This is a genomic window from Pseudomonas sp. FG98 (assembly GCF_057808595.1).
In genome coordinates this window covers 1-56,641 of record NZ_JBMDIJ010000022.1, presented here as the reverse complement: position 1 = coordinate 56,641, position 56,641 = coordinate 1, and the positions used below count along the sequence as shown (strand labels likewise).

The following is a 56,641-nucleotide window of genomic DNA, read 5'->3' as shown; positions in this document are numbered from 1 at the left end:
CCGACGTTGTTGATCGTCACGCCGAAGCCGAGGATCAGCATCGCCAGCAACGATAGCGGCAGGCTGCGGCTGCCGGCGAACAGCAGCAGACCGACGGCGCTGGCGATGGCGGAGAACAGGATCAGCTTGCGCAGGCGCTCGACGCCCTGGCTGCCGGCCAGCAGCATGGTGGACAACAGCGAGCCAAGCCCGGCGGCGCCCCACAGCCAGCCCAGGGTGCGGGCATCGCCGGCAAAGATGTCGTGGACGAACACCGGCAGCAGCACGGCATAGGTCGAGGCGGTCAGGTTGACCACCAGCACGCCGAAGATCAGTCCGCGCAGCGAGGCCGAGCGCCAGACATAGTCGAGGCCTTCGCGGAACATGTTGCCCATGCTGCCGCTCGCCCTCTCGCCCGGGGTAATGCGGACCAGCAGCAGGCCGAGGATCAAGCCGCCATAGGACAGCGCATTGAGGGCAAAGCACAGCGCCTCGCCGGTCACCGCCAGGAGCAGGCCGGCCAGGGGCGGGCCGACGAAGCGCGAGCAGGTGAAGAGCATGGCGTTGAGGGCCAGGGCGTTGGGCAGGTCGTCGCGGTCGTCGACCAGGCGGCTGAGCAGCGATTGGCGCAGGGGCGTGTCCACCGCATTGAGGATGCCGAGGGTCGCGGCAAGCAGCACGATCAGGCTCGGGGTGATCAGTTCCAGTCCGGTCAGCACCGCCAGCAACAGGGCCTGCACGCCGAGCAGGGCTTCGACTCGAATCAGCAGGCGGCGTTTGTCGTGGCGATCGATCCAGGCCCCGGCGATCGGCCCGACCAGCAGTTGCGGGAGCAGGGTGGCGCAAGTGGTGATGCCCAGTAGTGCCGCCGAGCCGGTCAGGCGGTAGACCAGCCAGGACAGGGCCACGGTCTGCACCCAGGTGCCGAGGGTAGACACCGCATGGCCGATGAAATACAGGCGGAAATTGCGGTGATGCAGGGCCCGCAGGACGCTGGGCCAGCGGTTCGGGCGGGAGGGTTGTGCTGCTTTCACGATTCGGGAACGCCATGGCCGGAGGAAGAACGGCCCCGCCGCCAGCGGGGCCCGCGCCAGACTTTACGCGCTTGTGCCGGAGGCGTCTTGCCTGTGCGTGTCGGGCGCATGCGTTTGCCTGCCAGCAAGCGCAAGGTGTTTGGCAGCGACGATCAAGTTCCCGGCACCCGGATGCAAGACGCTGGCGGCGTAATCCGGTCAACTCGGGGTTTTTCACTGCCGAACGGTGTGCACTGATGTTTTTCAGGAACGATCATTGGGTGCGGGAGCTCGAGCCAGTGCTGGCGCGGGTCAGCCAGGGACAACTGTGGGGCGACGTGGAGACGCCGCAGTTGCAGCGTCATCCGGCCGTGCTGGCGACCCTGCGCGAGCTGGCCATGGCGCGCCAGCAGGACGCCCGCCAGCTCGACGAAGCCCGCGCGCTCGGCAGTGAACTGACCATGCAGGTCGAGCAGGCCCGGGATCACGGGCGCAGTGCCGAGTCCGAGATTGTCCGCCTTGAGCAGCGCAGCAACGACTTGCAGGCGCTGGTCGGCGACCTGCAACAGCAACTCGAAGCCCACCGTCAGCAGGCCGCGATCTGGGCGCAACTGGAGTCCACCATCACCGAGGGCACCTGGGACATCAAGGTGGTCCAGGGCGACCTGCAGCACCCGGACAGCCATATGCGCATTTCCAACCAGTTCCGCACGGTCATGGGTTTCAGCCCGGCCGAGCTGCCGGATGGCTGGGACGCCCAGGTCAGCATCACCCACCCGGATGACCTGCCGCAGATCATGGCGATCTTCGACCGTGAAATCGTCAAGTCCGGCGGCAGTGGCGAGTACGTGTTCGAGTACCGCATGCGCCACAAGACCCGCGGCTACATCTGGTGCCGCGAACGCGGTTGTGCCGTGCGTGACGAGCGTGGCGTGCTGGTGCGAGTGATCGGCGCGGTCCGCGACATCAGCGACGAACGCAGCGCCCAGGCCAGCCACCAGCAGATGCTCTCGCAGAACCAGACCACCTACGCGCAGATCGCCACGGTAGTGGGGGTGATCAAGAGCATTGCCGAGCAGACCAACCTGCTGGCCCTGAACGCCGCCATCGAAGCGGCCCGGGCCGGGGAGGTCGGGCGCGGGTTTTCGGTGGTGGCGGAGGAAGTGAAGAAGCTGGCCGAGAGTACCCGGCAGGCGACGCAGCAGATTCAGGCGATGTTGGGGGATAGGTGAGGTAATGGCGCTGGTGGTCGTCTGTAGAGCGCATCAAGGTTGGCAGGTGCATGACGACAGGTCTTCAGCGCCCTCAAGATCGAGCGCCGCCCGCACGGCGCATCGCGAAGCGCATTTCGGTGTTTTTCTGGCGTTCTTGAGATCGAGCGCCGTCCACACGGCGCATCGCTGGCAACGCCAGCTCCCACATTTGTTGCAACGTGCCATGGCCTGTGGGATTTGGGTTGCCAGCCCTTTGTGCTTGGCGATTTATCGCGGGGAGGCTGTTGGGCTCGACTCGATAGCGCGTCGTACAAACAAGGTGAACAACCATGGCCTGACAGGCATAGGTACGTTGCAACAAATGTGGGAGCCGGCGTTGCCGGCGATGCGCCGCGCGGGCGGCGCTCGATCTAAAGAACGCCGCAAAACTTTCGGCAAGCACTTGTCAGCCTTGATACGGTTTCACGACGAACTAATTCGCTCTCATGAATTAATAAATTTCTCGGCAAATAAAGTTAGAAAAGGTGCACTATCAGATAAATACTTTCACCTATTGACCTAGATCAACATACCAACTCGATAAACCACATGAATCGTTTGCGCTCCCGCCAGTTTCCCGGCGCCGGAAAATAATCCGGATATTGCGCGTCAAATAATGGCTATGAGCCATATCGCAGCGTAAGCTATGCACCGCGCCACTCGTGCGCACCCAGGCCAGAGCCTCTAGATCAGCTGTGCAGCCAACCACTGCATGGCTCCGCCGTGCTTTTGCCATTATCAACAAGTTGCGTTCGGATCGAGTTGATGCCCATTACCCAGAATCTCTCCGAGATTTTCGTACATACCCTGGAACAAGCCATCGACAGTGTCGTGGTGATCGATACCGATAACCGCGTGGTGTTATTCAACGCCGCCGCGGAAAAGTTGTGGGGTTTTTCACGGGAAGAAGTGCTTGGCAATAATGTCAGCATGTTGGTGCCGGAAAGTATTCGCAGTAAACACGACGGTTATGTCGATTCGAACCGGCGCACCGGGATCAACAAGATCGTCGGTACCACCCGCGATGTGCCGATCCACAAGAAGGACGGCAGCCAGCGCTGGGGCTCGATGTCGATTTCGCGGGTGGAAAGCGAGGGGCAGATTCTCTACACCGCCTTCGTCAAGGATGTCACCGAGCAGCGCAAGGAGCGCAAGCGCGCCAGGCTGCTGTCGCTGGTGGCCGACCAGACCGACAACGCGATCTTCATCACCGATGGCCGCGGCAAGGTGGTGTACCTGAACAAGGGCTTCGAGAAGCTGTTCGGCTACAGCCTGGACGAGATCGCCAGCCATTTCCCGGTGGGCCTGTTGGTGCCGCAATTGCCGGCCGCGCGCATGGCCGAGTTGCAGCAGGGACTGCGCCGCGGCCGTTCGTTCCGCCTCGAAGAGCTGCTGCAGGTCAAGGGCGGCGAGCGGATCTGGTGCAACGTGGCGATCAACCCGGTGATGGGCGCCAATGGCGAGCTGGCCCAGACCGTCACGGTGCTGACCGATATCACCGCGTCGAAGATCCACCAGGTGCTGCAGCACTGCATCCTCGATGCGATGGTCCGCGAGATGCCGCTGGAGTCGGTGATGGAGCTGTTGTGCCGGGAGATCGAGCGCATGTCGCCGGAAGTCCGCGCGGCGGTGATCCAGGTCGACGAGGATGGCGCCATGCATGCCCTGGCCGCGCCGAGCTTCGCCGAGCGCTACGGGCAGCTGCTGGAAGGGCGGCCGATCCGCGAGTGTGTCGGGTCTTCCAGCGTCGCGGCCTGCCGTGGCGAGATGGTCTTCGTCCACGATATCGCCAGCGATCCGCACTGGACGCTGATCCGCGAGGAGTGCCAGGCGCTGGGCATCCATAGCTCCTGGTCGATTCCGATCAAGGATTCCAAGGGCTTTGCCATCGGCGTCCTGGCGTTCTACTACGCCGAGCAGCGCACACCTTCGGCCCTGCACCAGCAGATGGTCGATGTGCTGATTCCGTTGTGCGCCCTGGCCATGGAGCGTGAGGTCAACCGCGAGAGCATCCGTCAGTTGGCGTTCTACGACAGTCTGACCCGGCTGCCTAACCGCAGCCTGCTGCACGCCAAGGCCGACCATGCGCTGATCGAGGCGCGGCGTACGCGCAGCGAGCTGGCGGTGCTGTTCATCGACCTCGATCGCTTCAAGCAGATCAACGATTCCCTCGGTCACCCGGCCGGAGACGAACTGCTCAAGCAGACCGCGCAACGCCTGAATGCCAACCGCAACAGCACGGACATCGTCGGGCGCCTGTCCGGTGACGAGTTCGTCGTGGTCCTGCCCAATTGCACCAGCGACAAGGTCAATGACGCCATCGAGGAGATCCGCCAGGCGCTTGCCCAGCCATGCCAGATCGCCGGCTCGTGCTTCTCGCCGTCGGCCAGTATCGGTGTCAGCCTGTATCCCCGCGACGGCCACGACATGAGCACGCTGATCCACCGTGCCGACATGGCCATGTACCAGGCCAAGAACTCCGGACGCGGGCGCTTCAGCTTCTTCAGTCATGAGCTCAATGAGCTGGCACAGGAACGCCAGGCCCTGGAGAGTGCGCTGCGCGAGGCCATCGAGCAGGGCTCGCTGCAACTGCACTACCAGCCACAGGTGAATATCGAGGACGGCCAGGTCTACGGCGTCGAGGCCCTGGCGCGCTGGACCCACCCGACCTTCGGCGTGGTCTCGCCGGCGCGCTTCATCCCGCTGGCCGAGGAGTGCGGGCTGATCACCGAGCTGGGTCATTGGGCGGTCAGGGAGGCCTGCCGGCAACTGGCGGCCTGGCGGCGCAAGGGCCTGAACATTCCCTCGGTGTCGGTGAACCTGTCGCCGAGCAATTTCCACAACCTCGACCTGGCCGGAATGATCGTTCAGGTGCTCGACCAGCACGGCCTGGCCGCCGAGGACCTGACCATCGAACTCACCGAAAACCTGCTGCTCGATACCAATCCCGGAACCATGAAGGTCCTGCACGATCTCAACGCCCAGGGTATTCGCCTGGCCATGGACGACTTCGGCACCGGTTATTCCAGCTTGAGTTATCTGCGCAAGCTGCCGATACAGGAATTGAAGCTCGATCGCAGTTTCGTGCTCGATCTGGAGGCCGACGAGACCAGCCGTGCGCTGAGTGACGCGGTAATGCGGATCGGCGATAGTCTGCGCTTGAAAGTCGTGGCCGAAGGGGTCGAGGAACACGGCCAGTACCGGATTCTCAAGGACCAGGGATATCATGTCGCCCAGGGCTACCTGCTGTCGAAGCCGTTGACGCCGCAGGATCTGGAAGCCTGGATGATGAAGTTTTGACGCATTGAGCGTGCAAGGCTCTGTACGAAATGCATCCGAGCTCGTCCATGCTGCGTTAAAAACAGGCTCGGAATGCTCATTGACAACCAGTCAACTCCGCTTCCTCGCCTGTTTTTGCCTTGCCTGGCCTTCGCTCGAATACATTTCATACAGAGCCAAGCTGCTTAACACTTTCGCCCTTTTTAGAGGATATCCCTCATGTTTCCAGCGTACCGGCGGCTCAAGCAAGAGTTGGCAGAGGCTCAGGACCGGCTGTCATCCCTCGAACAGGTCAAGGAAAGCCTCGACCGCGAGATGCTGTTCCTCAAGCTGACCTCCCAGGGCCAGATCACTTCGGCAAACTCCAATTTCCTTGGCGAAATGCAATATTCCGCGGCGGCGGTGGAGGGCAAGGTGCTGTTCGGCCTGGTTCCGGAATACGCCCAGGGCACCAACCATTTCAAGTTGATGAAGCAGGCGATCCTCAACGGCGAGCACTGGGCCGGGGCCTTGCAGCTCAAGCGCGGCAACGGCAACGAAGCCTGGTTGCGCGCCATCGTCCAGCCGATCAAGGACAAGAACGGCCAGGTCAATTACATCTCGCTGTACGCCAACGACCTGACCCGCACCATTGAAAGTTCCCGCGAGCGCGAAAACCTGATCGAGGCCCTGCAGCGTTCTACCGCGGTGGTCGAGTTCGATCTGCAAGGCAACGTGCTCAGTGCCAACGAGCGCTTCCTGCAGGGCATGGGCTACACGCTGGCGGCCCTCAAGGGCAAGCATCACCGGATCTTCTGCGATGCCGCCGAAGCCAACTCGCCGCAGTACGAGCGTTTCTGGGACAAGCTGCGCCGGGGTGAATTCATCGCCGACCGCTTCAAGCGCATCGACAGCCATGGCCAGGTGGTCTGGCTGGAGGCGACCTACAACCCGATCTCCGACGCCCACGGCCGGCTGTACAAGATCGTCAAGTTCGCCACGGTGATCACCGACCAGGTCAACCGCGAGATCGCTGTGTCCAAGGCGGCGGAAATCGCCTTCACCACCTCGCAGCACACCGACGACAGCGCTCGTCGCGGCAGCGTGGTGATCCAGGAAACCGTGGACGTGATCCAGGGCCTGGCGGTGCAGATGGCCGCCGCCGTGGAGGGGATCGCCGCGCTGGACAAGCAGTCGCAGATCGTCGGCAGCATCGTCAAGAGCATTGGCGGGATTGCCGACCAGACCAACCTGCTGGCGCTCAACGCAGCGATCGAAGCGGCGCGGGCGGGCGAGCAGGGCCGTGGTTTTGCCGTGGTCGCCGACGAGGTCCGGCAACTGGCCTCGCGCACCACCAAGGCCACCGAGGAAATCGTCGACGTGGTGACGCAGAACCAGAAGCTCGCCGAAGAAGCGGTGCGCATCATCGAGCAGGGCAAGGCCCGCGCCGAGCAGGGGCTGGAGCTGTCGGCGCAGGCGGGCAGTGTGATCGTCGAGATCCAGGACGGTGCGCAGAAAGTGGTGAATGCGGTGGGGCAGTTCACCAACCAGTTGTCGGTTTGATGCTGGGCTGATGGCCTGGGCCGCGTCGATCAGGCCATCCTTCAGCGCCGGCCGTTGAAGAACCCCGACAACTGATGCAAGGTCTTCGCCGCCGTGAGGATCGCCGGACGGAAATTGTCCTTGCCGATGATCCGTGCGTGTTTCACCGAGCTGATCAGGTCGTAGCGGCTGGAACCTTCAGCCATGCCCTCGGCGAGAATCTTGCAGATGATATGGCTCGGGGTTACGCCGAAGCCCGAGTAGCCCTGGACGTAGAAGGCATTGCGCCGGCCGCTGAGGGTGCCGATCTGCGGGAACAGGTTGGCGCTGGTGGCCATCGGGCCGCCCCAGGCCAGGTCGATCTTCACGTCCTTGAGGTAAGGGAAGACCTTCAGCATCAAGGCGCGGTTCCACGCCTTCAAGTCATTGGGGATGTGCTCGACAAAGGGCGTGGCTGCGCCGAACAGCAGGCGGTTTTCGTTGGTCACCCGGTAGTAGTCGATGACCGGGCGGATATCGCTGTAGGCCCCGCGGATCGGGCTGATGCGCTGGATCAGTTCGTCGGATAGCGGCTCGGTCATCAACTGGAAGGCATAGGTGTTGATGGTGCGGCTGTGCAGTTCCGGTTCCAGCTTGTTGAGGAAGCTGTCGCAGGCCCACAGCAGCTTGCTCGCCTTCACCGAACCGCGGCCGGTACGCACGGTGATGGTGTCGCCGTAGCGCACTTCCAGCGCCGCGCTGTGTTCGAAGATCCGCACGCCGTGGCTGACCAGCGCCTGGGCTTCGCCAAGCAGCAGGTTGAGCGAATGCACATGGCCGCCGCCCATATGCAGCAGGGCGCTGCTGTAGGCGTCGGAGCCGATGATCTGTTTCACTTCGGAACCGGCCAGGAAGCGGATCTCGTCCTTGCCGTTGACCTTCTTGAATTCCTTTTCCCAGGTGCGCAGGGTCTGTTCCTGGCGGGCGTTGAAGCCCATGTAGCCGTAGCCGTGGCAGAAGTCCGCGTCGATGGCGTACTTGGCGATGCGGTCCTTGATGATCCCGGCGCCCAGCTCGCTGATCTCGAAGATCTGCTGCAGGCCTTTCTCGCCGACGCTGCTTTTGATCTTTTCCAGGTCGTGGCCGATGCCGGCCATGATCTGCCCGCCATTGCGCCCGGTACCGCCGAAGCCCAGGTAACGGGCCTCCAGCACGACGATATTGGTGATGCCTTTCTCGGCCAGTTCCAAGGCGGTGTTGATCCCGGAGAAACCACCGCCGATCACCACCACGTCGGCTTCGATATCGGCTTCCAGGGTGGGGAAGGCGAGGTTGTACTTCTTGGTGGCGGAGTAGTAGGTGGGGCTTTCGACGTTGATCATGGGGCGGCCTGAGTAATTGGAGTTGGGCAAGGGCGACCGTAGCGCTTGTTACACTTTGCATTAAATGCCTAACGAGCGGTAGGTTCTTGACTCAGGCTGCTGGGATTTTTGATTGGGGCTGCCAGGTTATGGAATGGTTGATGGCCCTATCGCCGGCAACGCCGGCTCCCACAAGGTCCGCGGTGTACACGATCCCTGTGGGGGCTGGCGTTGCCAGCGATGAGGCCATCAGCTATCACCCCGGAAACAGGAAAGGACTCACCCCACTGCGCCCAAACCCCTCGCGCTCCACCTCGGCATCCAGCCCCAGCGAGGCCAGGTCATCGGCCAGCACCTCCAGCTCGCGCTCATGCTCGGGATAGAACACCTTCAGGTAACTCCGGCACTCACCACAACTCTCGGCCTTGACCGCCGCCTTGGCCTCGTCCAGCGACCAGTAGTCCAGCGCACCGGTCGCTTCGCAGTTGCTGCATTTGAGCCGGACCATATGCCAGCGGCTTTCGCACAGGCCGCAGTGCAGATAACGCAAACCAGCCTGGGCACCGGTGAGAATGCTGCTGGCCACCGGCGCGCTGGCGCATACCGGGCAGTATTGGCGGTTCTCGCCCTGGGCCTTGCCCGCCGCCGGCAGGTGCGCCGCCAACTGGCTAAAGTACAGCGACAGCGCCGCCCAGATGAACAGCGCTTCGCCGCTGTGCACCTCATGGAAATCGCCGCGCAGCAGGGAGTCGGCATAGGCCTCCAGGCGCCAGTCCTGCTCCTGCAACAACTCTTCCAGCGCAGGGTGCTCGATGGTTTCCCCAAGCCCGCGCAGCAGTACCAGCCAGTGCCCGTGGCGCACATGTCGCTGGCAGTCCAGCGGCGCGCCCTGGTTGTCCAGCAGCGCGGGCAGGGTGGCTAGCAGGGCTGCGGGTGGTGGCACCTGCTTGAGCAACAACTCCTGGCTTTCCACCAGCCCGGCGACGAAGTCCAGGTAATCGGCCATCGGGTGCCCGACTGCCAACTGGCGCAGCCGCGCCGCGCGCCTGGCATGCTGGCCGTCCCGCGATGGCAGCAGCACCGGGGCGATATCGCCCACGGCGGCCTGGCCGGACGCCAGTGGTGTCATGCGGATACTGCTCATTTGGATTTCCCGTCGTGCTTGGCAGTGATCTGCCGGTACCAGCGGTCATGGTGGGTTCTGGCCCAGCGGTGGCTGACGTAGCCAGTGACCATGCCGCGAATCGAGCCCTTGACCCAGAACGCCAGGTAGGCATGACCGATCACCAGCAGGATCAGGCCGATCCCGGCCAGGGCATGCACCAGCAGGCCGATGCGGATGGTCGGGATGGAGAACAGCGGGGCGAAGTACGGCCGCCAGATCACCACGCCGCTGACCAGCAACAGGCTGATCAGGCCCATGATTCCCCAGAACAGCACCTTCTGCCCGGCGTTGTACTTGCCGATCTGAAGTTGCGGTTCATGCTTGCCGGCGAGCACCTGGGGCACGTTCCTGAACCACAGGCGGTCCTCCGGCTCCGGCAGGTTGTAACGCACGAAGCGGATGAACAGGAACACCAGCAGGAGGAACACCACCACGCCGAAGAACGGATGGAGGATCCGCGCCATCTGCGGCGTGGCGAACACCGCGTTGAGGCCGTTGAGCGAGGGGAAGAACCACGACAGCCCGGACAAGGCCACGGTGAAGAAGCAGATCACCATCAGCCAGTGGCTGGCGCGCTCGATGAAGCGCGTGCGCAGGATCATCTTGTCCTTGTTCATGCGTGGGTCTCCTCGTCGTGTTTTTCGCCCTCGTCCACTTCATTCGGACCGACGCCGACGTAATGGAACATGGTGCCGGCCAGGGTGGCGAAGAAGGCCACCGCTGCCGCCGGCTTGAGCCAGCCTTTCCAGCCCTGCACTGCGTCGCTGATGCGCGGGTCGGTGGGCAGCTTGTGGTACAGGTGCGGCTTGTCGGCGTGCTGCAGCACGTACATCACATGGGTGCCGCCGACGCCTTGCGGGTCGTACAGGCCGGCACCGGCGAAGCCGCGGCCCTTGAGTTCCTCGACGCGTCCGGCGGCGAGGTGCTGCATTTCGCTCTTGGCGCCGAAGTTGATCGCGCCGGTGGGGCAAGTCTTGACGCAGGCCGGTTCCTGGCCGACCGAGACGCGATCGACGCAAAGAGTACATTTGTACGCCTTGTTGTCTTTCTGGCTGATCCGCGGCACATCGAACGGGCAGCCGGCGATGCAGTAGCCGCAGCCGATGCAGTGCTCGGACTGGAAATCGACGATGCCGTTGGCGTACTGGATGATCGCCCCCGGCTGCGGGCAGGCCTTGAGGCAGCCGGGGTCGGCGCAGTGCATGCAGCCGTCCTTGCGGATCAGCCACTCCAGCCGGCCGCTTTCGTTTTCCACTTCGTCGAAGCGCATCAGCGTCCAGGTTTCCGCGCTCAGGTCGGCCGGGTTGTCGTAGACGCCGACGTTATGGCCGACCTCGTCGCGCAGGTCGTTCCATTCGTTGCACGCCACCTGGCAGGCCTTGCAGCCGATGCAGATGCTCACGTCGATCAGCTTGGCCACCTCGGCCTGATGATTGCGTGCCTGGGGCGGCGGGGTCAGGCTGCTGGTGGCCGAGCGTTTGATGATGTCCTGGGATTGGTATGACATGAGTGCTCCCTCAGACCTTTTCCACGTTCACGAGAAACGCCTTGTATTCCGGCGTGTGGGTATTGGAGTCGCCGACCCCCGGGGTCAGGGTGTTGGCCAGGAAGCCCTTGCGCGTGCTGCCTTCGTAGCCCCAGTGGCAGGGAATGCCGATGGTGTCCACGGCCTGGCCGTCGATGGTCAGGCGCTGGATGCGCTTGGTCACCACCGCCTTGGCCTTGATATAGCCGCGCTGGGTGCTGACCTTGACCCGGTCGCCATGGGCGATGCCCTTGTCGGCGGCGAGCTTTTCGCCGATCTCGACGAACTGCTCCGGCTGGATGATCGCGTTGAGCCGCGAGTGCTTGGTCCAGTGGCGGAACAGCTCGGTGATCGAGTAGGTGGTGGCGACGTAGGGGAAGTCCTCGCGCTTGCCCATCCGCGAGCGGTCGTGGTCGTAGATCCGCGCCGTGGGGCTATGGGTCACGGCCGGGTGCAGCGGGTTGCTCGCCAGCGGGCTTTCGGTCGGCTCGTAGTGCTCGGGGAACGGTCCGTCGTTCAGTGCGCCCACCGAGAACAGCCGGCCGACCCCTTCGGGCAGCATGATGAACGGGCAGGTGGCAGTGCCGGGGGCGATGGTCGGGACGAAGTCCGGCACGTCGACGCCGCTCCAGCGTGCGCCATCCCAGCCGATCAACTGGCGTTTCGGATCCCATGGCTTGCCCGCCGGGTCGGCCGAGGCGCGGTTGTACAGGACGCGGCGGTTCTGCGGCCAGGCCCAGGCCCAGCCGGGTGTGTTGCCGAGGCCGACGTCGGTGTTGTCGCGACGGGCCATCTGGTTGCCTTGCTCGGTCCACGAGCCGGCGAAGATCCAGTTGAAGCACACGGTGCTGCCGTCGTCGCGCAACTGGCCGAAGTTGTCGAGCAACTGGCCCTTGCGCAGGATCAGGTTGCCCTGCTCGTCGCGCAGGTCGGCGAGGGCGCGCCCGTTGGACTCCTTGGCCACTTCCTCGGGCTTGGGATCGAGCGGATCGGCGTAGTCCCAGGCCATGTTGAGGATCGGCGCGGGGTTGGCGCCGCCTTCCTTTTCATAGAGCTCACGGATCTTCATGAACAGGTGGCCGAGGATCTTGCCGTCGTGCCAGGCTTCGCCGGGCGGTGCTGCACCGGCCCAGTGCCATTGCAGCCAGCGCGAGGAGTTGACGATCGAGCCGTCTTCCTCGGCGAAGCAGGAGGAGGGCAGGCGGAACACTTCGGTCTGGATCGCCGCGGTGTCGACGTTGTGCTCTTCGCCGTGGTTCTTCCAGAAACTCGAGGTCTCGGTGGCCAGCGGGTCGATGATCACCAGGAACTTGAGCTTGGCCAACGCCGCCTGGGCCTTGTTCTTGTCCGGGAACGCCGCCACCGGGTTGAAGCCCTGGGCGATGTAGCCGTTGACCTTGCCTTCGTACATGCGGTTGGTGAAGTTGATCACGTCATAACTGTCGTCCCACTTCGGCAGCCAGTCGAAGCCCCAGTCGTTGTCCTTGGTGGCCTTGTCGCCCCAGAAGCTCTTCATCATGCTGACGAAGAATTTCGGCGTGTTCTTGTAGTAGTTGACCTGCTCCGGCAGCACCGCGCCGGGGGTGGTCTGCTTGAGGTAGGTGGCGAGGTCGGCCTGGGCGTCGCTGGGCAGGTTCATGTAGCCCGGCAGGCGCAGCGAGAGCAGGCCGAGGTCGGTGTAGCCCTGGATGTTGGAGTGGCCGCGCAGGGCGTTCACGCCGCCGCCGGCCATGCCGATATTGCCCAGCAGCAGCTGGATCATCCCGGAGCCGCGGATCATCTGCGCGCCGTTGGTGTGGTGGGTCCAGCCGAGGGCGTAGAGGAAGGTCGCGGTCTTGTCCGGGGCGCTGGTCTCGCCGAGGATCGTGCAGATCTTCAGGAAGTCGTCCTGCGGCGTGCCGCAGACCTTGCTGACCATCTCCGGGGTGTAGCGGGAAACGTGGGCCTTGAGCAGGTTCCACACGCAGCGCGGGTGGCTCAGGCTGAGGTCGCGCTTGGCGAAGCCGTTCTCGTCCAGCTCGTAGTTCCACGAGGCGCGGTCGTAGCTGCGCTTGCCGGCGTCGTAGCCGCTGAACAGGCCCTCGTCGAAGTGGTAGTCCTCGCGCACGATCAGGCTGGCGTTGGTGTAGGCGCGCACGTACTCGTGCTGGACCTTGTCGTTGCTGATCAGCCAGTTGACCATGCCCATCAGGAAGGTCACGTCGGAGCCGGCGCGGATCGGCGAATAGATGTCGGCTACCGCGGCGCTGCGGTTGAAGCGCGGGTCGACGACGATGACCTTGGCGCCGTTGCGGATCTTCGCCTCGATCACCCACTTGAAGCCCACCGGGTGCGCCTCGGCCGGGTTGCCGCCCATGATCAGGACGACGTTGGCGTTCTTGATGTCGACCCAGTTGTTGGTCATCGCGCCACGGCCGAAGGTCGGCGCCAGGGCCGATACGGTGGGGGCGTGGCAGACCCGCGCCTGGCTGTCGGTGCCGAGGATGCCCAGGGCGCGGGTGAAGCGCTGGTCCAGCGAGCCGGTCTCGCTGCTGGCCGCCGAGGAACACAGCATGCCGGTGCTCAGCCAGCGGTTGACCGTGGTGCCCTTGGCGTTCTTCTCGATGAAGTTGGCGTCGCGGTCATCCTTCATCAGTCGGGCGATGCGCTCGATGGCGTACTCCCAACTGACCCGCTGCCACTTGTCCGAGCCCGGCGCGCGGTATTCGGGGAACAGCAGGCGCTGCTCGCTATGGATGTAGTCGACCAGGCCGGCGCCTTTCGGGCACAGCGAGCCGCGGCTGACCGGATGGTCCGGGTCGCCCTCGATATGGAAGATCCGCGCCTTGGCGTTCTTTGCGCCGTCGCCGAGGCTGTACATCAGCAGGCCACAGCCCACCGAGCAGTAGGTGCAGTTGTTGCGGGTTTCCTTGGCCCGCAGCAGTTTGTACTGGCGCGACTGGGTCGCCTGGGCCATGCCCGGGGCGAAGCCCAGGGTGGCGCAGGTCGCGGTGGCGGCGCCCACGGTGCACAGTTTGAAGAACTGTCGTCTACCCAGTCCCATGATCATCTCCTTGTTACGGCCGAGCCGACGCGACGGTCGCGCACGGGTGTGCGCACCGGTCAAGGCGGCGGAATCGGTCAGTGGTGTTCAGGCCAAAGCATGCAGGGAAGGCGTCCTGGCCCATTCTGACGAGGGCCTGCGAACGCATTCGCGGGGAGTCTATGTCCATATTTTTTATGTGACTAATCGACAGTGCCGATGGGTTGATCGAGGTCATCTATTGGCACAAAAAAACTATGGTTTTCGGGCGGGAGGGCGGCGGTGCTAAAGTCGCTCCTTTTTTGCCGTCGAAGAGGTGAAACATGCGCATTGCCCTGGCGTTCGTCGCCGCCACCCTGCTGGCGGGCTGTGCCTCGTCGGCCATGAACACGGCCAGATCTGGCCAACCGGACAGGATTATCAATTCGACCAAAGAAGCACTGAAGGTCGCCGAGTGCGTGCAATTCAGCTGGCAGGACGAGGCGGTGTTCGGCGTCGATGCCAGTGGTTACCTGGAGCGCACGGCCCAGGGCATCACGGTTTCGACCCGTGGCGGCGAGTACTTCACTGATGTCTCGGCGTCGGGCAGCGGCAGCGTGGTCAAGTTCTACGCGCAGAAGGACGATGCCCTGGCCCAGCGCCGTATGGCGGCTCTGGCCACCTGTCTCTGAGCAGCGGCTTATACTTGCTCCACGATACCGGCGTTATGCCGGTATCGTCGCCCCGGTCGTCCTGGCCAGGGTGCGTTGATTCTTTCCGCGGCAAACGGACAACCCGTCAGGAGGTGTCTTATGAGCCCGTATCAACGCTTGTTCATGATCGCCGCACCGACCCTGCGCCACACCCCGGCCATGGAGCGTGCGGTGGCCATCGCCAAGGCCACCGACGCGGCCCTGCATATCGCGGTGTTTCTCGAAGAAGGTGACCTGCTCGGACGCATGGCCTCGGGCACGGCGCTGCGCCAGTCGATGGAGCAGGAGGCCTGGCGCTGGTTGCGCGACGAGGCCGCGCAATTGCGTCATGACGGCCTCGAGGTCAGTTGCGAAGTGCAGACCAGCCGGCAGGTGATCAAGGACATGCTCGCCCATGTCGAGGAGATGCAGCCGGACCTGGTGATCAAGGATGTCCATCATGAGTCGGCCTTGCGCCGGGTCTTCCTTACTCCGCCGGACTGGCAACTGCTGCGCGACTGTGCGGTGCCGCTGCATCTGGTCAGCGATATGCGTTGTCCGTTGCCCAAGGTGGTGATTGCCGCGGTGGATACCCTGCACCCGGACAGCCAGCACACCCGCATCAACCAGCGGGTGATCCGCGAAGCCAAGCTGCTTGCCGTGCAATGCGATGCCGAGCTGCACCTGCTGCATGCCTGGGACGTGGCGCAGACCCATGTCGCCGATTTCGGCGCCGGGGCGGTGACTATGCCGGGGTTCAACAGCGAGGTGCGGCGCTCGGCGCAACTGGCCTTCGAACACCTGGCCGATGCCCATGGCGTACCGGAAGCGCAGCGGCATTTCGTCAGTGGCCCGGCGACCCATGCCATCGCCGAATACGCCGGGCATCACCGCGCCGACGTGATCGTCATGGGTAGCAGCCAGCGCAAGGGTGCGGCGGGGTTGCTCGGCAGTACCACCGAGCATGTGCTGCAGCATTTGCCGTGCAATGTGCTGGCGGTGCGGGGTGGGCAGGAGCTTTGATGTTGGTGCTGATGGCCTCATCGCTGGCAAGCCAGCTCCCACAGTGTCTGCGGCGACGCTAATCCTGTGGGAGCTGGCTTGCCAGCGATGAGGCCATCAGCCCCAACACATCATCACCAGCGCACACGCACCCCCAGGTTGCCAATCAGCCCGTTCAGGTCATTGTCATCCACATCGCTGCTGTAATCGGCGCTGACGAACAGCGCCACTTTCGGCGTGACCCGCGCCACCAGACCCAGGCCCAGCTCGACGGTGGCGGAATTGCGCCCGCTGCTGATCTTGTCGACCTTGTCCAGGCTCACCGTGTCGGCATTGGAGAAGTCGTACCAGACGTTGGTCCGTACATAGGGTTCGATGGGCATGCCGCTGACCACATAGTGCCCGGACAGCTTCGCCCCGACCCGGCCGCTCCAGCTCGGCTGGCCGTCGAGGGATTGCAGGGCATCGGCCTGGGCCTGGTTGGCGGCGAAGTACTGCTGGTTGACCAATTGCGCCTGGGGCTCGATCACCCAGTTCTTGCCCAGGCCGATGGGGAAGCCGCCTTCCACCGAGAAGGTCAGCGCATGCCCGTCGCCATCGATGCGCGCGCCGTCGGCATTGCGCCCGCTGGCATCGAGACGGGTACCCATGGCCACCGCATCCACATGCCAGCCCTGTTCATGGCGCAGGCTCCAGTACATGCCCACGCTTTCCCCTTGCAGACGCACCGTGGTGTTCTTGTCCCCGGTCTGCGGGCGCATGCCGTCGAAGCCGCTTTGCAGGTCGCTGCGGCCAACGAAGATCCCGGCGCGATGGGTACTGCCGTCGGCGGTTTCCCGCACGAACAGGTCGGGGCTCATGCGCAGGCCGTTGCCGGGCATCTCCAGTGGCGGCTGACTGGAGGGCGTCGCGGTGGGGAAGAACTGCGCCCACTGGCTATGCAGCATCTCCGGAGTCACCAGCGCATCGCGCTCGGCGCGGCGTTCGGAGAATGCGTTCAGCGTCTCCCGACCGAGGCCGCTGAAACTCACCGGTTGCAGGCTCAGGACGGGGATATCGAAGGCCTGCGTTGGATCGAACTCTTCCCGGTCCAGGGCCTGGGACTCCAGCGGGGTCGCCAGCAGCAACGAGGTGGACACAGCGAAGAAAAACGATTCAAGGCCCGATGGGGTCGACGCTGTTTTCATGGCAAATCTCCTCATAAATGACAGCCAGGGGTCTGGCCTGATGTCACGGCTCGAGGAGGGGCGACCCAAACCAGCAAAACGCCGCCCGTCCCGCGCTGGAAGGCGCGAGCTAGAGGCTCGTTTCGAGTGTTGAAAGGGGTGTTGCTAAGGTTCAGTCAAGGAGACGGCGGGCAGGGCGTCAAGATTTTGTGAAGGGGTTGTTGGTGTTTTGTGGGGTGACTCAAGTGGTTGAAAATAAAGGAGTGATTTTTGCTGATAGAGGGGTTGGGTCTTTCAGCGGGTGGGGCTATTTCGAATGATTGCTAGGGGTGCGGTTGGGTCACCTATCTTGCCAATGGGTGCGGTCCAGGGTGGGACTGCTGCGCAGTCCTTCGCTGGCAAGCCAGCTCCCACAGGGACCGCGCCGAGCACAGATACTCTGGGTGGCCCAACATCCTGTGGGAGTCCACCCAGCCTTTCAGGCTGCACTGTCGCCAGAGAACAGTTGAGCTTGCTGGCGAGAGGCCATCAGCCCCAGCGGCTCAAGCCTCCTCGTCGCGCTGCAACTCCAGCAACAACAAGCTCCGCCCGGTCACCTCGTACTGCTCGCCGAACCCCAGTTTCGGCGATTTGCGCCGCTTCGGCTGGTCGGTGTCGATCAGCACGCTCCAGTACTCGCCCTGGGGCACTTCCGGGAGGGTGAAGGGCACGGTGTCGTGGTGGGCGTTGACGATCAGCAGCAGGGTGGCATCCGCCCCCGGTTTGCGGATCCCGGTTTCCTGGGCGCGGCCGTCCATGAGCATGCCGAGGCAGCGGCCGTGGCTGTCTTCCCATTGCTCCACGCTCATTTCGCTGGCATCCGGCGCCAGCCAGGTGACGTCCTTGACCCCGATGGCTTCGTTGTAGTCGCCCACCAGGAAGCGCGCCCGGCGCAGGATCGGGTAGTTGCGGCGCAGGCGGGTCAGGCGCTTGACGAAGGCCAGCAGCTCGCTGCCGTCTTCGTCCAGGTCCCAGTTGATCCAGCCGATCTCGCTGTCCTGGCAGTAGGCGTTGTTGTTGCCGTGCTGGGTGCGGCTGAATTCGTCGCCGGCAACGATCATTGGCGTGCCCTGGGCGAGTAGCAGGGTGGCGAAGAAGTTGCGCATCTGGCGCATGCGCAGGGCGTTGATCTCGGGGTCGTCGGTCGGCCCTTCGGCGCCGTGGTTCCAGGACAGGTTGTTGTTGCTGCCGTCCTGGTTGTTTTCGTCGTTGTCTTCGTTGTGCTTGTCGTTGTACGAGACCAGGTCGCGCAGGGTGAAGCCGTCGTGGGCGGTGATGAAGTTGACCGAGGCATAGGGCCGCCGGCCGCGGCGGTTGAACAGCTCGCCGGAGGCGGTCATGCGCGCGGCGAAGTCGGCCAGCTGGCCTTCGTCGCCTTTCCAGAAGGCGCGCACGGTGTCGCGGAAACGGTCGTTCCATTCGGCCCAGCCGGGGGCGAAGTTACCCACCTGGTAGCCGCCGGGGCCGCAGTCCCAGGGCTCGGCGATCAGCTTGACCTGGCGCAGCAGCGGGTCCTGGCGGCAGGCGACGAGGAAGCTGTGGCGCTCGTCGAAGCCCTCGTGGTAGCGGCCGAGGATGGTCGCCAGGTCGAAGCGGAAGCCGTCCACATGCATCTCCCCGGCCCAGTAGCGCAGCGAGTCGGTGACCAGTTGCAGGACGCAGGGGTGGCTGAGGTCGAGGGTGTTGCCGGTGCCGGAGTCGTTGATGTAGTAGCGCTTGTCGTCGGGCATCAGGCGGTAGTAGGAGGCGTTGTCGATGCCGCGCATGGACAGGGTCGGGCCCAGTTCGTTGCCCTCGGCGGTGTGGTTGTAGACCACGTCGAGGATCACCTCCAGGCCGGCGTCGTGCAGGTGCGCGACCATCTCCTTGAACTCGGCGATCTTGCCCTTGGCCAGGTACTTCGGGTGGGGCGCGAAGAAGGCGATGCTGTTGTAGCCCCAGTAGTTGTTCAGGCCCTTTTGCAGCAGGTGCTGGTCGTTGACGAAGGCATGGATCGGCAGCAACTCGATGGCGGTGACGCCGAGGTCCTTGATATGCCCGAGCAGGTCGTCGTTCATCAGCCCGGCGAAGGTGCCGCGGGCGGCGTCGGGCACGCTAGGGTGGCGCATGCTGATGCCGCGGGCGTGGGCCTCGTAGATCACGGTCTTTTCCCAGGGCGTGGCGATGCGCCGGTCGCGGCCCCAGGTGTAGGCCGGGTCGATCACCTTGCACTTGGGCACGAAGGGCGCGCTGTCGCGCTCGTCGAAGCTGAGGTCGCCGTCAGGATGCCCGATGGTATAGCCGAACAGCGCCTCGGACCATTTCAGTCCGCCCACCAGTTGCTTGGCGTAGGGATCGATCAGCAGTTTGTTGGGGTTGAAGCGATGGCCGTTCTGCGGCTCGTACGGACCGTGCACACGGTAGCCGTAGATCAGCCCCGGATGGGCGTCGGGCAGGTAGCCGTGGAAGATTTCGTCGGTGTATTCGGGCAGTTCGATGCGCTCGATCTCGGTCTCGCCGCTGGCATCGAACAGGCACAGCTCTACCTTGGTGGCGTTGGCCGAGAAGATGGCGAAGTTGACCCCCAGGCCATCCCAGGTCGCACCCAGGGGGAAGGGCAGGCCTTCACGGATGCGCGAGGGTTCGCTGTGTACGGTTTCGGCTTTCTCTTGACGACGGCTCATGGGTCACCTGAAGCGGATTTTGGGAAACAGGAGGCCTGCACGACAGCCCGGAGGCTGTCGCGTGTGGCGTGGTAGCTGGTGGTGCCCGGCGTTTACAGCGGGGCGGGTTTCTTCGGCGCGCGGGGCTTTTTCGCCACGGCCGGCTTGGCTGGCGCAGGCTTGCTGGCCGGTGCTGCGGCCGGCTCGGCCTTGGGCTTGGCGACGGCCTTGGGTTTTTTCGCCGCCGCCGGCGACTTGCTGGACTTGGCGGGCGGCGCCAGGGCTTCTGCCTCGGCGAGCTTGCGCGCCATGTCCCAGTGACGCGACTCCTGGCCTTCGGGTTTACCTTCCGACTCCCAGATCTGGTATGCGAATTCGCGTATGCGTTTTTCCTCGACACTCATGGCTAGGCTCCTGATGACTCGATGCGATCGATAAAGAGATTCACGGGAAAGTCTTGCAGCGCGCTGTTCAGCCACAGCTCTCTGTTGTGTGTGACTGCGCGCTGTTCGAAAAGTCCCGAGCAGTTGGCAGTGGACAGGTCGAACGGCAACAGCACCCGCGTATCGTCCCAGTTCTGTGCCGGGATCAGCGGTTGTGCCTGGCCGCCAACCACGCCCGCGGCCAGCCGCGGCACGATGACCACGGCATGCTGGTCGTCGTGGACACGGGCGAAGGCGAGGACTCGCTCGGCGTGCTTGCCGAGCACTTGCAGGGGTAAATAGTCGCCGCGCAGGAACAGCTCGGGGAAGCGCTGGCGGCGCTCCAGCACCTGGCTGACCAGGGCCTGCTTGACCCGGCCGTCGCGCCAGTGGCCGAGCAGTTCGGCGTTGGCCGGCTGATCCGCCAGGGCCTGGCGGCGGGCAGCGAAATCCACCGGGCGGCGGTTGTCCGGGTCGACCAGGCTGAAGTCCCAGAACTCGGCGCCCTGGTACAGGTCGGGGATGCCCGGCACGGTCATGCGCAGCAGGGTCTGCACCAGGCTGTTCAGCGCCCCGGGGCAGGCCAGGGCGAGGGCCGCCTCGGCGATGGAGTGGCGCAGTTGCTGGCATTGCTCATCCAGCAGCAGGCCGTCGAGGAAGTTCGCGCAGGCCTGTTCGTAGGCCTCGTTGGCAGCGCTCCAGCTGCTGCGCAACTTGGCTTCGCGCAGCGCCTTGACCTGCCATTGGCGCAGGCGTTCGGCGTAGCTGCGCAGGCCGAAGCTGTCGTCGGCATCGAGGTCCAGCGGCCAACTGCCGAGCAGGGTCTGGTAGAGCATCAGTTCATCACCGGCGCAGGGGGCCGGGCCGTCTTCCTGGTCCTGGCGCAGTGGCGCGGCCAGCTCACGCCAATGCTCGACCCGATGGGCGAACCACTCGGGACGCTCGCTGATCACTGCCAGGCGCGCGCGCAGGTCCTCGCCACGCTTGTGGTCGTGGGTGGCGGTGGCCAGCAGGTTGTCCGGAAAGCTCGCCAGGCGCGCCTGGCACTGGGCATGGAAGACCTCGGGCGGGGCGCTGAAACGCTCGGCATCGAAGCCGACGTCGTTGCGCGACAGCAGCACCGCCGAGCGGTAGAAGGCGGTGTCTTCCACGGCCTTGGCCGCGGTCGGCGAGGTCAGTTGCTGGAAGCGCACGCAGGCGTGGCGCAGTTGCTTGCGCGCCCGGCCCGCCGGCACGCTGCGCCAGGGTTGGCCGCCCAGCGAACGTTGCAGGAAATCGAGCACATTGGCGTCGGCATCACCCAGGCTGCTGCGGGCCTGTTCCAGGGCCTGCTGGAAGAAGCCTTCGTCTGCCGTCGGCCGCCCGCAGGCATTGATATAGGTGCGGTACACCGGGTAGTGCTCGACCAGCGCCTGCAAGGCCCGGCGGATCGCGCCGAGGGTCAGGTCGCGGCTCATCACATCGTTGCGTGCCACCTGCAACAGGGCCTGGGCCACCGATTCGAAATCCCCGGCCAGGGTGCCTTGCAGGACCAGCTGGCGGGCCTGGCGGACTTCCTCGGCAAAGGCCGGGCGCTCGCTGAGCTCATGCCATAGCGCGGTCAATTCCGCTTCGCCGGCCGGGTCGTGCTGCAGCAAGGACACCTGGTTCATGAATTCGTAGCCGGTGGTGCCGTCCACCTGCCAGTCCTGATGCAGGCTTTCGCCGGCGCCGAGGATCTTCTCGACATAGATCGGCAGGTGTTCCAGCGCGGCGTCCAGCGGGCGTTCGGCGAGCAGGGCGGTGGTCCGCCGGCGCAGCTTGCGGCAGTAGCCGCGCGGGTCGGCGAGGCCGTCGATATGGTCGATGCGCAGGCCGTCCACCAGGCCACGGCCGATCAGTTCGAACACCTTGCCATGGGTGGCTTCGAACACCGCTGGCTTTTCCACCCGCAGGCCGCCCAGCTCGTTGACGTCGAAGAAGCGCCGCCAGTTGATGTCGTCCGCCGCCGTGCGCCAGCTGGCCAGGCGGTAGTGCTGGCGCTCCAGCAGCCCGTGCAGGCGCTCGAAACCTTCAGGCGTGCGCCCGTTGAAGCCTTCGAGCAGACGCTCGATGTCCACCGCGTGCTGGGCATGGCAGGCCAGGCTGGCGAGTACGCGCAGCAGCGGCTCGGCCTCGTCGGCGCTGGCGCAGGCGGCCAGGCGCCCGGCCAGTTCGCGCAGCTCGGCCAACTGGCTGCCGGCCAGGATCAGCGCATAGTCCGGCGGGCTGATGGGGAAGCGGTGGTCGTGGTGATGGATCAGGAAATGCCCGCTGTCAGCATCGAAGCGCAGCGGCGCGGCGCCGTCCAGCAGGACCTTGCCGTAGTCGTCGGCGAGGAAGGGCAGCAGCAGTTGGCCGCGCAGCAGCGGGTCCGGCGAGTGCCACTGGATATCGAAGAATTCCGCGTAGCGGCTGCGTCGGCCCCAGGCCAACAGGTCCTGCCACCAGTGGTTGTGCTCGCCGCCGACGGCCATATGGTTGGAGACGATATCCAGCAGAAGGCCCATGCCATGCTGGCGCAGTGCGGCGACCAGACGTTCCAGTGCGGCTTCGCCGCCCAGTTCGGGGTTGACCCGGGTCGGGTCGACCACATCGTAGCCGTGCATCGAGCCGGGGCGCGCCTCCAGCAGCGGCGAGGCGTACACATGGCTGATGCCCAGGCGAGCGAAGTAGGGCACCAGCGGCACGGCGTCGTCGAGGGTGAAACCGGCGTGGAATTGCAGGCGCAGGGTTGCGGTCATGGTTTTCATCGGTCGCGCTCCCCGGCTTGTTCGCGGGCTTGCGCCAGCAGTTCGAGGCGCCGCGCGGCGTCCACGTCGTCGAGCAGTTCGCGGGCCGGGGCGGCGAAACGGCGCTGCCAGTTGGGATGGCCGTCGACGGTGCCGGGCAGGTTGGGCTGCTCGTCGACCCCGAGCAGGTCTTCCAGCGGCAGCAGCACCAGCGGCGCGCGGGTATGGCCGAGCAGGCGCACGCTGGCGTCGAGCACGGCATCGGCAGTGTCCAGCGGTTGGTGATAGTTGCTTTCCAGCAAGTGGCGCAGTCCCTTGATTTCGTGTTGACGGGTGTCGCGCCAGTCCCGTTCGGTGATGGCGTCGATCAGGCCCAGGCGCTGGTTCCAGTCGATGTCCCGCGCCGCCAGCCAACCGGCCAGGGGCGGCAGGTCGTGGGTGCTGGTGGTGGCCAGGGCGTTGTCCGGCCAGTCGAGGATCGGCTTGAAATGCCCCGGCGGGTCCTGCTCGAACAGCAGCACGCGCATGCCGAGGATGCCCCGCGCCGCGAGTTTTTCCCGCAGGCCGCCGGGCACGGTGCCGAGGTCTTCGCCGAGGATGATCGCCCGGTGCCGCACCGATTCCAGGCACAGCAGGCGCAGCAGGTCGTCCAGCGGGTAGTGCAGGTAGGCGCCGTCGGGTGCGCTGGCGCCGGCGGGGATCAGCCACAGGCGGTACAGGCCCATCACATGGTCGATGCGCAGGCCGCCGGCATGGGCCAGGTTGGCCCGGAGCATTTCGATGAAGGCGCGGAAGCCGTTGCGTTTCAGGCCCTGGGGCGAGAAGGCGCTGATGCCCCAGTTCTGTCCGGCGCGGTTGAGGATGTCCGGTGGTGCGCCGACATGCACGTCGGCGAGCAGTTCGTCCTGGCGGCTCCAGGCCTGGCTGCCGGCGCCATCGGCACCGACCGCGAGGTCGGCGATCAGGCCCACCGCCATGCCCTGGCCCCGGGCGGCCTGTTGCACCCGTTGCAGGCCACGGGTCACCAGCCATTGGCAGAACACGTAGTACTCGATGGCCGCCGGGTAGTTGTCGGCGAACTGCGCGACTTCGAGGCTGCCCGGGTCGCGCCAGCCGTCGTACCAGTTGCGCCAGTCGGCGCTGACGCCGCGGCTGGCAGCGGCATCGAGCAGGGCTTCGTAGCGGCAATGGTCTTCGAGGGCGTGGCCGCCGGCCTTGCGGAAGCTGTCGAAGTCCTCGCGCAGCGGATGCTCGCCGCGGCTGAAGTCACGGTACAGGGCGCGCAGCAGTTTCTGCTTGGCCGCCGCTGCGTGCGGCCAGTCGATCAATGGCAGTTGTTCCAGCTCGTCGAAGGGCTGGTCGAGGCTGTCCTTGGCTACCCGTACCACCCGTTCGCCGAGGAGCAGTTCCGGGCTGGCGTAGAGAGCGTTGAAGAACAGCCGGCTGGACGGCGAGTAGGGGCTGAAGGTGTGGCTGTTGTTGGCGAACATCGCGTGGGTCGGGCTGATCGCCAGGGCATCGGCACCGCGTTCGGCGGCGTTGCGGGCCAGGGCTTCGAGGGCCTGGCAGTCGCCGAAACCGCCATCGCCGGGGCGACGCAGGCTGTAGAGCTGGGCGGCGATGCCCCAGGCGCGGGGCGTGGCCTGGTGTTGCGCGTCGGCCAGGGTAAAGCAGCGCAGCGGTGCCACGGCGACGGTAAAGCCCTGGCCGTTGATGCCCAGGCGGTGATAGCCAATGGGCAGGCCGCCGGCCAGATGGCCGCGCGGGTCCAGGCGCAGGGCCTGCTCGCTGCCGTCTTCGAGGACGGCGTGAACCAGGCTGCCGCCGTCGAACCAGCGCGACAGGTCGAGGGCGGCGTCGATATCCACGGTCAGCAGCGGTGGCAGGTGCTGTTCGTCCTCCGCTTCTTCCAGGGCGGCCAGGCTGCTGGCGATGTTCTCGGCATTCTCGGCGGGATGGCCAAGGGCGCCGAGGATGCGGCGCAGGTTGGTCTCGCTGACCTGTTGTGCACGGCCGTTGGCGTCGATCCAGTCCACGGCGACGCCAGCGCGTCGGGCCAGATGGTGCAAATGCAGGTCACTCATGGGGCAGGCTCCGCTGCGGAGAGAGGGTTGAGGCTGACCACGGCGCTGTACGGGGGCAGCGTGCCGGGTTGTTGCACTGCTTCGGTGCAGTTGAACAGTGGTTGATGACCGTCCGGCCAGTGCACCTGCACCGTCGACGGGCCGAGGTTGAGGTCGATGCGCAGTTCGCTGCCGTCGCCCAGTCGCCAGCGTGCGCTGACTGCCTGTTCGCCGATCACCTCGGCGCCGAGGGCGCGGGTTCCGCCCAGGTGCGGGACGATGTGCTGGCGACGCAGGGTCAGCAGGTCGCGGTAGAGGCTTTCCCACTCGACGCTCGCGGCATTGCGCCGGGGGCGCGAGTCAAGGAAGGTCTGCCGGGCGTTGGGATCGGGGATTCGCTCGCGCTGTTCGACATCGGCGAAGGCGGCGAAGCCCTTGAATTCGGCGCGGCGGCCTTCGCGCACGGCATCGGCCAGTTCGTCGTGGTGATCGGTGAAGAACAGGAACGGCGTCTCGCTGCCCCATTCGTCGCCCATGAACAACAGCGGGATCATCGGCGACAGCAGCAACAGGGTGGTGGCCGCGCGCAGCGCCTGGGGCGGGCACAGGGTCGAGAGCCGCTCGCCGAGGGCGCGGTTGCCGGTCTGGTCGTGGTTTTGCAGGAACAGCACGAAGGCGCTCGGCGGCAGGTGCGCGCTGGGCTCGCCCCGGGGCGTGCCGTGGTGGCAGGTCTCGCCCTGGTAGACGAAGCCCTCGCCCAGGCAGCGGGCCAGGCGCGCCGCCGGTTGCTGGAAGTCGGCGTAGTAGCCTTCCTGCTCGCCAGTGAGCATGACGTGCAGGGTGTTGTGGCCGTCGTCGTTCCACTGCCCGTCGAAAGCCTGTTCCAGCAGGCTGGCCTGGTTGGCTTCGTTCTCCAGCACCAGCCAGCAATGGCGCTCGTCCCCGCAGTGCTGGCGCACGGCGCGGGACAGTGCACGAAGAAAGTCCGGATCGTCGATGGCATGCACCGCATCCAGGCGCAGGCCGTCGAAGCGGTAGTCGCTGAGCCACATCAGGGCATTTTCGATGAAGAAGTCCCGCACTTCCTGGCGGCGGAAGTCGATGGCCGCGCCCCACGGGGTCTGACGATCCTTGCGGAAGAAGTGCTCGGCGTAGCGGTGCAGGTAATTGCCGTCCGGGCCGAAGTGGTTGTAGACCACATCGAGCAGCACCATCAGGCCCAGGTCGTGGGCCCGGTCGATCAATGCCTGCAACTGCTCCGGCGTGCCATAGCTGTGTTGCGGGGCGAACGGCAGGACGCCGTCGTAGCCCCAGTTGCGGTCACCGGGGAACTGCTGGATGGGCATCAGCTCGATGGCAGTGATACCCAGTTCGGCCAGGCGCGGCAGCTCGGCCATGACCCCGGCGTAGCCGCCGAGCAGGCCGACATGCAGCTCCAGGATCACCGCCTCGGTCCAGGGCCGGCCGCGCCAATCGTGGTTGCGCCACGGATAGCGATGCGGCGCCACCACCTGGCTCGGGCCGTGTACACCCTCGGGCTGGAAACGCGAGGCCGGGTCGGGCACCGACAGCTCGCCGTCGATGCGATAGCGGTACAGCGCGCCGAGCGGGCAGCGCCGGTTGAGACGGAACCAGCCATCGGCCTCAGGGGCCATGGCGAAAGTGGCACCGTCCAGTTCGAGTTCGACAGTGTGGGCATCAGGCGCCCACAGGGAAAACCGCGTGCGCTGGCCGTCGACGACCAGCGCTCCGTGGCTGAAGCGCAGGGGCAGTGCTGTCATCGATCAGCCCCGCTGGCTAGTGGCGCGGACGACCAGTTCCTCGTAAAGCCGGGCGTAGGGTTCCACCGCCTGGCACCAGTTGAAGGGTTGGGTCATGGACAGGCAGCGCATGGCGTTGAGCAGCGGCTTCTTGTCGAACACATAGAAGGCGCGGCTCAGGGCCTCGCGGTAGCTGTCCACGGTGGACTCGTCGAAGAGGAAGCCGGTGACGCCATTCTCGATGGTGTCGGCCAGGCCACCGGTGTTGCGCGCCACCGGCAACGAGCCGAAGCGCTGCGCGTACATCTGGCTCAGGCCGCAGGGCTCGTAGCGCGAAGGCATCAGCAGGAAGTCGCTGCCGGCGAACATGCGCCGCGCGTCGGTCTCGTTGAAGCCGATGCGCACGCCCACCCGGCCGGGGAAGCGCAGGGCCAGCTCGCGCATGGCCTGTTCCTCTTCCGGCTCGCCGCGGCCGATCACTGCGATCTGCCCGCCTTGCTTGACGATGTACTCGGCCACCCCCAGGGTCAGGTCCAGGCCCTTCTGATAGACCAGCCGCGAGACCACGGCGAACAGCGGGCCGCTGGACGGTTCCAGGCCGAACAGCTCGCGCACTGCGCTGGCGTTGGCGGCCTTGCCCTCCCAGTCGTTAAGGCCGAAATGATGTTCCAGGTAGCTGTCGGTGGCCGAGTTCCAGCTTTCATCGATGCCGTTCGGGATGCCGCTGAGCAGGCCTTGCTGGGCCTTGCTGGCGAGGAAGCCGTCGAGGCCGCAGCCGAACGCCGGGGTGGTGATCTCCCGGGCGTAGGTGGCGCTGACCGTGGTGATATGGCTGGAGTAGGCCAGGCCGGCCTTGAGGAACGACAGCTTGCCGTAGAACTCCATGCCTTCCTGTTGCAGGGCGTGCTCGGGGATCGCCAGTTCCGGGCAGCAGGCCAGGCTGACCACGCCCTGGTAGGCGAGGTTGTGGATGGTGAACAGGGTCGGCGTGCTCAGGCCGCGCCAGTGCATGTACGCCGGGGCCAGGCCGGCAGGCCAGTCGTGGGCGTGGATCAGTTCCGGGGTCCAGTGGACCATGCCTTCGCCGGCGGCGATCTCCGCGGCGGCCAGGCCCAGGCGGGCGAAGCGGATATGGTTGTCGGGCCAGTCGCGGCCGTTGTTTGCGCCGTAGGGGGTACCTTCGCGCTGGTACAGCTCGGGGCAGATCAGCACGTAGATCACCAGGCCGTCGGGCAGGTCCATGCGGCCGATCTGGCAGGGGGGCAGGGCGGCATGGCCGCCGAGGGCACCGACCACATGGATCGGGTAGTCGCTGTCCATCACTTGCGGGTAGCCGGGGATCAGCACGCGGACATCGTGCAGGTGGCGCAGGGCCCGCGGCAGGGCGGCGGAGACGTCGCCGAGGCCGCCGGTCTTGACCAGGTCGGCGATTTCCGAGGTGACGAACAAGACTTTGCGTTTGTGCCGGTTCTGTCTGTTATCGCCGACGAAACCACGACCGGTCGCGACGATGTCACTGCCCACGGGGGCGCTGTTGTCTGGATTGAAATGCGGTTCGACAGTGGCACTGATCATTACTTCTCTCCATCCCTTGTGCTTTTGGGCGATTCACCCGAATTCGATGCCTTGATCTTTTCTCTCTGTTCTCTGCGAGCGGTGTTGCGTCCCTGCCATCCGTGCAAGCGCTGCGCCAACCGGCGCTCCTGCCGTTGACGAGGTGACGAAGTGTAGGGATGGGTGGGTCGCGTCCGGGAATGCCGGAATCGATGACCTACTTGAATTCCTGACCGGCCGATTTCACCCAAGGTTCAAACTATTTCGCTTGATGCTTGGGTTTGGATTCCGGGCAGGATTTCTGAGTGTAGGAGACGGCAGGAATAAGGAGTGACCCGTTGGTCACATTTCAGAATGAAGACAGGAGGGGGAGGAGGTCTGCAGGGGCAATGATGTCGTTTGGTCGGGCCTCATCGCCGGCAACGCCGGCTCCCACAAGGGCCTGCACAGGTATCGCGTGCTCCGCCCATTCTGTGGGAGCCGGCGTTGCCGGCGATGAGGTCATCCGCTACGGCACAGACCCCAGGATCGCCTTCATCTTGTCGCGCAACTGATCGATGCCGAACGGCTTGCTGATCATATGCATGCCCTCGGGCACCTGCAGCGTGTGGCCGTAGCCGCTGGCGAACAGGATCGGCAGCAGCGGGCGCAGGTCGCGGGCGCGGCGGGCCAGCTCCTGGCCGTCGAGGTCGGGCAGGCCGACATCGGTGAGCATCAGGGAAAAATGCTGTTGCGGATCTTCCAGTTGCACCAGGGCCTGTTCCGCGTTTTCGGCTTCCGTGACCTCGTATCCCAGTTCCTGAAGAACATCGACCATCAGCATGCGCACGATGTTGTCGTCTTCGACGACCAGAAGCGGGGCGGTGGCGGGCATGGGTGACTCCTGCGGCAATGAATGTTACTGACTCTGTAAGCAATGCACCGCCGGAAGTTCCCGGCATCGACGTCGGTAGAGCATAGCGGGCCGCGATAATGCACGGAACGAATCCGTACGTCATGCCTCAAATACTGGCTTTATGCCCTGTCAGCACCCGTGAAGACGGATAGACTGGGACAACAGTGCCGGCCAGGCAGCATGATCCTGGCCTCAAGGCCAAAAAAACAAACGCCACACTCTGCCGCATGGACCAACAGATGAATCAGTCAAATCCTATCGACCAGCAGCGCTTCTCGAAGCTGCTGGTGCGCAATATCAGCCTGCCCCTGGGAGTGGGGCTGCTGAGTGCCGTGGTGTTCATCGCGGTAATCGCTTACCTGCTGTCGGTGATCCAGTGGGTCGGCCACACCGACCGGGTGATCAACAACGCCAACGAATCGCTGAAGCTGTCCATCGACAAGGAAACCGGGATGCGCGGTTACCTGTTGACCGGCGAGGAACATTTCCTCGACCCCTACGAACTGGCCCGGCCACGTATCGCCGCGCAGATGCAGACCCTGCGCGAGCTGGTGGCGGACAACCCCACCCAGCTCGACCGCCTGGCCCGACTGGACGCCCTGCAGGCCGAGTGGAACGCTTTCGGCAAGGAAATGGTCGAGTTGCGCCGTAGCGGCGGCGATTACCGTTCCGATATCGAGGCCGGCCGCGGCAAGCGCCTGACCGACCAGATCCGCAAGGAATACGAGGACTTCGTCGCCCTCGAACAGCAGTTGCGGGCCAAGCGCAACGAACAGGTGAGCACCACCACCTGGGTGTCGATCTCGTTGTACCTGCTGTTCATCGTGGTCATCAGCGGCCTGCTGGCCTGGGTCGGGCGACGTGACCTGATCAACCTGTCGCGCAGCTACCAGGACAACATCGAGGCCCAGCAGCGTGCCGCGGAGCGCCTGGAGCAGCAGGGCTGGATCCGCGCCGGGCAGAGCCAGCTGGCCGAGCGGGTACTGGGCCAGCAGACCCTGCCGACCCTGGGCCATAACATCCTGCAGTTTTTCTCCAACTATCTGGGCAGCGTGGTCGCTGCGCTGTATGTGCGCGACGAGCACGACAACCTGCACCGGGTCGCCAGCTATGGCTTTTCCCGCGAGCAGGACGCTCTCGACCAGGTCATCGCGCCCAACGAAGGGCTGGTCGGCCAGGCCCTGGCGCAGAACCGCCTGCTGACCCTGGACGAAGTGCCGGAGGACTATTTCAAGGTCAGTTCCGGACTCGGCGAGGGGTTGCCGCGCAGCGTGATGTTGATGCCGGCGACCAACGACGGGCAGATCAACGGGGTGATCGAGCTGGGCTTCCTGCGTCCGCTGAACCCGCGCGACGGCGAATTGCTGGAGCGGGTTGCCGGCAACCTCGGCACCTCGATCGAAAGCGCGCGCTACCGCCAGCGCCTGCAGGAAGTGCTGGCGCAGACCCAGCAGCTCAACGAAGAGCTGCAGGTCCAGCAGGAAGAACTGAAAACCGCCAACGAGGAGCTGGAAGAACAGTCGCGGGTGCTCAAGGAGTCCCAGGCCCACCTGGAAACCCAGCGTGCCGAGCTGGAGCAGACCAACGAGCAACTGGCCGAGCGCACCGATGCGATGGCAGCGCAGCGCGATGCCCTGGACATCAAGAACACCGAGCTCAACGAAGCCCAGGTGCAGTTGCAGCAGCGTGCCGAGGAACTGCAGCGCTCCAGCAAGTACAAGTCCGAATTCCTTGCCAACATGTCCCACGAGCTGCGCACGCCGCTGAACAGCTCGCTGATCCTGGCCAAGCTGCTGGCCGAGAACCCGCAGGACAACCTCAGCGACGAGCAGGTCAAGTTCGCCGAATCGATCTATTCCGCCGGCAACGATCTGCTCAACCTGATCAACGACATCCTCGACATCGCCAAGGTCGAGGCCGGCAAGCTCGATGTGCGTGCCGAAACCACCCAGGTCGCGCGCCTGGCCGACGGCCTGCGCGGCATGTTCGAACCGCTGGCCGCAGACAAGGGGCTGAACTTCACGGTGCAGGTCGAGCCGCAGGTGCCGGCGACCCTGTACACCGACCGCCAGCGCCTGGAGCAGATCCTCAAGAACCTGCTGTCCAACGCGCTGAAGTTCACCGAGCAGGGCCAGGTCAGCCTGACCCTGGCCGCGCAGGAGGGGGGCGGTATCGTGTTCCATGTGCAGGACAGCGGCATAGGCATTGCCGCCGACCAGCAGCAGGCGATCTTCGAAGCCTTCCACCAGGCCGACGGCACCACCAACCGCCGCTATGGCGGCACCGGCCTGGGCCTGTCGATCTCCCGCGACCTGGCGCGCCTGCTCGGCGGTGAAATCCAGGTGCAGAGCACGCCAGGGCAGGGCAGTGTGTTCAGCCTGACCTTGCCTGAACGCTACGAGCCGATCGTCGACCAGTTGCGGCCGTCGACCCTCAGCCATCCGCAGCCGCTGCCGCAAACCCTGGCGCCGCCGGTGGTCGAGGTGCCCAGCGTGCCGCTGGCGGAAGGCCCGGTGCGGCGCCTGGCGTTCGAGGACGACCGGCACAAGGCACCGTTCGCCAAGCGCTGCATCCTGGTGATCGAGGACGAGCCGAACTTCGCCCGCATCCTCTTCGACCTGGCCCATGAGCTGGGTTACAACTGCCTGGTGGCGCATGCCGCCGACGATGGGTTCGAGCTGGCCGAGCGCTTCGTGCCGGACGCCATCCTGCTCGATATGCGCCTGCCCGACCATTCCGGCCTGACGGTGCTGCAGCGCCTCAAGGAGCAGGCCGCGACCCGGCATATCCCGGTGCATGTGATCTCGGTCGAGGACCGTATCGAAACCGCCCTGCACATGGGCGCGGTGGGCTATGTGGTCAAGCCGACCAGCCGCGAGGAACTGAAGACCGTCTTCGCCCGCCTCGAAGACAAGCTGACCCAGAAGCTCAAGCACATCCTGCTGGTGGAAGACGACGACCTGCAGCGCGAGAGCATCGCTCGCCTGATCGGCGACGACGACGTGCAGATCACCGCGGTAGGCACTGCCCAGGAAGCCCTGGCGCTGCTGCGCGACACGGTCTACGACTGCATGGTGATCGACTTCAAGCTGCCCGACATGCCCGGCAACGAGCTGCTCAAGCGCATGACCGTGGACGAGATCCAGTCCTTCCCGCCGGTAATCGTCTACACCGGGCGCAACCTCAGCCGCGACGAAGAGGCCGAACTGCTCAAGTATTCGCGCTCGATCATCATCAAGGGCGCCCGCTCGCCAGAGCGCCTGCTCGATGAAGTGACCTTGTTCCTGCACAAAGTCGAATCGACGCTGTCCCATGAAAGGCAACGCATGCTGCGCACCGCGCGCAGCCGCGACAAGGTGTTCGAAGGGCGCAGGATCCTGCTGGTGGACGACGATGTGCGCAATATCTTCGCCCTCACCAGCGCCCTGGAACACAAGGGCGCCCTGGTGGAGATCGCGCGCAACGGCCGCGAATCCATCGAGCGCCTGGAGCAGGGCGGTGATATCGACCTGGTGCTGATGGACGTGATGATGCCGGAAATGGACGGCTACGAAGCGACCCGCCTGATCCGCAAGGATCCGCGCTGGCGCAAGCTGCCGATCATCGCCGTTACCGCCAAGGCAATGAAAGACGATCAGGAACGCTGCCTGCAGGCCGGGGCCAATGACTACCTGGCCAAGCCGATCGACCTCGACCGGTTGTTCTCCCTGATCCGTGTGTGGCTGCCGCAACTGGAGCGAATTTGACTAGCGAACGCAATACCGATATCGAGATCCGCTTGCTGATCGAGGCCATCTACCTCAAGTACAGCTACGATTTCCGCGACTACTCCGGCGCTTCCCTCAAGCGCCGGATCCTGCACGCCGTGCGCCAGTTCGACTGCACGACGATCAGCGCCCTGCAGGAGCGGGTGCTGCACGACCCGGGGATGTTCCTGCAACTGTTGCAGTACCTGACCATCCCGGTCAGCGAGATGTTTCGCGACCCCAGCCACTTCCTCGCCCTGCGCCGGGAGGTGGTGCCGCACCTGAAGACCTGGCCGTCGATCAAGATCTGGATCGCCGGCTGCAGCACTGGCGAGGAGGTGTACTCCATGGCCATCCTGCTGCGCGAGGAAGGGCTGCTGGAACGCACCATCATCTACGCCACCGACATCAACCCCAATTCCCTGGAAAAGGCCAAGCAGGGCATCTATTCGATGCAGGCGATGCGCGACTACGAACGCAACTACATCGCCGCCGGCGGTACCCGTGCGTTCAGCGACTACTACACCTGCGCCTATGGCAATGCCATCGTCGACGGTAGCTTGCGCGACAATGTGACCTTCGCCGACCACAGCCTGGCCACCGACAGCGTGTTCTCCGAGACCCAGCTGGTGTCGTGCCGCAATGTGCTGATCTATTTCAACAAGGGCCTGCAGGACCGCTCCTTCGGCCTGTTCCACGAGTCCTTGTGCCACCGCGGCTTCCTCGTCCTGGGCAGCAAGGAAACCCTCGACTTCTCGGCCTATGCCAACCGCTTCGAAGCGCTGGTCAAGCCGGAACGGATCTACCGCAAGCTATGAAAGCCATCGAAGCGATCGTCATGGGCGCCTCGGCGGGCGGGGTCAGTGCCTTGCTCACGGTGATGGCCTGCCTGCCGAAGGATTTCGCCATTCCGCTGATCTGCGTGCTGCACCTGCCGGACGACCACGACAGTCATCTGGCCGAGGTCTTCAGCCGCAAGCTGGGCCGGCCGGTGCGCGAGGCGCGGGACAAGGAAAGCATCGAGCCGGGCATCATCTATGTCGCCGGTCCCGGCTATCACCTGTCGGTGGAGCGTGATCGCAGCCTGTCCCTGAGCCAGGAGGAGCGTGTGCATTTCTCCCGGCCGTCGATCGATATCCTCTTCGAGTCTGCCGCCGATGCCTATGGCGCGAACCTGGCCGGGGTGCTGCTGACCGGCGCCAACGAAGATGGTGCCGCCGGCCTGGCACGAATCAGCCAGTACGGTGGTCTGAGCATCGTCCAGGACCCGGCCCAGGCCCAGGTGTCGGCCATGCCGGCCGCGGCCCTGGCCCTGCATCGCCCCGACCATATACTCCCTTTGAATGGCATCGGGCATTTGCTCGCCAAGCTGGAATCACAAGAATGCTGAGCCACATCCAAGCCAAACTGCTGATCGTCGACGATCTCCCGGAGAACCTGCTGGCGCTCGAAGCGCTGATCAAGGGCGACGACCGCGCGGTATTCAAGGCGGGCTCCGCCGACCAGGCGCTGTCGCTGCTGCTCGAACATGAGTTCGCCCTGGCCATTCTCGACGTGCAGATGCCCGGCATGAACGGTTTCGAGCTGGCCGAACTGATGCGCGGCATGGAGAAGACCAAGCACATCCCCATCGTCTTCGTCAGTGCCGCCGGACGCGAGATGAACTACGCCTTCAAGGGCTACGAAAGCGGCGCGGTGGACTTTCTGCACAAGCCCCTCGACACCCTGGCGGTGAAGAGCAAGGTCAAGGTCTTCGTCGAGCTGTACCGCCAGCGCAAGGCCCTTGACCGCCAGGTCCAGGCCCTGGCGCGCAGCCAGCAGGAACAGCAGCAACTGCTCGAACAGTTGCAGGTGGCCCGCGGCGAGCTGGAGCGTGCGGTGCGCATGCGTGACGACTTCATGTCCATCGTCTCCCACGAGGTACGCACGCCGCTCAACGGCCTGATCCTCGAAACCCAGTTGCGCAAGTTGCACCTGGCGCGGGACAACGCCGATGCCTTTACCCTCGACAAGATGCGCGCCATGGTCGAGCGCGACGAGCGCCAGATCAACAGCCTGATCCGCCTGATCGAGGACATGCTCGATGTCTCGCGGATCCGTACCGGCAAGCTGTCGATCAGCCCTTCGCGCTTTGACCTGAGCCAGCTGATCAACGGCCTGGTGGAGAATTTCGCCGCCCAGGCCGCCGCCGCCGGATCGATTATCGAAGTGGAGAACTGCGGTGTGCTGGAAGGGGTGTGGGACGAGTTCCGTATCGAGCAGGTGGTTGCCAACCTGCTCAGCAACGCCCTGCGCTATGGCGCCAAACGGCCGGTGCAGGTGCGCGTGCTGGAGGACGACGGCATGGCCTGCGTCGAAGTGCGCGACCAGGGCATCGGCATCAGCCCGGACAACCAGCAGCGGATTTTCCAGCAGTTCGAGCGGGTGGCTTCGAGTCACAGCGTCGCCGGGCTGGGCCTGGGCTTGTACATTTCCGAGCAGATCGTCCTTGCCCATGGCGGGCGGATCAGCGTGCACAGCGCCGAAGGCGAGGGCGCGACCTTCCGCGTTCATCTGCCGCTGGTATGCGATATGCATGGACAGAAAAACGAAAGTGGTCGCTCCGAAGCAACCTCCGTGTAAGGCCGGGGTCGTATGGTCATCATCCCCCGAATGAATCGAATCAAGGCGTTGGCATGAGCGTAGATGCGCAAGATGTAGTACTGGTCGTCGAAGACGAACCGGTTATCCGTATGGTCCTCAACGATTACCTGTCGGGCGAGGGCTACCGTGTCCTGCTCGCCGAAGACGGTGCCCAGGCGTTCGAAATCCTCGCCAGCAAGCCGCACCTGGACCTGATGGTCACCGACTTCCGCTTGCCCGGCGGCATTTCCGGGGTGGATATCGCCGAGCCGGCGGTCAAGCTGCGACCGGACCTCAAGGTGATCTTCATCAGTGGCTATCCGGCGGAAATCCGCGAATCCGGCAGCCCGATCGCCTTCCGTGCGCCGATCCTGGCCAAGCCCTTCGACCTGGACAGCCTGCGCGAGCAGATCCAGGAATTGCTGGCCTGATTGTCAGGGGATTCGTACAGCTTGAAGTGATTCGTCCTATACCTCGCCCCGGCGCGAGGTGATCCGATCGGTTCCTTGTTTTCACGACACAGGAACCGTCATGTATCCGACACACTCTTCCCGATCCATTACCCTGCACCTGGGGCTGTTCTTCGACGGCACCGGGATGAACCTGTACAACAGCGAAACCGGCGCGAGTGGCAGCTACGCCATGAGCCCAAGCAATGTGGCGCGCCTGTACGCGCTGTACCCCCATACCCGGCAGCTTGCCGAGGCCGGCGACCAAGCCTGGCTGGCGCTGTATGTCGAAGGCATCGGCACTGCCCGTGGCGAGGCTGATGCCATGTTGGTCCAGGCCACCGGACGTGGTGCCAGCGGCGTGGCGGCACGGGTCGCCCAGGTGCCGGCGCAGGTGGCGGCGCTGCTCGACGACTTCAGGACACACAACCCGGCGCTGGCGATTGCCGCGATCGAGGTCGATCTGTTCGGCTTCAGCCGGGGCGCGGCGGCGGCGCGGCATCTGGCCAATGACCTGCACGGGTTGCGGGCCGCCTGTGGTGATCTGGCGCTGAGCCTCAACTTCATTGGTCTGTTCGACACCGTGGCCAGCATCATCGCCCCGCTCAAGGGCAATTTCAGCGCCGCCAACGCCGACTTCGACGGCCTGCGCCTGGGCCTGGCGGACGGGCTGGCGCGACAGGTGGTGCACCTGGTGGCGGCGGACGAGCGGCGCCTGAATTTCCCGCTGGTCGCCACGGGCAACGACCTGCTGTTGCCGGGAGATCACTGCGATATCGGCGGCGGGCACGCTGACGAGGTGGAGGAAAACCTGGTGCTGGAGCGGCCGTTCAGCAGTGTCGAGTTGGCCCATGTGGCGCTGGAACGGACCCGCGCGTGGCAACTGGCGAGCCAGTGCCTGGAGCGCCATCGTCCGGAATGGGAGGCCCTCGGCCTGCGGGTGACGCTCGACAGCCGGAGCGTCGACCAGCCGTTCGTGCCCAAGCGCGATATCCAGCGGGAAAAGCGCGTGAGGGTGTGGATTCGCGGACAGAGGCGGGTACGCGGGGAGTTGTCGCGGGTGTACCTGCGATTGATGCACGACCGGGCCGTGGCGGCGGGAGTGGCGCTAGCGCCAGGTGATTGGCAACTGCCCGGGGAGTTGCAGGGAATTGCGGCCAGTCTGCTTGCCGGGCATGGCCTGGAGGCTGAACAAATGGCGCTGTTGCGCGGCCGCTATATCCATCGTTCGGCCAACTGGAACGCCGCATGGAGTTCCGACAGTCCGTTGCTCGACAGCCTGTTCATCAATCGGCCGACGGTGGATGGGGTGAGGGTGGTTCACAGCATTGTCGGGTGAAGGGAGGGCCTCATCGCTGGATAGGTATCTACACATTTCTTCGGACTGATCTGTCGAGGCTGCTGGCCTCATCGCCGGCAATGCCGGCTCCCACAGGTTCCGAGCCAGCCGCATGATCCAGGCCCGAAACAGAAACCTGTGGGAGCTGGCATTGCCAGCGATAGGGCCAGCAGGAACAGCACAGACCAGCAGAGCGAAAAAGATGTGTAGATACCCATGCTCGTGCCCCTAAGTTCCAGCATCAAGCCGCCGAACTGATCCCCACCGGCAACGTCCGCTCGATCGCCCCCAGCAACATGCTTTCCATCAACGCCAAACGCTGTGCCTGGGGCATCGCGGCGTTCTGCAACCAGCCTGGCAGGCTGTTGAGCATGCTCGCCACCACCTGCGCCGCCGCTTCCAGTTCAGGCCCGGCGAGCCGGGTAGCAGGGGCGATCAACTCCAGCAGGCGGTTTTCATATTCCCGGCGCATCCCGGCAATTTGCGCCTGCTGCTCTTCGCTCAGGCAGCACAGGTCGCGCTCCGCCAGGCGAAACTGCAACGGGCGCTCGGCATGCAGCTCCCAATGGGCGCGGATCACCGCCGACAGTCGCGCCGAGGCGTTCTTGCCACGACCCACCGGGTGCAGGGTCGCCAGCAGCTCCTCGTACAGCTCCTCGATCAGGTCGAACAACAGGTGCTGCTTGCTCGGAAAATGGTGATACAGCGAGCCGGCGGTCAGGCCCACGTGCGCCGCCAGTTCGCGCATGCTGACCTGGCCGAAGCCCTTGAGCGCGAACAGCTCGAGGGCCTTGTCGCGACGTTCTTCGTAGTCGGCGCAGGTCTTGGGCATGGCGGTTTACCCGTAGACGTGGAAGCCGCGGCCGCTCTTGCGACCCAGGTAGCCGGCCGCGACCATCTCCTTGAGCAGCGGGGCGGGGCGGTACTTGCTGTCGTTGAAGCCTTCGTGGAAGGCCTCGATGATCGCCAGCAGGGTATCCAGGCCGATCAGGTCGGCCAGGGCCAGCGGACCGATCGGCTGGTTGCAGCCCAGGCGCATGCCGGTGTCGATGTCCTCGGCACTGGCCAGGCCTTCCTGGAGGACGAAGATCGCTTCGTTGATCATCGGCACCAGGATGCGGTTGACCACGAAGCCCGGGCGGTTGCCGGCGGTGATGGCGGTCTTGCCGACCTGGCCGGTCAGGGCCATGGCGGTGGCGTAGGTCGCATCGCTGGTCTGCAGGCCGCGGATCACCTCGACCAGCGCCATCATCGGCACCGGATTGAAGAAGTGCACGCCGATAAAGCGCTCTGGCGCGTTGATGGCCGCGCCCAGCTGGGTCACCGACAGCGACGAGGTGTTGGTGGCGATCACGCAGCTTTCGCTGACGTTGGCCGCAACCTGCTGAAGAATGCGTTTCTTCAGGTCGAGGTTTTCGGTGGCGGCCTCAATGACCAGTTGGGCATCGTTCAGCGCCGCATAGTCGGTGCTGGTGCGGATACGCTCGACTGCGGCTTCGGCCTGGGCCGCTTCCAGGGTCTGCTTGCTGACCTGGCGGTCGAGGTTCTTGCGCAGGGTGGCAACGCCACGCTCCAGCGCGGCGTCGGAGACGTCGATCAGGGTGACCTGGTAACCGGCCACCGCACACACCTGGGCAATCCCGTTGCCCATGGTCCCGGCGCCGATCACGGCGATGTTGTTCAGGCTCATGTAGTTATCCTTCAAGCGCGTTCGAACAGGACGGCAATACCCTGGCCGCCACCGATGCACATGGTCGCCAGGGCGTAACGACCCTGAATCCGTTGCAGTTCATGGATGGCCTTGGTGGCGATGATCGCGCCAGTGGCGCCCACCGGGTGGCCGAGGGAAATGCCGGAGCCATTGGGGTTGACCTTTTCCGGATCGAAGCCGAGCAGCTTGGACACAGCGCAGGCCTGGGCGGCGAAGGCTTCGTTGGATTCGATCACGTCGAGGTCGGCGACACTGATGCCGGCCTTGGCCAGGACTTTCTGGGTGGCCGGGACCGGACCGAGGCCCATCAGTTCCGGCTCGACGCCTGCGTGGGCGTAGGCCACCAGGCGCGCCAGCGGCTTCAGGCCTTCGCGCTCGACCATCGCCCCGGTAGCCAGGACCAGCGCGGCGGCGCCGTCGTTCAGGCCGCTGGCGTTGCCGGCGGTGACGCTGCCGTCTTTCTTGAATGCGGTCTTCATGCCAGCCAGTTGCTCGCTGCTGACTTCACCGCGCACATGCTCGTCCACCTTGAACTGCACCGGGCCTTTGCGGCCGGGCACTTCGATGGCGACGATCTGGCTGTCGAAGCGGCCTTCGGCGATGGCGCGGGCGGCGCGTTGCTGGCTGGTGATCGCGACTTCGTCCTGCATCTCGCGGCTGATGCCGTGCTTGGCCGCGACGTTTTCCGCGGTGATGCCCATGTGGAAGCCTTCGAAGGGGTCATGCAGGATGCCGAGCATGTAGTCGATGCTCTTCATGTCACCCATGCGTGCGCCCCAGCGGGCCTGGGTCAGCAGGTACGGGCCGCGGCTCATGGCTTCGGCACCGGCGGCCAGTACGGCTTCGGCTTCGCCCAGTTGCAGGGTCTGCGCGGCGGAGACGATGGCCTGCAGGCCGGAGCCGCACAGGCGGTTGACGTTGAATGCCGGGGTTTCCTTGGGAATGCCGGCGTTCATTGCGGCGACACGGCCCAGGTAGGCGTCACGGGCCTCGGTGGGGATCACGTTGCCCATCACCACGTGGCCGATCTTTTCCGGGGCGACGCCGGAGCGTTCGATAGCGGCGCGGGTGACCTGGGTGGCCAGGTCGGCCAGCGGCAGGTCCTTCAGCGAGCCACCGAAGGTGCCGATGGCCGAGCGCACGGCGCTGACTACATAGATATCGTTGTCGTTCATGATCCACTCCAATAGGCGAAAGCGTGACCGGGCACCGCCCGCTCTGCGAGAATGGCGCCCGGTCACGCCCGGATTGCCGTCGAGTCTAGGCAAGGGGCGTGGCGTGGCCTATGCCTTAACTGTCCAGCCTGCCTGTCATTTTTTGCAATGTATGGGCGGCGATTGCGGAACTGCCATGCGGGAAAACGATTCGGTCGCGGTCTATTTCGTTCACATCATGCTGCACGCCTTGCGCGACCAGCCCCAACGGGCGGCGGCGCTGTTGCTGCAAGCCGGCATCGATCCCGCGGTGCTTGACGATAGCAGCGCGCGGGTGCCGGCGACGGCGTTCGCCCGGTTGTGGTTGATCCTGATCGAGGCCCTGGATGACGAATTCTTCCAGCTCGACAGCCACGGCATGCCCCTGGGCAGCTTCGCCCTGATCTGCCGTGGCCTGATCCAGGAACCCAACCTGGAAAAGGCCCTGCGCCAATGCCTCAACTACTTCAGCCTGTTCCTGCGTGATCTGCGCGGCACCCTGAGCCTGCGCGGCCAGCGTGCGGTGATCAGCGTGCATTCGCGCATCGACGACCCGCAGCGCCGTGTCTTCGCCGAAGAAACCTTGTTGGTGCTGGTGATCAGCCTGCTGTGCTGGCTGGGTGGGCGACGCATTGCCATCGACCGCACCGAACTCACCGATGCGCGCGTGCGCCTGGAGGATGACGCCCTGTTGTGGGGACCGAACCTGCAACTGGGGGCGGGACGCACGGAAGTGGAGTTCGCCGCCGACTACCTGAAGTTGCCGGTGGTACAGGACCTGGGGGCGCTGAAGACCTTTCTGCGTAGCGCGCCCCAGGGCCTGGTGGTGCGCTGGCGCAACCAGAACGGCCTGGCGGCGCGGGTATACCGGCATCTGCGTCAGACCGAGTATGACCAGTGGCCGACCCTGCTGGCGCTGGCGGGGGAGATGGGGGCGAGTCCAAGCAGCTTCCGCCGCCAGCTGGAGCGCGAGGGCTGCTCGTTCCAGCAGATCAAGGACGAAGTGCGCCGGGCCATGGCCTTCGAGTGCCTGCGCGACAGCGACCTCAGCGTCGCCGAAATCGCCGCGCAGACCGGTTTCCAGGAGCCCAGCGCGTTTCACCGTGCGTTCAAGAAATGGACCGGGGAAAGTCCCGGCAGCTATCGCCAGCGGGTGTCGCAGGGTTAGGCCGGCACCATCGCGAAGCCTACGCCAAAGCGGTTCCAGGCATTGATGGTGGCGATGGCCAGGGTCAGGTTGACCACTTCGTTTTCCGTGAAATGCTCCAGCAGTGCCTCGTACTGGTGTTGCGGCGCGTGCTTTTCCGGCAGCCGGGTCAGGCTCTCGACCCAGGCCAGAGCGGCCTTTTCCCGTGGCGTGAAGTAAGTGGTGTCGGCCCACACGCTGAGGGTTTGCAGGCGGGCTTCGGTTTCGCCGGCCTGGCGCGCGTCGTTGGCGTGCATGTTCACGCAATAGGCGCAGCCATTGATCTGCGAAGCGCGCAGGCGGATCAGTTCCAGCAGCGAGTGTTCCAGGCCGGATTTCACCATGGCCTGCTCCAGGCCGACCATGGCTTTGTAGGCTTCCGGGGCGTGTTTGGCCCATTCGATTCGGGTGGTCATTGCGGTGGCTCCATTGTGCGTCAGGGGATGGAGTACACCTTAAGGGGGGAGGACGCCTGGCCGAATAGCCAATTCCGGGATTTATCAGGAGGCCAATGGCGGGCCCTGTCACTGCATGGGTATCTACACATTTTTTCGGACTGATCTGTCGAGGCTGATGGCCTCATCGCCGGCAATGCCGGCTCCCACAGGTTTTTTGGCCGGCCGTATGCTCCAGGCCCGACACAGAAACCTGTGGGAGCTGGCATTGCCAGCGATAGGGCCCTTGGTCACAACGAACATCACACAGGCCGCATCCCTTCGAAGATCAACCGCGTGGTCAACCGCACCTGCCGCGCATGGGCCTCCCGGTCCGGCTCCTCCGAGCTGACCAGCCTGAGCAATTGCAGGTGCGAGTAGTCATTGAGCAGAAACGCGGTCAATTGCACATCCAGGTCCGCGCGCAATTTGCCCTGGGCTTGCAGATCCTCCAGCACATGGGCGATCTGCCCCTGCAAGGCCGCGTTCATTTCCCGGTAGGCCTGGGGCAGGCCCTCGCTGTCGTTGCTTAGGATCAGCGGCAGCAGCTCGCGCCATAGCGGGGCGGGGAGGACTTCGAGGGAATAGCCGATCAACAGCGCCTCCAGATGGCACAGGGCATCCACCGGGTCGTCGAAATGGCCGATGCGGCCGCGCAGGTCGAGCACGGCGTGCTGGTCCGCCTCGCGGATCATCTCCAGCAGGATCGCCTGCTTGCTGGTGAAGTACTTGAACACCGTCGGCGCCGAAACCCCCGCCTCGCGGGCGATCTGCTCGACCGTGGTGGCTTCGAATCCCTGGCTTTGAAACAGCGCGATGGCCGCGTCGGCAATCGCCTGGCGGCGTTTTTCCTTCTGAAGTTCTCGCAGTCCGCTCACGCTGGCTCCCTGGCTTGGCATCGGTGCGCAGAGGATAGCGTTCCGGCTTTCATCGGTAAAATAATTTATTGACTAAAACTTTTTACAGGATTAATTATTTCCCTGCATCTGCTTCGACGCAGAGTCATTTTTCAGGATCGACCCATGAGCCACACCGCTACTTCGTCCCTGGCCCGGCTGTACGCCGAACTCCATGAAGCCCCGGTCACTCCACCCGTGCTGATGCAAGGTTTTCCCGCCGCTGCGGGCGAGCGCGTCACCTGGGCCAACTGGATGCGCCCGCCGTTCAATCGCTGGGGCTTCCGTCATCTGGCGCGGTTGCGTCCGAGCATCGAGGTGCGGGCGGGCAACCCGTCGCCACGGGATTTCGAGTCCGCACCTCAGGCACTGGAGGCATGGACCTTCGCCAGTACCTGCGGCCTGTCGGTCAGCGTTGCCGAGCACCTGGAGGCGAGCAGCACCGACGCCTTCCTCGTCCTGCACGACGGCAAGCTGGTGTTCGAGCGCTACTTCAACGGCCAGCAGCCCCATGACCGGCACATCATGTTTTCCGTGACCAAGTCGTTGATCGGCACCCTCGGCGAGCACCTGGTCTCGCTCGGCCAGCTCGATCCCGCAGCGCTCGCCAGCCATTACGTTCCCGAGCTGCAAGGCAGTGCCTTCGGCGATGCGACGGTGCGCCAGTTGTTCGACATGGCGGTGGGCATCGCCTACAGCGAAGTCTACGACGACCCCGCCTCGGAGAGTTCGCAGTACGGCTATGCCTGCGGTTTCCAGCCGACGCCCGAGGCGTACCGGCAGTTCGAGTCGCTGTACCAGTACCTGCCGGCGCTGCACAAGCGGGGTGAGCACGGCGGTTTCTTCCATTACGTCACCGCCACCACCGAGGCCCTGGCCTGGGTCATGGAGCGTGCGGCCGGGGTGGCCTGCCCGGCGTTGCTGGAGTCGGTGTGGAGCGCCCTGGGCTGCGAGCGCGACGGTTACTTCATGGCCGACCCCTGGGGGCGCGGCGTTGCTGGCGCCGGTTTCAGCGCGACAGCGCGGGACATGGCGCGCTTCGGCCAGTTGTTGCTCGATGGCGGGCGTTGCAATGGCCAGCAACTGCTCGCCGCCGACGCCGTGGCACGCCTGTTCGCCGGCGCCGATCCGGCGATCTACGCGGCCAATCAGGACTTTTCCCACTGGACCCCTGGCGCCTCCTATCGCAGCCAGTGGTACGTGTTCAACGACCACAGCCAGGCGCTGATGGCCGGCGGTATCCATGGCCAGTACCTGTTCGTCGATGTGCCGTCGCGCACGGTGATGGTCAAGCAGTCGTCGCTGCCGGAGGCGGTGGGTGAACTGGATGCCGACAGCGTGCGCATGCTGCGGGCCATCGCGGCGCGACTGCGCGGCTGATTACAAGAAATTCCGGAGGCCGCCGACGGCGGTGTCCGCGCCTGGCCTGCCAGGTTTTGGCGGCGTTCTGCGCCGCCCCTACTGCCCTGTAATACAACAACAAATGCACAGGAGCTTCATATGCATCGCACTCCGCGTTATGCCGGCGTGGCGCTGGCGTTCGGCCTTGCGTCGGCCAGCCAGTGGTCGCAGGCCGGTTATGTGTTCGAACAAGGGGATCTCAAGGGCGAGCTGACACTCAGTGCCGGTGGCGCCAGTCTCAGCGCACGCAATGTCAATTTCGGCGCCGGTCGCGTCGATCTGCGCAGCGGACGCAATACCGGCGAAAGCACCGACTGGCAGGAGTTCTACCTCAAGCCGGGAGTCACCCTGGACTATCGCCTCGATCCGGATTTCAGTCTGCTGGCCGGTGGTTCGATGGTCGCGGCGACCACCTTCGGCGACGGCGATCCGGGCGGCTACAGCAACAGCCGCGATGGCCGCGCCACGGTGGAAGAGGCTTACGCCGGATTCCGCGCCGGGCAGTGGAAGTTCACCGCTGGGCGGCAGAACTATCTGGTGGGCAATGGCTTTATCGTCATGGACGGTAATCTCGACATGTTCGGCGATGGCGCCTATTGGCTAGGGCCGCGCACGGCGTTTCGCGATTCGGCGCTGCTGGCCTGGGACGGCGGCCCCTTGCAGGTGCAGGGCTTCAGCCTGCGCACCGACGATCACCAGGGGGATTACCGCCTCAATGGCGCCAACCTCGACTACGACCTCGACGGCCAGGTGACCCTGGGCGCCATGGCCCTGCAGGTCGATGCCCTGGCCAGCAACCGTACGACGCGGGCGGCGCGTGATGGCATGCAGGTCTACAACCTGCGCGCCTTGCGCGGCAAGCTGCCCGGCGTGCCGGCCCTGACCCTGAATGCCGAATATGCGGTGCAGCGTGGCAGCGGCGATGGCGTCGACTACGATGCCAACGCCTGGTACGCCCAGGCCGACTATGCCTTCGACGACCTGCCATTGAGCCCGGTGCTCGGTTATCGCTACGCGCACTTCTCCGGCGATGACGACCTGGGCGACAAGCGCCAGAAAAGCTGGGATGCCCTGAGCAAGGGCTTTATTGACTGGAGTACCTGGCTGGTCGGCGATATCACCGGCAACTACCTGCTGTTCAACAGCAACGAGAATGTCCAGCAGTTCTCCCTCAAGACCCGGCTCAACGAGACCCTCAGCCTCGGCGCCATCCATTACCAGTTCTGGCTCGATGAAAAGAACTACCAGGGCATGCCGGTGGACAGCCGACGCTTCGCCGACGAGACGGTGATCTACCTCGACTGGACGCCGACACCGCGGTTGTACACCTCGCTTTCCTACAACTGGGTCAGCGGCAAATCGGCGGCGCGCCAGGTGTTCGGCGATGACCAGCGTTTCAGTGCCGTCGAAGCCTATTTCACCTATCGCTACTGATCCATCAACGCCTCATGGAGCCTTTTCTCATGGCCAAGCTTTCCCTGCGCAGCGCCCTGGCCGCTGCCGCCTTGCTCGCCAGCGGCCTGTGCGCCGCGCAACCCGAAGTGCGTATCTACAACTGGATCGAGTACCTGCCGCCGGAGATCCTCAAGGACTTCGAGCGTGATACCGGCATCCGCCCGGTGTACGACGTGTTCGACAGCGTCGAGACCCTGGAGTCGAAGCTGCTCACCGGCAACTCCGGCTACGACGTGGTGTTCCCCGGCACTTCCAATATCGGCAAGCTGATCCAGGCCGGTGCCGTGCAGCCGCTGGACCGGGCGCAACTGGCCAACTGGCAGCACCTGGATCCGGCGTTCATGACCAGCCTGGAAGCCGTCGGCGATGGCGGCAACCGCTATGCCGTACCGTATCTGTGGGGCACCACCCTGATCGGCTACAACGTCGACAAGGTCCGCGAGGCGCTGGGGCCGGACGCCAGGCTCGATAGCTGGGATCTGATCTTCAAGCCGGAAAACCTCTCGCGCCTGGCCGCATGCGGGGTGGGTTTCCTCGACGCAGCCGGGGAGATCCTGCCCATCGCCCTGCATTACCAGGGCCTGAACCCCAACAGCGAAAACCCCGCCGACTACAAGAAGGCCCAGGCCCTGATGCTCCAGGCGCGGCCGAATATCAGCTACTTCAACTCGTCGCGCTATGGTATGGACCTGGCCAATGGCGATATCTGCGCGGCGGTGGGCTGGTCGGGTGGCATCGCCCTGGCACGGACCCTGGCCAATGCGGCAGGCAAGGGCGTCAAGGTGGCGATGGCCCTGCCCAAGGAAGGCGCGCCGATGTGGGCGGACGTAATGGCGATTCCGGCCAATGCGCCCCATGCCAGGGAGGCCCACGCCTTCATCGACTACATCCTGCGCCCCGAGGTGATCGCCCGGATCAGCAACAGGATCGGTTACCCCAACCCGAACAAGGACGCCACCGCGCTGGTCGACGACGCGATCCGCAACGACCCGAACATGTACATCCCGGAGCCTGCGCGCAGCACCCTGTACGCCCTGGAGCCGCTGCCGAATTCGGTGGAGCGGGTGCGCACCCGGACCTGGACCACCATCAAGAGCAATCGCTGAATGAGCCAACTGACATGGGTGATGACCCTTCGAGTGCGGATCGGCCCGGAGGAGCAACTGGGGCTTTGCGTTGAGGGACTGCGCAGCAACTATCCGATCCTCGGTGGAGACTTCGAAGGACCGGACGTGCGCGGTGAGGTCTTGCCTGGTGGCGCCGACCAGTACCTGCTGCGGCCTGACGGGGTCGGCGAGCTGGATGCCCGCTACAGCCTGCTCAGTGATCGCGGGGAGCGGATCAATATCCATAACCTTGGGGTACTGGTGCTGGACGAGGAGGGCCAGAGGCTGGAAGCGGCAGGGCAATGGCCGCTGGCACCGGAGCGCTATCGCTGCAGTTGTTCGCCGCGTTTCCAGGTGGCGGCGGGGCGGCTCGGCTGGTTGCGCGAGGCGTGTTTCATTGGCCGGGTGAGCTATCCGCAGGTGGATCAGGTGCGGATCGACTGTTATCGGCTGGCTTGAGCGACGCAATCGCTGGCAAGCCAGCTCCCACAGGGATCGTGTCGACCACAGATACTGTGGCTGACCCGGAACCCTGTGGGAGTCGGCTTGCCGACGATAAGGCCATTGACAACAACCCGGTCTAGTTGCCTGCCTGGAGTTTCCCAGGGGTCAGGCTCGAGCCCGGACATCACATAGCTGTTGCAGCAAATCCCGCAGCGCCAACCCATCCCCATCCAGCCCGGCCTTGGCGTACAGCGCCAGTTCCAGCCCCTCCACCGGCGGGAATCCATCCTCCAGCGCCAGCACCCGATGCCCCTCCAGGACGCTGCGGCTCGGCACCAGGCTCACCCCCAGCCCGGCACTCACCGCTGCGCCGAGGCTGGCCAGGCTGGTGGCCGAGTAGCAGATGCGCCATGGCCGGCCAATGCTTTCCAGCGCGTGAATCATCTCCTGCCGATACAGCGCGCCCACCGGGAACACCACCAATGGCAGCGGCTCATCGGCGACCAGCCCTCGAGTGCTGCACACCCACGACAGCGGTTCCGCCCAGCGCGCATGGGCATCGCGATCCGCACCCCATTGCTTGACCAGGAGGATGTCCAGCTCGCCGTTGCGGTACAGGTGCAGCAGCGGATTGCTCAGGCCGCTTTCGACCTCAAGGCGCAGGTGCGGACGCTCGCCGATAAAGCCGCGCAGGGCCTCGGTGAGCAGCTCTCCGGCCAGGTCTTCGGGGGCACCGAGGCGCAGGGCGGTTTCGCTGCGGACCGGGGTCAGTGCCTGCCGAGCCTCTTCCTCCAGGCGCAGGATGCGCCGGGCATAACCAAGCAGGCGCTCACCGGCCTCGGTGGGCCAGACCTGGCGCTGGCTGCGGTCGAGCAGGCGGGTGCCGAGGCTCTGCTCCAGGCGGATGACCTGCTGGCTGACGGTGGACTGGGTCAGGTGCAGGCGCTCGCCGGCACGGGTGAAGTTGCCGGTTTCTACCACCGTGACGAAGGCGCGAAGCAGAAGGGGATCAAGCATGCGTAAATCCACTGGTATGCATGAAATCAATTAATTTCATGCTACACCCGCCGCCCGGGATAATCGCCCCCTCATTCGTCAGCGAGGAAGCGACATGGCTAACGAAGCCTTCATGCGCGAAGCCGTGGCCCTGGCCCGGGACAATATCCAGGCCGGCGGGCGGCCCTTCGGTGCGGTTCTGGTGCATCAGGACCGGGTGATCGCCCGGGCGGTCAACGAGATCCATAGCAGCAACGATCCCACCACCCACGCCGAATTGCAGGCCATCCGCCAGGCCAGCCAGGTGCTCGGTCGGCCGCGCCTGGAGGGTTGCGAGATCTACGCCAGCGGCCACCCGTGCCCCATGTGCCTGGCGGCCATGCACCTGTGCGGTATCGAGCGGGCCTGGTTCGCCTACGACAACGCCGAGGGCGAGCCCTATGGCCTGTCCACGGCTGCGGTCTATGAGCAGATGAGTCGCGCGCCACAGCAGCAATCGTTGCCTCTGCGCCCGCTGAAACCGGCAGGTGAAGAAGGGCTCTACGCCCTTTGGCAGCAGGTGCGCCAGGGATGACCGGCAGCACTTCACGCTGGCGCGGCGTCGCGCTGATGGCCCTGGTGATTGCGGTGACGCTCAACCTGCGGCCGATCCTCACCAGCATCGGCCCGCTGCTGGAAGAGATCCGCCTCGGCACCGGCATCGGCTACCAGCAGGCGGCGCTGCTTACCGCCTTGCCGGTGCTGTGCATGGGCCTGGTGCCGCTGTTGCAGCCGTGGCTCCGGCGCTGGCTGAGCGAGCAGGGCGGTCTGCTGCTGGGACTGGGGGCGATCGGCCTGGCCTGCCTGTGGCGCCTGCTGCTGGGCAGCGCTGGGGCGCTGATCGCCAGTGCGGTATTGGCCGGGCTGGGCGTGGCCTTCGTCCAGGCGCTGATGCCGGGGCTGGTCAATCGCTGGTTCTCCCGGCGCCTGGCGCTGGCCATGGGTGTGTACTCGGCGGCGCTGATGAGCGGTGGCGGGCTGGCGGCGGTGCTCGGGCCACGGGTCGCCGAGCATTTCGGCCATTGGCAGGCCGGCCTGGGTGTATGGCTGCTGCCGGTGCTGTTCGCCCTGCTTCTGCTGGGGCTGGTCGGACCGAACCTGGAAGCCGCCGCCGGGCGTGGCGGCAATGGCGGCGGGCATTTCTTCGGCAATCGCCGGGCCTGGCTGCTGGCGGTGTATTTCGGCCTGATCAATGGCGGCTACACCAGCATGGTCGCCTGGCTGCCGGCCTACTATCAGCAGGTCGGCGGCAGCGCCAAGGGCGGCGGCGAGCTGGTCGGGGTAATGACCCTCTTCCAGGTGCTCGGCGCCCTTGGCCTGCCACTGCTGTTGCGGCGCATGAGCGACCGGCGTCCCGGCCTGTGGCTGGCGCTGACCGCGCAGTTGATCGGCTTTGCCGGCCTGCTGCTCGACCCGGCGCTGTCGCCTGGACTGTGGGTCGGCCTGATCGGCTTCGGCCTTGGCGCCTGTTTCAGCCTGAGCCTGACCCTGACCCTCGAACACCTCAAGGACCCGCGCCAGGCCGGCGGCCTCGCGGCCTTCGTCCAGGGAATCGGTTTCATCATCACCGGGCTGGTGCCGTACCTGACCGGCTGGCTGCGGGATATCAGCGGTGATTTCCAGGCGTCCTGGACCCTGCTGACGATCACGGTGGTGCTGATGCTGCTGGTCACCGGGCGCTTCGCCCCACGGGGTTACAGTGCTGCCATGGCCGCCCGGACGCAGACGGCCAGCGCGCTTAGCTGAGGGATTGCAGGGTATCGCGCAGGCGGTCCAGGGCCGGGTCGATATCCAGCAGTTCGATGGCGCCGAAGCCCAGCAGCAGGCCGGGTTTCACGGGTGCTTCGCGGTAGAACGGCGCCAGCGAATACAGTCCCACTTCCACCTTGCGCGCCAGGGCGATCACGAACTCCACATCCAGCTCGCCCCTGGCCAGGGCGCTGAGGTGATAGCCGGCGCTGGTCGGCACCGCTGCGAACCACGGACTCAAATCACCCTCCAGCCGTTGCAGGATGCGCTCGCGCCGCGCGGCGTAGAGCTCGTGGCAGCGGCGAATGTGCTTGACCAGGTGGCCTTCGCCGATAAAGCGCGCCAGGGCCCACTGGCTCAGGGTCGAGGTGTGCCAGTCGCTCAGTTGCTTGGCGATGCGCACCGGCTCCTGCAAGGCCGGCGGCAGGATCGCATAGCCCAGGCGCAGCTCCGGCAGGACGGTCTTGGAGAAGGTCCCGACGTAGGCCACCAGGCCATGCTCGTCGAGGCTTTGCAGGGCGTCGGTGGGGCGGCTGGCGTAGCGGAACTCGCTGTCGTAGTCGTCCTCGATGATCAGTGCACCCAGCTCGGCGGCACGGGCCAGCAGGGCGTGGCGGCGCTCCAGGCTCATGGGCATGCCCAGGGGAAACTGGTGCGACGGGGTCACGTAGATCAGTCGCGCGCCGGCTTCGATGCGGTCGACGCGAATCCCTTCGCCATCCACCGGAACATGCTGGATCCGCGCGCCGAGGGCTTCGAACAGATGCCTGGCAGGCGGGTAGCCGGGGTCTTCCATGGCCACGCTGCAACCCGGCTCGATCAGCACCCGGGCGATCAGGTCGAGGGCCTGCTGGGCACCGTTGCACACCTGCACATCCGCCGCCGTGCAGCGCACGCCGCGGGCGAAGGCGATATGCCGGGCGATGGCCTCGCGCAGTTCGGGCAGGCCCTGGGCATTGCTGTAGCGGGTGTCGGTGCGCTGGCACTGGCGCAGGGCGTGCTGGGCGCACTGGCGCCAGGCATCGAAGGGGAAATGCGCCTTGCTCGAAGCGCCGCCGACAAAGTCATAGCGCGACGGTTGTGTCAGGGCCGGACGGCCCATGGGAATGCCTCTCGCGCGCCAGCGGGCGAGGCTGTCCGCGCTGGCCAGGGGGATTTCCGTGGTGGCGGGCTGCCGTGCAAGGGGCTGCGGGGTAATGAAGGTGCCGCGTCCGACCTGGCCGCTGAGCAGGTTGTCAGAGGTCAGCCGCGAGTAGGCCTCGGCCACGGTCTTGCGCGACACCCCCAACTGCTCGGCCAGCAGGCGGGTCGGCGGCAACTGGGTGCCGGCGGCCAGGCGTCCGCAGTCGATCGCATCGCGCAGTTGCCGGTAGAGCTGGTCGGCCAGGTCCTTGCGACCGTGCAGGGTGATATGCAGTTCCATGGGGGAGCGGTTTCCGGGGGGAGGCAGTTGGTCAGATTAACCGATTGCGCTGCCGTTGATCCCCTCGCGCCACGCAGTCGACAGGGCGAATCCACACTCAAAGGTGATGTGACCGCAGCTCGGTGCGTTACTTTCCTTCAAGGAGATTCGCCATGAAATTGCGTTTGCTCTTGCCTCTCGTCCTCCTGCTGCCTGGCGCCGCCCATGCGTCCCAGGACGGCATCCCGCAATACCACTACGGCATGCCCCTGGATATCGCCCGGGTCCTCGACCTGCGCGAGCCCCAGGGCGATCACCAGTGCAAGGTGGTCAAAGCGACCATGACCTACCTGGACTCTCACGGCCAGCAACAGCAGCTGCACTACCTGAAGCTGGCGGAGGAGTGCTCCGACCAGGGCTGATCAGTCCCACTGCGGTGCCAGGCCTGTCGGGTCGGTGATGCGCAGGCCGCTGTCCAGCGTGGCGATGCGGGCCATGTCCGCATCGCTCAGGCGCAGGTCGACGGCCTTCAGGTTGCCGGCAAGGTTGGCGCGTTTGGTCGATGACGGGATCACCGCGTAGCCCAGTTGCATCGCCCAGGCCAGGGTGACCTGCGCAGGAGTGGCGTGGTGCTGCGCGGCGATTTCCTGGATCAGCGGATCCAGCAGGACCTTGCCGTAGCCGAGGGTCATGTAGGAGGTGACGGCGACGTTCTGGCTGTGCATGAACTCCACCAGGCGGCGGTTCTGCAGATAGGGATGCAGCTCGATCTGGTTGGTGGCGATCTGGCCGGGACCGGTCACGGCGATGGCCTGGCGCAGCAGGTCGATGGTGAAGTTGGACACGCCGATTTCCTTGGTCAGGCCCTCGGCCCTGGCCTGCAGCAGTGCGCCCATGAATTCGCTGACCGGCACCTTGCCGCCGGGGGAGGGCCAGTGGATCAGGGTCAGGTCGAGGTGGTCGGTGCGCAGCTTGGCCAGGCTTTCCTTGAAACTGGGAATCAGGCGCTCGGCACTCAGGTTCTCGGTCCAGATCTTGCTGGTCAGGTACAACTGGTCGCGGGGTACGCCGCTGGCGGCGATGGCCTGGCCGACCTCGGCTTCGTTGCCGTAGATCTGCGCCGTGTCGATGGCCCGGTAGCCCAGCTCCAGGGCCTGGCTGACCGAGTCGATGACCACCTGGTCCTTGAGGCGGAAGGTGCCGAGGCCGAACAGGGGAAGGGTCATGGGATGTCCTCATCGGGTGGGGTGGGAATGAGGGTAGTATCCCGGGGCTGGCGGGGTGGAAAAATGCTTGGTGGGGCACAAGATTTTTGCTTTTGGGGCACGAATCTCTGATGACCCCATCGCTGGCAAGCCAGCTCCCACAGGTTCAGCGGTGCACGCGGTCCTTGTGGGAGCTGGCTTGCCAGCGATGAGGCCGTCGGCGTCAACCCAACTGCTGGATCAACCCCTGCAACTTCTCCCGCCCCGCCTCATCCAGCGCGAACACCGGCGCCCGCGGCACACCGCAGTCGATCCCGGTCAGCTTCAGCCCGGCCTTGACTGTCGCCGGCAACCCGCCTTTCAGGATGAAGTCGAGCAAGGGCAATTGCCGGTAGAACAGCTCCCGCGCCCGTTCCAGATCATTGCTCAGCACCGCGCGATAGAGCTGCTGGTTAAGCACCGGAATCAGGTTGGCCGCCGCCGTGCACCAGCCCGTTGCGCCGGCGACAAAGGCTTCCAGGGCCAGCGGGTTGCAGCCGTTGTAGAACGGTACCTGGCCTTCGCCGAGCTGCTGCAGGGCGTGCATGCGCTGGATGTCGCCGGTGCTCTCCTTGACCATGGTCACGTTCTCCACCGCCTTGACGATGCGCAGGATCAGCGGCACCGACATGTCCGTGCCACTGGTGGCCGGGTTGTTGTAGAGCATGATCGGGATGCCGATGCTGTCGCTGATGCGCTGGTAGTGACGGAGGATCTCCGCCTCGCTGAGTTTCCAGTAGGCGGTCGGCAGCACCATCACCGCGTCGGCGCCGTGTGCTTCGGCAAAACGTGCGCGGCGGATGGCGTTGGCGGTGGTCAGGTCGGAGACGCTGACGATGGTCGGCACCCGCCGGGCAATGTGCGCCAGGCTGAATTCCGCCACCTGGCTCCACTCACGGTCGTTGAGGTAGGCGCCTTCGCCGGTGCTGCCCAGCGGGGCGATAACCTGCACGCCGCCATCGATCAGGCGGTCGATGGACTGGCCGAGGGCGGTAAGGTCGAGTTGCTCGCCGTCGCTGCCGGCGAAGGGGGTGACGGTGTAGCCGATGATGCCGTGGAAAAGGTTGCTCATGGTCGCTGCTCCAGCAAGGTCAGTTCAGGCAGTCGGCGTGCTTGCGCAGGCTTTGCCGGGCGAAATAGTTGAAGGCCGCGCCGTGGCGCTTGGGCCGGTCGATCCAGTCGTGGGCTTCGCGGCCCAGCGCCGGGTCGATGGGTTGCACGCTGCCGGCGGACATCGCCAGCAGTTGCAACTGCGCCGCGCGCTCGATCAGGTTGGCGGTGACGCAGGCCTGCTCGATATCGGCGCCGGTGGACAACTGGCCGTGGTGGGAGAGCAGGATGGCCCGCTTGTCGCCCAGCGCCGCGGCGATGATCTCGCCTTCCTCGTTGCCCACCGGCACGCCCGGCCAGTGCTGGAGAAAGGCGCAGTCGTCATACAGCGGGCAGACGTCCATATGCGACACCTGCAACGGCACCTCCAGCATCGACAGCGCCGCGACGTGGGTCGGGTGGGTGTGGATGATGCAGTTGACGTCCGGGCGGGCACGGTACAGCCAGCTGTGGAAACGATTGGCCGGGTTGGCCATGCCCTGGCCTTCGAGCACCTCCAGGTCTTCGTTGACCAGCAGCAGGTTGCTGGCGCTGATCTCGTCGAAACCCAGGCCCAGTTGCTGGGTATAGAAGGTCCCGGGTTGCGGGCCACGGGCGCTGATCTGCCCGGCCAGGCCGGAGTCGTGACCGCGGTCGAAGAGAATGCGACAGGTCAGGGCCAGCTTTTCCCTGACAGTCCACGTATTATCCGCAAGCGAACCTTGCATCCGCGCAAGGGCCTGCCGGACCAGTTGGTCCTTGGGCAGTGTCATTGTGTCGGTCATCGAGCCATCCTCGGTGATGTGAGCGTAGCCCGCCCCGGTTGCCTGGAAAACGAACGGGGCGGTTTGTCTGGTGACACAAACAAGGCTATATGACACAAAGTGTCATTTGCAAGCCGAAAGTTTCCTGGCTGACTGGAATCAACCGCGACGCATGTCTATCCGTTTGAAATTACTAAGGAAAAAACTCGGCATCACCCTTGAGGTGCTGGCTGAGAAATCCGGCATGACCAAGAGCTACCTGTCCAAGGTCGAGCGTGGTCTGAATACCCCGTCGATTGCCGCCGCGCTCAAGCTGGCGCGGGCGTTGAACGTCAATGTCGAGGAGCTGTTCGCCGAGGATGCGCCGAACCCGACGCGCTACAGTCTGGTGCGCAGTGGCGAGCGCCAGGCGCTGTCCGGCAGCGGGCAGGGCCCGGGCTACGCGGTACTGGCCAACCAGATCGGCCAGCGCAGCCTGTTGCCGTTCCTGATCAGCCCGCCGATGGACTTCAGCGACTCCACCTTCAAGGAGCATCTGGGCGAGGAGTTCCTCTTCGTCCATGACGGCAGTGTCGAGGTGGACTTCATGAACGAGCGGGTCATCCTCGAGCGTGGCGATGCCCTCTATTTCAATGCACAGACCCCGCACCGCCTGCGTTCCCTGGGCGAGCGGCCGGCGCAGTTGCTGGTGGTGGTGCACGACGCCGGGTGCTAGGCTCGTGAACGTTTTCGTACAGCCCCGGGAGATTTTTCGATGAGCACTGCTTCGACTTTCTGGCGCGATCCGGCGCTGGCGTTCATCGAGGCCCGGGGTGTCGCCGACGGACGCAAGGTCTGTTACTCGCGGCATTCCCACGAAGGGTTTTCCATCGGCGCGATCACCGCCGGGCGCAGCACCTATTTCGACGGGCAGCGTTGGCATGAGGTGGAGGAGGGCACCGTGGTGATGATGAACCCCGGGGTGGTGCATGCCTGCAATCCGATCGCCGACCAGCCCTGGTCCTACCTGATGCTCTATGTCGATATGCCGTGGTTGCGCGAGCAGGGTTTCGAACCGCTGGCGCGGACCCTGAGCACCTCGCCGGAGCTGTATCGCGGCCTGCTGGCGCTGTATGAGCGTCTCACCGACAGCCACTGCGGCAGCGAGGACAAGCGCCTCGCCGCCGAGTGCTTCTTCGGCCGCCTGCGCGAGCAGATCGAGGCGGCGCCAGCGGACGCGGGGCAGGGCAACGAGCGTTTGCAGCGGGCGGCGGACTATATACGCCGGCACTGCACCGAACCGCTGAAGCTGGAGGACATCGGCGAGGCGGCGGGGTTATCGACGTCCTACCTGATCCGCGCCTTCAAGCAGCACTTCGGCCTGACGCCCCACGGTTACCTGCTGGATCACCGGGTGCGCTATGCCCGTGCCCAGTTGCGCCAGGGCCGGTTGATCGCCGAGGTCGCCCATGAGGCCGGGTTCGCCGACCAGGCCCACCTGCAACGGGCCTTCAAGCAGCACCTGGCGGCGACCCCGGGGCATTACCGCTCAGCCCAGTAGCAGGTAGCCGGCGCTGGCTGCCAGCAGGGTGGCCAGGCTGCGGTTGAACAGGCGCATGCGCCGGGGTTCTTGCAGGTGCTGGCGGATCACCGTACCGGCCCAGGCCCAGCAGCCCAGGGACAGGTAGCAGATCACCAGATAGATCAGCGTGAATTGCCAGAGCAGGGCGCTCTCGCCCTGACCGACGAACGCTCCGACGCCGGCGACGCAGGCCAGCCAGGCTTTTGGATTGAGCCACTGCATGGCGGCGCCGTAGAGGTAGCCGGGGGCCTTGTGCGGATCGCTGTCACCCAGGCGGCCATCGTCGCTGGCGAGTTTCCAGGCCATGTACAGCAGAAACAGGATGCCGGCCCAGCGCAGGGCCTCGGTCAGTCCCGGCCAGCGCAGCAACACCGCGTGCAAGCCGAAGCCGATCAGCAACAGCAGCAGGCAGAAACCCAGGGTCGCCCCGGTGACATGGCGCAGGGCGGGACGCAGGCCATGCCGGGCGCCGGAGGCCAGGGCCACCAGGTTGACCGGGCCGGGGGAGATGGAGGAGGCCAGCGCGAAGGCGGCCATGGAGAGTGTCAGGCTCATGGTGGTTCTCTTGCAGTGAACGAGGCCTGGACTCTAGTGGTGGGGGTGGTGGCGGGTATTGAAGAAAACTGCCCTTTGCCTCTCCAGGAGCGACGCGACCCCTGTGGGAGATTCTATGGTGGCAGGCAAGCAGGTGTGACTGCCGGCCTTATCGTCGGCAAGCCGACTCCCACAGGGTTCTGGGTCAGCCACAGTATCT

Annotated in this window: 46 protein-coding genes and 3 pseudogenes (1 of these 49 cut by a window edge); 24 read left to right on the top strand and 25 right to left on the bottom strand. The window is 65.1% G+C overall.

Going from position 1 to position 56,641, the window contains the following annotated elements; genetic code table 11:
• Window positions 1–1,013: the 5' portion of an MFS transporter gene (locus tag ACODSK_RS15670; RefSeq protein WP_489017346.1), read on the bottom strand. 247 nt of this gene lie to the left of the window's left edge; 1,013 of the gene's 1,260 nt are visible here — the first part of the coding sequence; the start codon lies at window positions 1,011–1,013; its stop codon lies off the left edge, out of view.
• Between the two features lie 14 nt (window positions 1,014–1,027).
• Here ACODSK_RS15670 and ACODSK_RS15665 point away from each other — a divergent pair.
• The 6 genes and pseudogenes from ACODSK_RS15665 to ACODSK_RS15640 all read left to right on the top strand — a co-directional run.
• Window positions 1,028–1,936: pseudogene (locus ACODSK_RS15665) on the top strand (PAS domain-containing protein); the annotation flags it as partial.
• Window positions 1,925–2,212 (top strand): annotated as a pseudogene (locus ACODSK_RS15660) (methyl-accepting chemotaxis protein); the annotation flags it as partial. The pseudogenes ACODSK_RS15665 and ACODSK_RS15660, both read left to right, overlap by 12 nt.
• Window positions 2,213–2,228: 16 nt before the next feature.
• Complete coding sequence (locus tag ACODSK_RS15655; RefSeq protein WP_489017344.1) at window positions 2,229–2,768, top strand: hypothetical protein; 540 nt, start codon at window positions 2,229–2,231, stop codon at window positions 2,766–2,768.
• A gap of 242 nt (window positions 2,769–3,010) precedes the next feature.
• Window positions 3,011–5,545: an EAL domain-containing protein gene (locus ACODSK_RS15650; protein WP_489017342.1), complete on the top strand. Its 2,535-nt coding sequence runs from the start codon at window positions 3,011–3,013 to the stop codon at window positions 5,543–5,545.
• A 198-nt stretch (window positions 5,546–5,743) separates the two neighbouring features.
• Window positions 5,744–6,520 (top strand): annotated as a pseudogene (locus ACODSK_RS15645) (PAS domain-containing protein); the annotation flags it as partial.
• 135 nt (window positions 6,521–6,655) lie between these two features.
• Window positions 6,656–7,066 (top strand): methyl-accepting chemotaxis protein, encoded by a 411-nt coding sequence (locus ACODSK_RS15640; protein ID WP_372239144.1) that lies wholly within the window; start codon window positions 6,656–6,658, stop codon window positions 7,064–7,066.
• Window positions 7,067–7,107: 41 nt separating this feature from the next.
• Here ACODSK_RS15640 and ACODSK_RS15635 read toward each other — a convergent pair whose 3' ends face one another.
• The 5 genes from ACODSK_RS15635 to fdnG form a co-directional block, all read right to left on the bottom strand.
• Window positions 7,108–8,406, bottom strand: coding sequence for an NAD(P)/FAD-dependent oxidoreductase (locus ACODSK_RS15635; RefSeq protein ID WP_489017340.1), 1,299 nt, complete (start codon window positions 8,404–8,406; stop codon window positions 7,108–7,110).
• Window positions 8,407–8,641: 235 nt separating this feature from the next.
• On the bottom strand, window positions 8,642–9,529 hold the full coding sequence (gene fdhE / locus ACODSK_RS15630; RefSeq protein ID WP_489017338.1) for a formate dehydrogenase accessory protein FdhE: 888 nt from the start codon (window positions 9,527–9,529) through the stop codon (window positions 8,642–8,644).
• The gene (locus ACODSK_RS15625) at window positions 9,526–10,167 is read right to left on the bottom strand and encodes a formate dehydrogenase subunit gamma (RefSeq protein WP_489017336.1); all 642 of its coding nucleotides are present in this window, start codon (window positions 10,165–10,167) and stop codon (window positions 9,526–9,528) included. The genes fdhE and ACODSK_RS15625 overlap by 4 nt, the downstream gene beginning before the upstream one ends.
• On the bottom strand, window positions 10,164–11,057 hold the full coding sequence (gene fdxH / locus ACODSK_RS15620) for a formate dehydrogenase subunit beta (protein WP_489017334.1): 894 nt from the start codon (window positions 11,055–11,057) through the stop codon (window positions 10,164–10,166). Before fdxH ends, ACODSK_RS15625 begins: the two co-directional genes overlap by 4 nt.
• 10 nt (window positions 11,058–11,067) lie before the next feature.
• Window positions 11,068–14,118, bottom strand: coding sequence for a formate dehydrogenase-N subunit alpha (gene fdnG / locus ACODSK_RS15615; protein ID WP_489017332.1), 3,051 nt, complete (start codon window positions 14,116–14,118; stop codon window positions 11,068–11,070).
• A 302-nt stretch (window positions 14,119–14,420) separates the two neighbouring features.
• Here fdnG and ACODSK_RS15610 point away from each other — a divergent pair, with 302 nt between their 5' ends.
• Both ACODSK_RS15610 and ACODSK_RS15605 read left to right on the top strand, forming a co-directional pair.
• Window positions 14,421–14,768 (top strand): hypothetical protein, encoded by a 348-nt coding sequence (locus ACODSK_RS15610; protein WP_489017330.1) that lies wholly within the window; start codon window positions 14,421–14,423, stop codon window positions 14,766–14,768.
• A 120-nt stretch (window positions 14,769–14,888) separates the two neighbouring features.
• Complete coding sequence (locus ACODSK_RS15605) at window positions 14,889–15,791, top strand: universal stress protein (RefSeq protein WP_489017328.1); 903 nt, start codon at window positions 14,889–14,891, stop codon at window positions 15,789–15,791.
• A 113-nt stretch (window positions 15,792–15,904) separates the two neighbouring features.
• Here the strand turns inward: ACODSK_RS15605 and ACODSK_RS15600 are convergent, their stop codons facing one another.
• The 8 genes from ACODSK_RS15600 to ACODSK_RS15565 all read right to left on the bottom strand — a co-directional run bounded on the left by ACODSK_RS15600 (window position 15,905) and on the right by ACODSK_RS15565 (window position 29,040).
• Window positions 15,905–16,957: an autotransporter domain-containing protein gene (locus ACODSK_RS15600; protein WP_489017326.1), complete on the bottom strand. Its 1,053-nt coding sequence runs from the start codon at window positions 16,955–16,957 to the stop codon at window positions 15,905–15,907.
• A 521-nt stretch (window positions 16,958–17,478) separates the two neighbouring features.
• A complete protein-coding gene (gene glgX / locus ACODSK_RS15595; protein ID WP_489017324.1) occupies window positions 17,479–19,638 on the bottom strand; it encodes a glycogen debranching protein GlgX in 2,160 nt (719 codons plus the stop codon).
• A gap of 92 nt (window positions 19,639–19,730) precedes the next feature.
• Window positions 19,731–20,021 carry a DUF2934 domain-containing protein gene (locus ACODSK_RS15590; RefSeq protein ID WP_489017322.1) on the bottom strand — a complete coding sequence of 97 codons (291 nt, stop codon included), beginning with the start codon at window positions 20,019–20,021 and terminating at the stop codon, window positions 19,731–19,733.
• A 2-nt stretch (window positions 20,022–20,023) separates the two neighbouring features.
• On the bottom strand, window positions 20,024–22,810 hold the full coding sequence (locus ACODSK_RS15585; RefSeq protein ID WP_489017320.1) for a malto-oligosyltrehalose synthase: 2,787 nt from the start codon (window positions 22,808–22,810) through the stop codon (window positions 20,024–20,026).
• Window positions 22,807–24,873, bottom strand: coding sequence for a 4-alpha-glucanotransferase (gene malQ, locus ACODSK_RS15580; protein WP_489017318.1), 2,067 nt, complete (start codon window positions 24,871–24,873; stop codon window positions 22,807–22,809). The genes ACODSK_RS15585 and malQ overlap by 4 nt, the downstream gene beginning before the upstream one ends.
• Complete coding sequence (gene treZ / locus ACODSK_RS15575) at window positions 24,870–26,633, bottom strand: malto-oligosyltrehalose trehalohydrolase (RefSeq protein WP_489017316.1); 1,764 nt, start codon at window positions 26,631–26,633, stop codon at window positions 24,870–24,872. The genes malQ and treZ overlap by 4 nt, the downstream gene beginning before the upstream one ends.
• A gap of 3 nt (window positions 26,634–26,636) precedes the next feature.
• Window positions 26,637–28,187 (bottom strand): glycogen synthase GlgA, encoded by a 1,551-nt coding sequence (gene glgA / locus ACODSK_RS15570; RefSeq protein ID WP_489017315.1) that lies wholly within the window; start codon window positions 28,185–28,187, stop codon window positions 26,637–26,639.
• A 487-nt stretch (window positions 28,188–28,674) separates the two neighbouring features.
• Window positions 28,675–29,040 carry a response regulator gene (locus ACODSK_RS15565; RefSeq protein WP_489017313.1) on the bottom strand — a complete coding sequence of 122 codons (366 nt, stop codon included), beginning with the start codon at window positions 29,038–29,040 and terminating at the stop codon, window positions 28,675–28,677.
• A gap of 260 nt (window positions 29,041–29,300) precedes the next feature.
• Here ACODSK_RS15565 and ACODSK_RS15560 point away from each other — a divergent pair, with 260 nt between their 5' ends.
• The 6 genes from ACODSK_RS15560 (at window position 29,301) to ACODSK_RS15535 (ending at window position 37,217) form a co-directional block, all read left to right on the top strand.
• The gene (locus ACODSK_RS15560; protein ID WP_489017311.1) at window positions 29,301–32,807 is read left to right on the top strand and encodes a response regulator; all 3,507 of its coding nucleotides are present in this window, start codon (window positions 29,301–29,303) and stop codon (window positions 32,805–32,807) included.
• Window positions 32,804–33,625 (top strand): CheR family methyltransferase, encoded by an 822-nt coding sequence (locus ACODSK_RS15555; protein ID WP_489017309.1) that lies wholly within the window; start codon window positions 32,804–32,806, stop codon window positions 33,623–33,625. The genes ACODSK_RS15560 and ACODSK_RS15555 overlap by 4 nt, the downstream gene beginning before the upstream one ends.
• Window positions 33,622–34,197 (top strand): chemotaxis protein CheB, encoded by a 576-nt coding sequence (locus tag ACODSK_RS15550; protein WP_489017307.1) that lies wholly within the window; start codon window positions 33,622–33,624, stop codon window positions 34,195–34,197. Before ACODSK_RS15555 ends, ACODSK_RS15550 begins: the two co-directional genes overlap by 4 nt.
• Entirely contained in the window at window positions 34,191–35,429 is a 1,239-nt protein-coding gene (locus tag ACODSK_RS15545; RefSeq protein WP_489017305.1) for a hybrid sensor histidine kinase/response regulator, read from the top strand. Before ACODSK_RS15550 ends, ACODSK_RS15545 begins: the two co-directional genes overlap by 7 nt.
• 53 nt (window positions 35,430–35,482) lie before the next feature.
• The gene (locus ACODSK_RS15540; RefSeq protein WP_075805717.1) at window positions 35,483–35,860 is read left to right on the top strand and encodes a response regulator; all 378 of its coding nucleotides are present in this window, start codon (window positions 35,483–35,485) and stop codon (window positions 35,858–35,860) included.
• Between the two features lie 100 nt (window positions 35,861–35,960).
• A complete protein-coding gene (locus ACODSK_RS15535; protein WP_489017304.1) occupies window positions 35,961–37,217 on the top strand; it encodes a phospholipase effector Tle1 domain-containing protein in 1,257 nt (418 codons plus the stop codon).
• A 241-nt stretch (window positions 37,218–37,458) separates the two neighbouring features.
• Here ACODSK_RS15535 and ACODSK_RS15530 read toward each other — a convergent pair whose 3' ends face one another.
• Genes ACODSK_RS15530 through ACODSK_RS15520 form a run of 3 tightly spaced genes read right to left on the bottom strand, consistent with a single transcriptional unit; the run spans window position 37,459 to window position 40,103 of the window.
• Window positions 37,459–38,049: a TetR/AcrR family transcriptional regulator gene (locus ACODSK_RS15530; RefSeq protein ID WP_489017302.1), complete on the bottom strand. Its 591-nt coding sequence runs from the start codon at window positions 38,047–38,049 to the stop codon at window positions 37,459–37,461.
• A 6-nt stretch (window positions 38,050–38,055) separates the two neighbouring features.
• Window positions 38,056–38,907 carry a 3-hydroxybutyryl-CoA dehydrogenase gene (locus ACODSK_RS15525; RefSeq protein WP_489017300.1) on the bottom strand — a complete coding sequence of 284 codons (852 nt, stop codon included), beginning with the start codon at window positions 38,905–38,907 and terminating at the stop codon, window positions 38,056–38,058.
• Between the two features lie 11 nt (window positions 38,908–38,918).
• The gene (locus ACODSK_RS15520; RefSeq protein ID WP_489017298.1) at window positions 38,919–40,103 is read right to left on the bottom strand and encodes an acetyl-CoA C-acyltransferase family protein; all 1,185 of its coding nucleotides are present in this window, start codon (window positions 40,101–40,103) and stop codon (window positions 38,919–38,921) included.
• Between the two features lie 175 nt (window positions 40,104–40,278).
• Between ACODSK_RS15520 and ACODSK_RS15515 the strand changes: the two genes are divergently transcribed.
• The gene (locus ACODSK_RS15515) at window positions 40,279–41,289 is read left to right on the top strand and encodes an AraC family transcriptional regulator (RefSeq protein ID WP_489017296.1); all 1,011 of its coding nucleotides are present in this window, start codon (window positions 40,279–40,281) and stop codon (window positions 41,287–41,289) included.
• Here the strand turns inward: ACODSK_RS15515 and ACODSK_RS15510 are convergent.
• Both ACODSK_RS15510 and ACODSK_RS15505 read right to left on the bottom strand, forming a co-directional pair.
• Window positions 41,286–41,723 (bottom strand): carboxymuconolactone decarboxylase family protein, encoded by a 438-nt coding sequence (locus ACODSK_RS15510; protein ID WP_489017295.1) that lies wholly within the window; start codon window positions 41,721–41,723, stop codon window positions 41,286–41,288. The genes ACODSK_RS15515 and ACODSK_RS15510 overlap by 4 nt on opposite strands.
• 281 nt (window positions 41,724–42,004) lie before the next feature.
• Window positions 42,005–42,619: a TetR/AcrR family transcriptional regulator gene (locus ACODSK_RS15505; protein WP_489017293.1), complete on the bottom strand. Its 615-nt coding sequence runs from the start codon at window positions 42,617–42,619 to the stop codon at window positions 42,005–42,007.
• Between the two features lie 144 nt (window positions 42,620–42,763).
• On the opposite strand from ACODSK_RS15505, the gene ACODSK_RS15500 reads away from it, so the two are divergent.
• From ACODSK_RS15500 to ACODSK_RS15485, 4 genes are all read left to right on the top strand, one after another.
• On the top strand, window positions 42,764–44,017 hold the full coding sequence (locus ACODSK_RS15500) for a serine hydrolase domain-containing protein (RefSeq protein ID WP_489017292.1): 1,254 nt from the start codon (window positions 42,764–42,766) through the stop codon (window positions 44,015–44,017).
• 120 nt (window positions 44,018–44,137) lie between these two features.
• Entirely contained in the window at window positions 44,138–45,472 is a 1,335-nt protein-coding gene (locus ACODSK_RS15495) for an alginate export family protein (protein WP_489017290.1), read from the top strand.
• A 29-nt stretch (window positions 45,473–45,501) separates the two neighbouring features.
• Window positions 45,502–46,599, top strand: coding sequence for a polyamine ABC transporter substrate-binding protein (locus ACODSK_RS15490; protein ID WP_489017288.1), 1,098 nt, complete (start codon window positions 45,502–45,504; stop codon window positions 46,597–46,599).
• A complete protein-coding gene (locus ACODSK_RS15485; protein WP_489017287.1) occupies window positions 46,600–47,058 on the top strand; it encodes a DUF3237 domain-containing protein in 459 nt (152 codons plus the stop codon). It abuts the gene before it with no gap.
• 150 nt (window positions 47,059–47,208) lie between these two features.
• Here the strand turns inward: ACODSK_RS15485 and ACODSK_RS15480 are convergent, their stop codons facing one another.
• The gene (locus ACODSK_RS15480) at window positions 47,209–48,060 is read right to left on the bottom strand and encodes a LysR substrate-binding domain-containing protein (RefSeq protein ID WP_489017286.1); all 852 of its coding nucleotides are present in this window, start codon (window positions 48,058–48,060) and stop codon (window positions 47,209–47,211) included.
• Between the two features lie 94 nt (window positions 48,061–48,154).
• Between ACODSK_RS15480 and ACODSK_RS15475 the strand changes: the two genes are divergently transcribed.
• Together ACODSK_RS15475 and ACODSK_RS15470 are read left to right on the top strand one after the other, a co-directional pair.
• Window positions 48,155–48,613 (top strand): nucleoside deaminase, encoded by a 459-nt coding sequence (locus ACODSK_RS15475; RefSeq protein ID WP_489017285.1) that lies wholly within the window; start codon window positions 48,155–48,157, stop codon window positions 48,611–48,613.
• Window positions 48,610–49,824: a CynX/NimT family MFS transporter gene (locus ACODSK_RS15470; protein ID WP_489017284.1), complete on the top strand. Its 1,215-nt coding sequence runs from the start codon at window positions 48,610–48,612 to the stop codon at window positions 49,822–49,824. The genes ACODSK_RS15475 and ACODSK_RS15470 overlap by 4 nt, the downstream gene beginning before the upstream one ends.
• Here ACODSK_RS15470 and pdxR read toward each other — a convergent pair.
• The gene (gene pdxR / locus ACODSK_RS15465; protein WP_489017283.1) at window positions 49,817–51,250 is read right to left on the bottom strand and encodes a MocR-like pyridoxine biosynthesis transcription factor PdxR; all 1,434 of its coding nucleotides are present in this window, start codon (window positions 51,248–51,250) and stop codon (window positions 49,817–49,819) included. The genes ACODSK_RS15470 and pdxR overlap by 8 nt on opposite strands.
• Before the next feature lie 152 nt (window positions 51,251–51,402).
• On the opposite strand from pdxR, the gene ACODSK_RS15460 reads away from it, so the two are divergent.
• On the top strand, window positions 51,403–51,651 hold the full coding sequence (locus ACODSK_RS15460) for a DUF2790 domain-containing protein (protein ID WP_489017282.1): 249 nt from the start codon (window positions 51,403–51,405) through the stop codon (window positions 51,649–51,651).
• Here the strand turns inward: ACODSK_RS15460 and dkgB are convergent, their stop codons facing one another.
• The 3 genes from dkgB to ACODSK_RS15445 form a co-directional block, all read right to left on the bottom strand.
• Complete coding sequence (dkgB, locus tag ACODSK_RS15455; RefSeq protein ID WP_489017281.1) at window positions 51,652–52,455, bottom strand: 2,5-didehydrogluconate reductase DkgB; 804 nt, start codon at window positions 52,453–52,455, stop codon at window positions 51,652–51,654.
• A 202-nt stretch (window positions 52,456–52,657) separates the two neighbouring features.
• Window positions 52,658–53,545 (bottom strand): dihydrodipicolinate synthase family protein, encoded by an 888-nt coding sequence (locus ACODSK_RS15450; protein WP_489017280.1) that lies wholly within the window; start codon window positions 53,543–53,545, stop codon window positions 52,658–52,660.
• A gap of 19 nt (window positions 53,546–53,564) precedes the next feature.
• Entirely contained in the window at window positions 53,565–54,347 is a 783-nt protein-coding gene (locus tag ACODSK_RS15445; protein ID WP_489017278.1) for an aldolase, read from the bottom strand.
• A gap of 151 nt (window positions 54,348–54,498) precedes the next feature.
• On the opposite strand from ACODSK_RS15445, the gene ACODSK_RS15440 reads away from it, so the two are divergent.
• Both ACODSK_RS15440 and ACODSK_RS15435 read left to right on the top strand, forming a co-directional pair.
• On the top strand, window positions 54,499–55,041 hold the full coding sequence (locus ACODSK_RS15440) for a helix-turn-helix domain-containing protein (protein ID WP_489017277.1): 543 nt from the start codon (window positions 54,499–54,501) through the stop codon (window positions 55,039–55,041).
• 39 nt (window positions 55,042–55,080) lie between these two features.
• On the top strand, window positions 55,081–55,866 hold the full coding sequence (locus ACODSK_RS15435) for an AraC family transcriptional regulator (RefSeq protein WP_489017275.1): 786 nt from the start codon (window positions 55,081–55,083) through the stop codon (window positions 55,864–55,866).
• On the opposite strand, the gene ACODSK_RS15430 is transcribed toward ACODSK_RS15435, so the two are convergent.
• Window positions 55,855–56,442: a LysE family translocator gene (locus ACODSK_RS15430; RefSeq protein ID WP_489017273.1), complete on the bottom strand. Its 588-nt coding sequence runs from the start codon at window positions 56,440–56,442 to the stop codon at window positions 55,855–55,857. The two genes, ACODSK_RS15435 and ACODSK_RS15430, sit on opposite strands and share 12 nt — an antisense overlap.
• Between the last annotated feature and the right edge of the window lie 199 nt (window positions 56,443–56,641).

Coding starts and splice junctions, on each gene's coding strand:
- ACODSK_RS15430 (WP_489017273.1), bottom strand. CDS start 56,442: ATGAGCCTGACACTCTCCATGGCCGCCTTCGCGCTGGCCTCCTCCATC.
- ACODSK_RS15605 (WP_489017328.1), top strand. CDS start 14,889: ATGAGCCCGTATCAACGCTTGTTCATGATCGCCGCACCGACCCTGCGC.
- ACODSK_RS15525 (WP_489017300.1), bottom strand. CDS start 38,907: ATGAGCCTGAACAACATCGCCGTGATCGGCGCCGGGACCATGGGCAAC.
- ACODSK_RS15545 (WP_489017305.1), top strand. CDS start 34,191: ATGCTGAGCCACATCCAAGCCAAACTGCTGATCGTCGACGATCTCCCG.
- ACODSK_RS15535 (WP_489017304.1), top strand. CDS start 35,961: ATGTATCCGACACACTCTTCCCGATCCATTACCCTGCACCTGGGGCTG.
- ACODSK_RS15590 (WP_489017322.1), bottom strand. CDS start 20,021: ATGAGTGTCGAGGAAAAACGCATACGCGAATTCGCATACCAGATCTGG.
- ACODSK_RS15650 (WP_489017342.1), top strand. CDS start 3,011: ATGCCCATTACCCAGAATCTCTCCGAGATTTTCGTACATACCCTGGAA.
- glgX (WP_489017324.1), bottom strand. CDS start 19,638: ATGAGCCGTCGTCAAGAGAAAGCCGAAACCGTACACAGCGAACCCTCG.
- treZ (WP_489017316.1), bottom strand. CDS start 26,633: ATGACAGCACTGCCCCTGCGCTTCAGCCACGGAGCGCTGGTCGTCGAC.
- dkgB (WP_489017281.1), bottom strand. CDS start 52,455: ATGACCCTTCCCCTGTTCGGCCTCGGCACCTTCCGCCTCAAGGACCAG.
- pdxR (WP_489017283.1), bottom strand. CDS start 51,250: ATGGAACTGCATATCACCCTGCACGGTCGCAAGGACCTGGCCGACCAG.
- ACODSK_RS15470 (WP_489017284.1), top strand. CDS start 48,610: ATGACCGGCAGCACTTCACGCTGGCGCGGCGTCGCGCTGATGGCCCTG.
- ACODSK_RS15435 (WP_489017275.1), top strand. CDS start 55,081: ATGAGCACTGCTTCGACTTTCTGGCGCGATCCGGCGCTGGCGTTCATC.
- ACODSK_RS15530 (WP_489017302.1), bottom strand. CDS start 38,049: ATGCCCAAGACCTGCGCCGACTACGAAGAACGTCGCGACAAGGCCCTC.
- ACODSK_RS15515 (WP_489017296.1), top strand. CDS start 40,279: ATGCGGGAAAACGATTCGGTCGCGGTCTATTTCGTTCACATCATGCTG.
- ACODSK_RS15565 (WP_489017313.1), bottom strand. CDS start 29,040: ATGCCCGCCACCGCCCCGCTTCTGGTCGTCGAAGACGACAACATCGTG.
- ACODSK_RS15585 (WP_489017320.1), bottom strand. CDS start 22,810: ATGAAAACCATGACCGCAACCCTGCGCCTGCAATTCCACGCCGGTTTC.
- fdnG (WP_489017332.1), bottom strand. CDS start 14,118: ATGGGACTGGGTAGACGACAGTTCTTCAAACTGTGCACCGTGGGCGCC.
- ACODSK_RS15480 (WP_489017286.1), bottom strand. CDS start 48,060: ATGCTTGATCCCCTTCTGCTTCGCGCCTTCGTCACGGTGGTAGAAACC.
- ACODSK_RS15495 (WP_489017290.1), top strand. CDS start 44,138: ATGCATCGCACTCCGCGTTATGCCGGCGTGGCGCTGGCGTTCGGCCTT.
- ACODSK_RS15490 (WP_489017288.1), top strand. CDS start 45,502: ATGGCCAAGCTTTCCCTGCGCAGCGCCCTGGCCGCTGCCGCCTTGCTC.
- fdhE (WP_489017338.1), bottom strand. CDS start 9,529: ATGAGCAGTATCCGCATGACACCACTGGCGTCCGGCCAGGCCGCCGTG.
- ACODSK_RS15600 (WP_489017326.1), bottom strand. CDS start 16,957: ATGAAAACAGCGTCGACCCCATCGGGCCTTGAATCGTTTTTCTTCGCT.
- ACODSK_RS15655 (WP_489017344.1), top strand. CDS start 2,229: ATGGCGCTGGTGGTCGTCTGTAGAGCGCATCAAGGTTGGCAGGTGCAT.
- fdxH (WP_489017334.1), bottom strand. CDS start 11,057: ATGTCATACCAATCCCAGGACATCATCAAACGCTCGGCCACCAGCAGC.
- ACODSK_RS15550 (WP_489017307.1), top strand. CDS start 33,622: ATGAAAGCCATCGAAGCGATCGTCATGGGCGCCTCGGCGGGCGGGGTC.
- ACODSK_RS15560 (WP_489017311.1), top strand. CDS start 29,301: ATGAATCAGTCAAATCCTATCGACCAGCAGCGCTTCTCGAAGCTGCTG.
- ACODSK_RS15485 (WP_489017287.1), top strand. CDS start 46,600: ATGAGCCAACTGACATGGGTGATGACCCTTCGAGTGCGGATCGGCCCG.
- ACODSK_RS15625 (WP_489017336.1), bottom strand. CDS start 10,167: ATGAACAAGGACAAGATGATCCTGCGCACGCGCTTCATCGAGCGCGCC.
- ACODSK_RS15635 (WP_489017340.1), bottom strand. CDS start 8,406: ATGATCAACGTCGAAAGCCCCACCTACTACTCCGCCACCAAGAAGTAC.
- ACODSK_RS15445 (WP_489017278.1), bottom strand. CDS start 54,347: ATGACCGACACAATGACACTGCCCAAGGACCAACTGGTCCGGCAGGCC.
- ACODSK_RS15540 (WP_075805717.1), top strand. CDS start 35,483: ATGAGCGTAGATGCGCAAGATGTAGTACTGGTCGTCGAAGACGAACCG.
- ACODSK_RS15460 (WP_489017282.1), top strand. CDS start 51,403: ATGAAATTGCGTTTGCTCTTGCCTCTCGTCCTCCTGCTGCCTGGCGCC.
- ACODSK_RS15610 (WP_489017330.1), top strand. CDS start 14,421: ATGCGCATTGCCCTGGCGTTCGTCGCCGCCACCCTGCTGGCGGGCTGT.
- ACODSK_RS15440 (WP_489017277.1), top strand. CDS start 54,499: ATGTCTATCCGTTTGAAATTACTAAGGAAAAAACTCGGCATCACCCTT.
- glgA (WP_489017315.1), bottom strand. CDS start 28,187: ATGATCAGTGCCACTGTCGAACCGCATTTCAATCCAGACAACAGCGCC.
- ACODSK_RS15520 (WP_489017298.1), bottom strand. CDS start 40,103: ATGAACGACAACGATATCTATGTAGTCAGCGCCGTGCGCTCGGCCATC.
- ACODSK_RS15500 (WP_489017292.1), top strand. CDS start 42,764: ATGAGCCACACCGCTACTTCGTCCCTGGCCCGGCTGTACGCCGAACTC.
- ACODSK_RS15510 (WP_489017295.1), bottom strand. CDS start 41,723: ATGACCACCCGAATCGAATGGGCCAAACACGCCCCGGAAGCCTACAAA.
- ACODSK_RS15475 (WP_489017285.1), top strand. CDS start 48,155: ATGGCTAACGAAGCCTTCATGCGCGAAGCCGTGGCCCTGGCCCGGGAC.
- ACODSK_RS15640 (WP_372239144.1), top strand. CDS start 6,656: ATGGCCGCCGCCGTGGAGGGGATCGCCGCGCTGGACAAGCAGTCGCAG.
- ACODSK_RS15450 (WP_489017280.1), bottom strand. CDS start 53,545: ATGAGCAACCTTTTCCACGGCATCATCGGCTACACCGTCACCCCCTTC.
- malQ (WP_489017318.1), bottom strand. CDS start 24,873: ATGAGTGACCTGCATTTGCACCATCTGGCCCGACGCGCTGGCGTCGCC.